The 50,133-nt window shown below is 62.6% G+C and carries 52 protein-coding genes and 2 tRNA genes; 33 read left to right on the forward strand and 21 right to left on the reverse strand.

The window, feature by feature from the left end; translation table 11 throughout:
• The first annotated feature begins 179 nt into the window (after positions 1 to 179).
• Both AC1A0G_RS09860 and AC1A0G_RS09865 read left to right on the forward strand, forming a co-directional pair.
• The gene (locus AC1A0G_RS09860; protein ID WP_476529355.1) at positions 180 to 1,007 is read left to right on the forward strand and encodes an HAD family hydrolase; all 828 of its coding nucleotides are present in this window, start codon (positions 180 to 182) and stop codon (positions 1,005 to 1,007) included.
• Between the two features lie 41 nt (positions 1,008 to 1,048).
• Positions 1,049 to 1,732 carry a ComF family protein gene (locus AC1A0G_RS09865; RefSeq protein ID WP_476529357.1) on the forward strand — a complete coding sequence of 228 codons (684 nt, stop codon included), beginning with the start codon at positions 1,049 to 1,051 and terminating at the stop codon, positions 1,730 to 1,732.
• Between the two features lie 4 nt (positions 1,733 to 1,736).
• Here AC1A0G_RS09865 and AC1A0G_RS09870 read toward each other — a convergent pair whose 3' ends face one another.
• The 3 genes from AC1A0G_RS09870 to glgB all read right to left on the reverse strand — a co-directional run bounded on the left by AC1A0G_RS09870 (position 1,737) and on the right by glgB (position 5,954).
• Complete coding sequence (locus AC1A0G_RS09870) at positions 1,737 to 2,780, reverse strand: sensor histidine kinase (protein WP_476529431.1); 1,044 nt, start codon at positions 2,778 to 2,780, stop codon at positions 1,737 to 1,739.
• 188 nt (positions 2,781 to 2,968) lie between these two features.
• Positions 2,969 to 3,688 (reverse strand): response regulator transcription factor, encoded by a 720-nt coding sequence (locus AC1A0G_RS09875; RefSeq protein WP_476529359.1) that lies wholly within the window; start codon positions 3,686 to 3,688, stop codon positions 2,969 to 2,971.
• A 13-nt stretch (positions 3,689 to 3,701) separates the two neighbouring features.
• The gene (gene glgB / locus AC1A0G_RS09880; protein WP_476529361.1) at positions 3,702 to 5,954 is read right to left on the reverse strand and encodes a 1,4-alpha-glucan branching protein GlgB; all 2,253 of its coding nucleotides are present in this window, start codon (positions 5,952 to 5,954) and stop codon (positions 3,702 to 3,704) included.
• A gap of 148 nt (positions 5,955 to 6,102) precedes the next feature.
• On the opposite strand from glgB, the gene AC1A0G_RS09885 reads away from it, so the two are divergent.
• Together AC1A0G_RS09885 and ispF are read left to right on the forward strand one after the other, a co-directional pair.
• On the forward strand, positions 6,103 to 6,699 hold the full coding sequence (locus AC1A0G_RS09885; RefSeq protein ID WP_476529363.1) for a CarD family transcriptional regulator: 597 nt from the start codon (positions 6,103 to 6,105) through the stop codon (positions 6,697 to 6,699).
• A 163-nt stretch (positions 6,700 to 6,862) separates the two neighbouring features.
• The gene (ispF, locus tag AC1A0G_RS09890; RefSeq protein WP_476529365.1) at positions 6,863 to 7,345 is read left to right on the forward strand and encodes a 2-C-methyl-D-erythritol 2,4-cyclodiphosphate synthase; all 483 of its coding nucleotides are present in this window, start codon (positions 6,863 to 6,865) and stop codon (positions 7,343 to 7,345) included.
• Here the strand turns inward: ispF and AC1A0G_RS09895 are convergent.
• The 3 genes from AC1A0G_RS09895 to AC1A0G_RS09905 form a co-directional block, all read right to left on the reverse strand.
• Positions 7,323 to 8,153 (reverse strand): metal ABC transporter permease, encoded by an 831-nt coding sequence (locus AC1A0G_RS09895; protein ID WP_476529367.1) that lies wholly within the window; start codon positions 8,151 to 8,153, stop codon positions 7,323 to 7,325. The genes ispF and AC1A0G_RS09895 overlap by 23 nt on opposite strands.
• A 5-nt stretch (positions 8,154 to 8,158) precedes the next feature.
• Positions 8,159 to 9,085, reverse strand: coding sequence for an ABC transporter ATP-binding protein (locus AC1A0G_RS09900; protein ID WP_476529369.1), 927 nt, complete (start codon positions 9,083 to 9,085; stop codon positions 8,159 to 8,161).
• Between the two features lie 145 nt (positions 9,086 to 9,230).
• Positions 9,231 to 10,409, reverse strand: coding sequence for a metal ABC transporter solute-binding protein, Zn/Mn family (locus AC1A0G_RS09905; protein ID WP_476529371.1), 1,179 nt, complete (start codon positions 10,407 to 10,409; stop codon positions 9,231 to 9,233).
• A 113-nt stretch (positions 10,410 to 10,522) separates the two neighbouring features.
• Here AC1A0G_RS09905 and AC1A0G_RS09910 point away from each other — a divergent pair, with 113 nt between their 5' ends.
• The 6 genes from AC1A0G_RS09910 to pyk all read left to right on the forward strand — a co-directional run bounded on the left by AC1A0G_RS09910 (position 10,523) and on the right by pyk (position 18,848).
• The gene (locus AC1A0G_RS09910; RefSeq protein WP_476529373.1) at positions 10,523 to 11,404 is read left to right on the forward strand and encodes a bifunctional methylenetetrahydrofolate dehydrogenase/methenyltetrahydrofolate cyclohydrolase; all 882 of its coding nucleotides are present in this window, start codon (positions 10,523 to 10,525) and stop codon (positions 11,402 to 11,404) included.
• Positions 11,405 to 11,786: 382 nt separating this feature from the next.
• Entirely contained in the window at positions 11,787 to 13,259 is a 1,473-nt protein-coding gene (gene rpsA, locus AC1A0G_RS09915; protein ID WP_152358590.1) for a 30S ribosomal protein S1, read from the forward strand.
• Between the two features lie 150 nt (positions 13,260 to 13,409).
• Positions 13,410 to 14,057 (forward strand): dephospho-CoA kinase, encoded by a 648-nt coding sequence (coaE, locus tag AC1A0G_RS09920; protein WP_476529374.1) that lies wholly within the window; start codon positions 13,410 to 13,412, stop codon positions 14,055 to 14,057.
• Entirely contained in the window at positions 14,057 to 16,168 is a 2,112-nt protein-coding gene (uvrB, locus tag AC1A0G_RS09925; RefSeq protein WP_476529376.1) for an excinuclease ABC subunit UvrB, read from the forward strand. Before coaE ends, uvrB begins: the two co-directional genes overlap by 1 nt.
• Before the next feature lie 32 nt (positions 16,169 to 16,200).
• The gene (locus tag AC1A0G_RS09930; RefSeq protein ID WP_476529377.1) at positions 16,201 to 17,193 is read left to right on the forward strand and encodes a TerC family protein; all 993 of its coding nucleotides are present in this window, start codon (positions 16,201 to 16,203) and stop codon (positions 17,191 to 17,193) included.
• 212 nt (positions 17,194 to 17,405) lie between these two features.
• A complete protein-coding gene (pyk, locus tag AC1A0G_RS09935; RefSeq protein WP_476529378.1) occupies positions 17,406 to 18,848 on the forward strand; it encodes a pyruvate kinase in 1,443 nt (480 codons plus the stop codon).
• A gap of 138 nt (positions 18,849 to 18,986) precedes the next feature.
• On the opposite strand, the gene AC1A0G_RS09940 is transcribed toward pyk, so the two are convergent.
• The gene (locus AC1A0G_RS09940) at positions 18,987 to 19,589 is read right to left on the reverse strand and encodes an NUDIX domain-containing protein (RefSeq protein WP_476529380.1); all 603 of its coding nucleotides are present in this window, start codon (positions 19,587 to 19,589) and stop codon (positions 18,987 to 18,989) included.
• 182 nt (positions 19,590 to 19,771) lie between these two features.
• On the opposite strand from AC1A0G_RS09940, the gene AC1A0G_RS09945 reads away from it, so the two are divergent.
• The 6 genes from AC1A0G_RS09945 to glgX all read left to right on the forward strand — a co-directional run bounded on the left by AC1A0G_RS09945 (position 19,772) and on the right by glgX (position 27,427).
• Positions 19,772 to 19,845, forward strand: a tRNA-Leu gene (locus tag AC1A0G_RS09945).
• Between the two features lie 120 nt (positions 19,846 to 19,965).
• Entirely contained in the window at positions 19,966 to 20,763 is a 798-nt protein-coding gene (locus AC1A0G_RS09950) for an ANTAR domain-containing response regulator (protein WP_214373357.1), read from the forward strand.
• On the forward strand, positions 20,756 to 23,557 hold the full coding sequence (gene polA, locus AC1A0G_RS09955; RefSeq protein WP_476529382.1) for a DNA polymerase I: 2,802 nt from the start codon (positions 20,756 to 20,758) through the stop codon (positions 23,555 to 23,557). The genes AC1A0G_RS09950 and polA overlap by 8 nt, the downstream gene beginning before the upstream one ends.
• 86 nt (positions 23,558 to 23,643) lie before the next feature.
• Positions 23,644 to 24,537: a Nif3-like dinuclear metal center hexameric protein gene (locus tag AC1A0G_RS09960; protein WP_476529383.1), complete on the forward strand. Its 894-nt coding sequence runs from the start codon at positions 23,644 to 23,646 to the stop codon at positions 24,535 to 24,537.
• Between the two features lie 60 nt (positions 24,538 to 24,597).
• The gene (locus tag AC1A0G_RS09965) at positions 24,598 to 25,194 is read left to right on the forward strand and encodes an NUDIX hydrolase (protein ID WP_476529385.1); all 597 of its coding nucleotides are present in this window, start codon (positions 24,598 to 24,600) and stop codon (positions 25,192 to 25,194) included.
• Positions 25,195 to 25,279: 85 nt separating this feature from the next.
• On the forward strand, positions 25,280 to 27,427 hold the full coding sequence (gene glgX / locus AC1A0G_RS09970; RefSeq protein WP_476529387.1) for a glycogen debranching protein GlgX: 2,148 nt from the start codon (positions 25,280 to 25,282) through the stop codon (positions 27,425 to 27,427).
• A 158-nt stretch (positions 27,428 to 27,585) separates the two neighbouring features.
• Here glgX and AC1A0G_RS09975 read toward each other — a convergent pair whose 3' ends face one another.
• Entirely contained in the window at positions 27,586 to 28,806 is a 1,221-nt protein-coding gene (locus tag AC1A0G_RS09975; RefSeq protein WP_476529389.1) for an ABC transporter permease, read from the reverse strand.
• Between the two features lie 458 nt (positions 28,807 to 29,264).
• Between AC1A0G_RS09975 and AC1A0G_RS09980 the strand changes: the two genes are divergently transcribed.
• Both AC1A0G_RS09980 and AC1A0G_RS09985 read left to right on the forward strand, forming a co-directional pair.
• Positions 29,265 to 29,338: transfer RNA gene (locus AC1A0G_RS09980), tRNA-Pro, on the forward strand.
• A 172-nt stretch (positions 29,339 to 29,510) separates the two neighbouring features.
• Complete coding sequence (locus AC1A0G_RS09985; protein ID WP_476529391.1) at positions 29,511 to 30,158, forward strand: hypothetical protein; 648 nt, start codon at positions 29,511 to 29,513, stop codon at positions 30,156 to 30,158.
• Between the two features lie 46 nt (positions 30,159 to 30,204).
• On the opposite strand, the gene AC1A0G_RS09990 is transcribed toward AC1A0G_RS09985, so the two are convergent.
• From AC1A0G_RS09990 to AC1A0G_RS10045, 12 genes are all read right to left on the reverse strand, one after another.
• Positions 30,205 to 30,954, reverse strand: coding sequence for a hypothetical protein (locus tag AC1A0G_RS09990; protein ID WP_476529392.1), 750 nt, complete (start codon positions 30,952 to 30,954; stop codon positions 30,205 to 30,207).
• 134 nt (positions 30,955 to 31,088) lie between these two features.
• The gene (locus AC1A0G_RS09995; RefSeq protein ID WP_241513410.1) at positions 31,089 to 31,499 is read right to left on the reverse strand and encodes a hypothetical protein; all 411 of its coding nucleotides are present in this window, start codon (positions 31,497 to 31,499) and stop codon (positions 31,089 to 31,091) included.
• Positions 31,496 to 31,927: a hypothetical protein gene (locus tag AC1A0G_RS10000; RefSeq protein ID WP_241513411.1), complete on the reverse strand. Its 432-nt coding sequence runs from the start codon at positions 31,925 to 31,927 to the stop codon at positions 31,496 to 31,498. Before AC1A0G_RS10000 ends, AC1A0G_RS09995 begins: the two co-directional genes overlap by 4 nt.
• 1 nt (position 31,928) lies before the next feature.
• Positions 31,929 to 34,118 carry a bifunctional DNA primase/polymerase gene (locus AC1A0G_RS10005; protein WP_476529395.1) on the reverse strand — a complete coding sequence of 730 codons (2,190 nt, stop codon included), beginning with the start codon at positions 34,116 to 34,118 and terminating at the stop codon, positions 31,929 to 31,931.
• Between the two features lie 256 nt (positions 34,119 to 34,374).
• Complete coding sequence (locus AC1A0G_RS10010) at positions 34,375 to 35,082, reverse strand: hypothetical protein (RefSeq protein ID WP_476529397.1); 708 nt, start codon at positions 35,080 to 35,082, stop codon at positions 34,375 to 34,377.
• A gap of 65 nt (positions 35,083 to 35,147) precedes the next feature.
• Positions 35,148 to 36,095 (reverse strand): hypothetical protein, encoded by a 948-nt coding sequence (locus tag AC1A0G_RS10015; protein ID WP_476529399.1) that lies wholly within the window; start codon positions 36,093 to 36,095, stop codon positions 35,148 to 35,150.
• Positions 36,092 to 36,478 carry a hypothetical protein gene (locus AC1A0G_RS10020; protein WP_476529401.1) on the reverse strand — a complete coding sequence of 129 codons (387 nt, stop codon included), beginning with the start codon at positions 36,476 to 36,478 and terminating at the stop codon, positions 36,092 to 36,094. The genes AC1A0G_RS10015 and AC1A0G_RS10020 overlap by 4 nt, the downstream gene beginning before the upstream one ends.
• 151 nt (positions 36,479 to 36,629) lie before the next feature.
• Entirely contained in the window at positions 36,630 to 37,025 is a 396-nt protein-coding gene (locus AC1A0G_RS10025) for a hypothetical protein (RefSeq protein WP_476529403.1), read from the reverse strand.
• Positions 37,018 to 37,311: a hypothetical protein gene (locus AC1A0G_RS10030; RefSeq protein WP_476529405.1), complete on the reverse strand. Its 294-nt coding sequence runs from the start codon at positions 37,309 to 37,311 to the stop codon at positions 37,018 to 37,020. Before AC1A0G_RS10030 ends, AC1A0G_RS10025 begins: the two co-directional genes overlap by 8 nt.
• Positions 37,305 to 37,553, reverse strand: a complete 249-nt coding sequence (locus AC1A0G_RS10035; protein ID WP_476529407.1) for a hypothetical protein — start codon at positions 37,551 to 37,553, stop codon at positions 37,305 to 37,307. The genes AC1A0G_RS10030 and AC1A0G_RS10035 overlap by 7 nt, the downstream gene beginning before the upstream one ends.
• A gap of 9 nt (positions 37,554 to 37,562) precedes the next feature.
• Positions 37,563 to 37,922, reverse strand: a complete 360-nt coding sequence (locus AC1A0G_RS10040; protein ID WP_476529408.1) for a hypothetical protein — start codon at positions 37,920 to 37,922, stop codon at positions 37,563 to 37,565.
• Positions 37,923 to 37,947: 25 nt separating this feature from the next.
• A complete protein-coding gene (locus tag AC1A0G_RS10045) occupies positions 37,948 to 38,208 on the reverse strand; it encodes a helix-turn-helix domain-containing protein (protein ID WP_241513420.1) in 261 nt (86 codons plus the stop codon).
• A gap of 95 nt (positions 38,209 to 38,303) precedes the next feature.
• On the opposite strand from AC1A0G_RS10045, the gene AC1A0G_RS10050 reads away from it, so the two are divergent.
• The 3 genes from AC1A0G_RS10050 to AC1A0G_RS10060 are packed head-to-tail and all read left to right on the forward strand — an operon-like array spanning position 38,304 to position 40,557.
• Positions 38,304 to 38,708, forward strand: a complete 405-nt coding sequence (locus AC1A0G_RS10050; RefSeq protein ID WP_241513421.1) for a helix-turn-helix domain-containing protein — start codon at positions 38,304 to 38,306, stop codon at positions 38,706 to 38,708.
• Between the two features lie 20 nt (positions 38,709 to 38,728).
• Positions 38,729 to 39,151, forward strand: coding sequence for a hypothetical protein (locus AC1A0G_RS10055; protein ID WP_241513422.1), 423 nt, complete (start codon positions 38,729 to 38,731; stop codon positions 39,149 to 39,151).
• 14 nt (positions 39,152 to 39,165) lie between these two features.
• Positions 39,166 to 40,557: a tyrosine-type recombinase/integrase gene (locus tag AC1A0G_RS10060; RefSeq protein ID WP_241513423.1), complete on the forward strand. Its 1,392-nt coding sequence runs from the start codon at positions 39,166 to 39,168 to the stop codon at positions 40,555 to 40,557.
• A gap of 59 nt (positions 40,558 to 40,616) precedes the next feature.
• On the opposite strand, the gene AC1A0G_RS10065 is transcribed toward AC1A0G_RS10060, so the two are convergent.
• Positions 40,617 to 41,171, reverse strand: coding sequence for a hypothetical protein (locus AC1A0G_RS10065; RefSeq protein ID WP_241513424.1), 555 nt, complete (start codon positions 41,169 to 41,171; stop codon positions 40,617 to 40,619).
• A 794-nt stretch (positions 41,172 to 41,965) separates the two neighbouring features.
• Here AC1A0G_RS10065 and AC1A0G_RS10070 point away from each other — a divergent pair.
• The 12 genes from AC1A0G_RS10070 (at position 41,966) to AC1A0G_RS10125 (ending at position 49,766) form a co-directional block, all read left to right on the forward strand.
• Positions 41,966 to 42,304 (forward strand): HNH endonuclease signature motif containing protein, encoded by a 339-nt coding sequence (locus AC1A0G_RS10070; protein WP_476529413.1) that lies wholly within the window; start codon positions 41,966 to 41,968, stop codon positions 42,302 to 42,304.
• Positions 42,305 to 42,414: 110 nt separating this feature from the next.
• Entirely contained in the window at positions 42,415 to 42,672 is a 258-nt protein-coding gene (locus tag AC1A0G_RS10075; protein ID WP_476529415.1) for a hypothetical protein, read from the forward strand.
• Complete coding sequence (locus AC1A0G_RS10080) at positions 42,644 to 44,122, forward strand: terminase (protein WP_476529417.1); 1,479 nt, start codon at positions 42,644 to 42,646, stop codon at positions 44,120 to 44,122. The genes AC1A0G_RS10075 and AC1A0G_RS10080 overlap by 29 nt, the downstream gene beginning before the upstream one ends.
• Positions 44,123 to 44,135: 13 nt before the next feature.
• Positions 44,136 to 45,665 (forward strand): phage portal protein, encoded by a 1,530-nt coding sequence (locus AC1A0G_RS10085; protein ID WP_476529419.1) that lies wholly within the window; start codon positions 44,136 to 44,138, stop codon positions 45,663 to 45,665.
• Complete coding sequence (locus AC1A0G_RS10090) at positions 45,592 to 46,410, forward strand: VG15 protein (protein WP_476529433.1); 819 nt, start codon at positions 45,592 to 45,594, stop codon at positions 46,408 to 46,410. Before AC1A0G_RS10085 ends, AC1A0G_RS10090 begins: the two co-directional genes overlap by 74 nt.
• Before the next feature lie 63 nt (positions 46,411 to 46,473).
• Entirely contained in the window at positions 46,474 to 47,013 is a 540-nt protein-coding gene (locus tag AC1A0G_RS10095) for a helicase (RefSeq protein ID WP_476529420.1), read from the forward strand.
• Positions 47,014 to 47,036: 23 nt separating this feature from the next.
• Complete coding sequence (locus AC1A0G_RS10100; RefSeq protein ID WP_241513431.1) at positions 47,037 to 47,957, forward strand: phage major capsid family protein; 921 nt, start codon at positions 47,037 to 47,039, stop codon at positions 47,955 to 47,957.
• On the forward strand, positions 47,957 to 48,358 hold the full coding sequence (locus AC1A0G_RS10105; RefSeq protein ID WP_476529422.1) for a hypothetical protein: 402 nt from the start codon (positions 47,957 to 47,959) through the stop codon (positions 48,356 to 48,358). The genes AC1A0G_RS10100 and AC1A0G_RS10105 overlap by 1 nt, the downstream gene beginning before the upstream one ends.
• Positions 48,359 to 48,368: 10 nt before the next feature.
• A complete protein-coding gene (locus AC1A0G_RS10110; protein WP_476529424.1) occupies positions 48,369 to 48,797 on the forward strand; it encodes a Gp19/Gp15/Gp42 family protein in 429 nt (142 codons plus the stop codon).
• Positions 48,794 to 49,129, forward strand: a complete 336-nt coding sequence (locus tag AC1A0G_RS10115) for a hypothetical protein (protein ID WP_476529425.1) — start codon at positions 48,794 to 48,796, stop codon at positions 49,127 to 49,129. Before AC1A0G_RS10110 ends, AC1A0G_RS10115 begins: the two co-directional genes overlap by 4 nt.
• Positions 49,130 to 49,131: 2 nt before the next feature.
• The gene (locus AC1A0G_RS10120) at positions 49,132 to 49,401 is read left to right on the forward strand and encodes a hypothetical protein (protein WP_476529427.1); all 270 of its coding nucleotides are present in this window, start codon (positions 49,132 to 49,134) and stop codon (positions 49,399 to 49,401) included.
• Positions 49,401 to 49,766 carry a hypothetical protein gene (locus AC1A0G_RS10125; RefSeq protein WP_476529429.1) on the forward strand — a complete coding sequence of 122 codons (366 nt, stop codon included), beginning with the start codon at positions 49,401 to 49,403 and terminating at the stop codon, positions 49,764 to 49,766. Before AC1A0G_RS10120 ends, AC1A0G_RS10125 begins: the two co-directional genes overlap by 1 nt.
• The last annotated feature ends 367 nt before the right edge of the window (positions 49,767 to 50,133 follow it).

The following is a 50,133-nucleotide window of genomic DNA, read 5'->3' on the forward strand; positions in this document are numbered from 1 at the left end:
CATGCTGATCCTGTCTTCCATAAGACAAGCCAAACAGGACCGATACCGTTCGCGCTCATTCCCGATGAGGCACCACCACACCCTACGCGCTCAAAAAACGTGAGGCACGTCGGCATTGCGTTCGGCGGGAAGCCGTGCGTTAGGATACTGTCAACGGGTTTCGTCAACGGGAAAGGCGGATGGTCATGGCGGTCGTACATGCGTGGAACGACGTTGATTACGGCGAACTGGCCGGCGACATGCAGGCGATCGCCTTCGATCTTGACAATACGCTCGCCTCGTCGAAGCAGCCGATGATCCCCGATATGGCGGACCGGTTCTCCGCGCTCACCGAGCGCATCACGGTCGCGGTCATCACCGGCGGCCGCTACGAACTGGTCGTCAGCCAGATTCTCGACGTGCTGCGGCCGGATGCCGACCGTTCCCGGCTGTATCTGATGCCGACCGGCGGGTCACGCTGCTACCGGTGGAAGGACGGCGATTGCAGCGTGGGAATCGACGGATCGTGGGAGTGCGTGTACACGCATGATCTGAGCGACGTCGATCTGCGTGCCGCCCAGGAGTCGCTGGAACGCCGCTCGCGTGAACTGGGACTGTGGGAATCGCAGGTCTGGGGCGAACGCATCGAGAACCGCGGCAGCCAGATCACCTTCTCCGCGCTCGGCCAGGAGGCACCCGAATCAGCCAAACAGGCATGGGACCCCGACGAGGGCAAGAAACGCCGTCTGGTCGCGGCGGTCGCCGCCGACCTGCCGCATCTCAAGGTGCGTTCCGGCGGCTACACGAGCATCGACGTATCGCTGCCCGGCATGGACAAGTCATTCGCGGTGCATGAGCTGGCCCGGATGATCGGCGTGGATGTGGGCCGCATCGCGTTCGTCGGGGACCGCATGAGCGAGGGCGGCAACGACTATCCCGCGGCGCAGGCGGGCGCGTATGCCATCAGCGTCGCCAATCCGGCGGATACGCTGCGATTGCTGGACCGGCTGCTGCCGTTGCTGCCGTAACAGACTGGCGGGTGACGGAACGGCATGATGCGGGTACTGGTATGACGGGCGTGCGGGCGATATTGGCTGCGATGCGGGAGCTGATGCTTCTGATCCTGCCACGCGGCTGCGCAGGATGCGACGCTCCCGACGAGGTGCTGTGCCCGTCCTGCCGTACGTTGTTCTCGCAGACGGTGCGACGTTCGGTACCGGGAACGGCTGATGGGAGGGGATACGCCTGCGCCCGGTACCGTGGCGTGGTCCGGCATGCGATTCTGTCATGGAAGGACCACGGTGACGCGGAATGTGACGAAGCGTTCGCCGTCGCATTGGCCGATCTGCTGGTGCGCATCGGTGCAGTGAGCGCGGGCGAGCCGGTGACGCTGGTGCCGGCTCCGTCGTCGCGATCGTCGATGATCCGTCGCGGACGATGGCATATGCGCGATCTGGCCGTGCGCACGGCACGCGTGCTGGCACGACGGGAATTCGCCGCATCGGTGATGCCTGTGCTGCGTACCGCACGCGTATCGTCGAAATCCGTGGAAGCGGCCAATGCCGCGCAGCGCAGCGCCAGAATATCCGGCAACATCGTGGTGTCGGATATTCCGCGGTGCCGTGGCAGACGGGTCGTCATCGTGGACGACATCATGACGACCGGCGCCACGATGCGCCAATGCGTGCTGGCACTGACCGATGCCGGTGCGAGGGTGGACACCGTGGTCGCGCTGGCATCGGTGGATAAGTGAGCGGTTACGCCTTCTTGGCGGTCCCCGCTGTTCCTGATGATCCCGATGTCGAAAGATGATGCTTCGGCAGACGGACCTCGAAATCGACTCCGCGTTCGTCATCCACCACGCGGACCGTGCCGCCGTGCAGCTGCGCGGCCCATCGGGCGATCGACAGTCCCAGTCCGGTGCCGCCGGACTCCGTGCCCGGCCCCGGCTTGCCCTTGACGAACCTGCGGAAGATGTCCGCGCGTTCCGCGGGCGGGATCTGCGAACCGAAATTGACCACGTTAGTCACGATCATGTCGTGGTCGGCGTCCTCATGCGCTTCGACCAGCACCGTCGTGCCGTCGGGGGAGTGCTTGAGCGCATTGGCGATGATGTTCGTGAACAGCTGGCGCAGACGGTCCTGATCGCCTTCCATGTACACGTGATCATCCACGTTCATCACGATGTCGTGCGCGTGGCCGGCGTCGGCGATCTCCAGCGGCTCGATCGTCTCGTCAAGGAAATCGTGCAGGTTGAACTCGTCGATGTTCAGGCTCGCCGCGCCCGCCTCCATGCGTGACAGGTCGAGCAGGAACGCGATGAGATCGCTCAGACGGTGCGTCTGGTTGAGGATGCTTTCCAGATTGGCCGGAGACGGTTCGGTCACGCCGTCCGCCATGTTCTCGACCATCGCCTGCAACGCCGAGACCGGCGTGCGCAGTTCGTGACTGACGTTGGCGATCATGTCGAGGCGCATCTGGTCGGCGTGCTGCAGCTCTTCAGCCATTTCGTTGAATGCGCGAGCCAGACGGCCGATCTCGTCGCTGCTGTCGGTGGCCAGATGCACGCGCACCGTGTAGTCGCCTTCGGCCATCGCGTTCGCGGCGTCGCGCATCTGCCGTAGCGGGGCGATCAGGCCGCGCGAAAAGAAGTAGGTGATGCCCAGCGCCACGACCAAGGTCAGCGGCATGGCGATCCAGCCGTTCCATCCGAATTTGAGCAACAGCCACGACATGCCGAACGCGATCGCCGTGGCGCTGGTGATGATGACGCTTAGCTCCACCTTCAGCGAGGACAACATGCCGATCGGGCGCACGATGCTGCCCCGCGCATGGGATTTGGGAAGACCGGCCTTGCCGCCGGCGCCGTCGAGACGCGTTGGAGCGGACTTTGGCTTGCCGGGCATGGCCAAAGCGGCCTTCGGGGACGATGCCGTTCCCGAAGGCCGCTTCCTGATACGCTGATGTACCAATCGATGCTCCTACGATGTCACTCGGTCGGCGGCTCGAACGCGTAGCCCACGCCGTGCACGGTGCGGATCGTCTCCGAACCGAGCTTGTGGCGCAGCGCCTTGACGTGCGAGTCGACGGTACGGGTGCCGGACGCGTCGACCCAATCCCACACCTCCTCGAGGAGCTTCTCGCGGGTGAGCACCGAGCGCGGCTTGCGGGCGAGCGTGGCCAGCAGGTCGAACTCGGTGGGGGTCAGATGCACCTGCTCGCCGTTCATCGTCACGATGCGCTGCGCCGGATCGATCACCAAGGACCCGAAATCGAGGATCTTCTCGTTCTCGGAGTTCTTGGCGATGACCTTCGCACGCTCCACGCGGCGCAGCAGCGCCTTGCATCGGGCGATGAGCTCGCGCATGGAGAACGGCTTGGTCATGTAGTCGTCCGCTCCGGCGCCCAATCCGATGACCTTGTCGCTTTCGTCGTCGCGGGCGGTCAGGATCAGCACGGGAACCGGTCGGTCGGCCACGATGCGTTTGGTGGCCTCCAAGCCGTCCATCACCGGCAACATGATGTCCATGATGACCAGATCGGGCTTGAGCTGCTTGGCGGCCTGAACGGCGCTCGCGCCGTCCGAGGCCACCCGAGCAGTCCATCCTTCAGCCGTGATCCGTTGCGCGACGGCGGTGGCGAGGGTGGGTTCATCCTCGACCACCAGCACCGTGCGCGGCATCGTGGTCCGTGTCGGGGTATTGAGCATGGGGAACCGCCTTTCAGTCTGTCGGTTCCAAGAATACCGCTCCCAACGCCGGAATCGTGAGTCGGGCCGACCAATCGCGGGAGTGGTACTCCTCGGGCTCGGCCTCGAACGTGCCGTTATGGATGTCGGAGCCGCCGTACTTGGCGTCGTCGGTGGTGAGCACCTCACGCCACTTGCCGCCCTGCGGCAGCGCGACCTGATAGTTCTCCCACGCCTCGCCGGAGAAGTTGACGACCACGACCATCTGCTCGCCGTTCTTGCCGATGCGCACGAAGCTCAGCGTGTTGTGGTCGGCGTCGTCGCTGGTGAGCCACTGGAAGCCGGCCGGGTCGAAGTCCTGGCTCCACAGGGCTGGGGACGCCTTGTACAGCTTGTTGAGATCGGCCACGAGCTTCTGCACGCCGCGGTGGTCGGCCCAGTCGAGCGCCGCCCAGTCGACGGAGCTGTCGTGGTCCCACTCGCCCCACTGCGCGATCTCGTTGCCCATGAACGTGAGGTTCTTGCCCGGATGCGCCCACTGGTACGCGAAGAGCGAACGCACGCCGGCGTACTTCTGCCAGTCGTCGCCCGGCATCTTGCCGTACAGCGATCCCTTGCCGTACACGACCTCGTCGTGGCTGATCGGCAGCACGTAGTGCTCGGAGTACGCGTAGACCATCGAGAACGTGATCTCGCCGTGGTGCCACTTGCGGTTGATCGGCGTCTCGTGCAGGTACTGGAGCGTGTCGTGCATCCAGCCCATGTTCCACTTGAGGCCGAAGCCGAGGCCGCCTTCGTCGGTCGGGGCGGTGATGCCCGGGTATGCGGTGGACTCCTCGGCGATCATCATCACGCCGGGGTTGTTCTTGTACGCGGTGGCGTTGGCCTCCTTGAGGAAGTCGATCGCCTCGAGGTTCTCGCGGCCGCCGTAGATGTTCGGGCGCCACTGGCCGGGCTGGCGGCTGTAGTCGAGGTAGAGCATCGAGGAGACGGCGTCCACGCGCAGCGCGTCGATGTGGTACTCGTCAAGCCAGAAGCTCGCGTTGGCCACGAGGAAGTTGCGCACCTCGCGGCGGCCGAAGTTGAACACGTAGGTGCCCCAGTCCGGGTGCTCGCCGCGCAGCGGGTCCGGGTCCTCGTACAGCGGCGTGCCGTCGAAGCGGCCGAGCGCGAACGCGTCCTTCGGGAAGTGGGCCGGAACCCAGTCCATGATCACGCCGATGCCGGCCTGATGCAGCTTGTCGACCAGGTACTTGAAGTCGTCGGGGCCGCCGAGACGGGAGTCGACCGCATAGTAGCCGGTGACCTGATAGCCCCACGAGCCGGAGAACGGGTGCTCGGCCAGCGGCATGAACTCCACGTGAGTGAAGCCCTCCTGCTCGACGTACGGCACCAGCTTGTCGGCCAGCTCGCGGTAGTTGGCGACGTCCTTGCGCCAGCTGCCGGCGTGCACCTCGTAGATGCTGACCGGGCCGTCGTGCGGGTTCGTCTTGCGGCGCTTGTCCATCCACGCCTTGTCGTCCCACTCGTGGTCCGAATCTACGACGATCGAACCGGTCGCCGGCGGGATCTCGTGGGAACGCTCCATCGGGTCGGCCTTCATGACCCAGTCGTAGTTGGCGTTGAGGATCTCGTACTTGTAGACCTCTCCGGCCTCGACGCCCGGGATGAACAGCTCCCACACGCCCGAGGAGCCAAGCTCGCGCATCGCGTGGCGGCGGCCGTCCCAGCCGTTGAAGTTGCCGACGACGCGCACGGCGTGGGCGTTCGGTGCCCACACGGCGAACGCGGTGCCGACCAGCTGGCCCGGCTTGCCGTCCGAGGCGCCCATCGGATCGTCGAAGCGGCGCACATGCGCGCCCAGCGCCTCCCACAGACGCTCGTGGCGGCCCTCGCCGAACAGATACGTGTCCATGTCGCCGACGGTCGGCAGGTAACGGTACGGATCGTCCTCCACGACGCTTTCGCCCAAGCCGTACACGGTGCGCACGCGGTAGTCCGGCACCGCGTAGCCGTCATCCGTCTTCTCGGCGGGGACGATCGCGACGAACACGCCGTTGTGCTCGTGCAGGGCCTCATAGGAGCCGTGTTCGGTGAGGATGGTCACGGCCTTGGCGAGCGGTCGCAGTACGCGCACGGTCACCGTGTCCGCATGGTCGCCCTTGCCCGGATGCCCGCCGAGCACCTGGTGGGGGTTGTAGAAGGTGGCGTTGCTGACCGCGTCCAGGTCTCCCTGGCTCACGGGCACAGCAACGATATCGTCGTTGATGTTCGTGTGTGTAGCCATACTTCAGAAGTGTAAGACGACACCGCCGAAAAGTGGGCATTGTGGTGTGTCGTACCGGTTCGACGGCGAGTCGTGTTGCCGTTTGCGGCGCGGTCCACGGCATATGACATACTTATTCGGGTTTGTTATAGGCTTTCACGGAGGATTCATGGCTTACAAGGTCGGCGATATGGTTGTCTATCCGCGGCACGGCGCGGCGAAGGTGGAGGCCATTACCGAGCGGACAGTGAAGGGTGTGACGAGGGAATATCTTCAGCTGTCCGTGCTGTCTTCCGATGGTCTGGTCATCAACGTGCCGGTGGACAACGCCAAGAAGGTCGGCGTGCGCGACATCGTCGATGCCAACGAGGTGGCGAAGGTGTTCGAGATCCTGCGCACCCCGATCGTCGAGAAGGAAATGAACTGGTCGCGTCGCTACAAGCTGAACGTGGAGAAGATCGCGACCGGCGACGTCAACAAGATCGCCGAGGTCGTGCGCGACCTCGCCCAGCGCGACGTGGACGATCACGGCCTGTCCGCCGGCGAGAAGCGCATGCTCACCAAGGCCCGCAGCATTCTGACGTCCGAGATCGCGCTGAGCGAGAACCTGGACGACGAGGACGCGCAGCGTTTGCTCGACGTCAATCTGGGCTATGCCGAGCCGCAGCCCGGCGACGAGAAGCACCATACGGTCGCGCCCGAGGAGCCGGCGTCTCAGACGCTGGCCCGCATCGAGGCCGAAGGCAAGAAGTCCAAGCGCAAGTAAACGAGGTCGTGTGACGCTTCGTTTTACGTAAATGGATGCAGGGCGGTTCGGATATCATGTGATTGGTATCCGAACCGCCCTTCTTGTTTTCTGACGACCGGATATTCACCGGTCGCCGGGCGGGGTGCGATCGGACCGTTGGATGAGGTGAAAGGACCCGACCATGCTGATAGGACAGGGATTCGACGCGCACCGATTCACCGCCCCCGGCTCCGACCGGCCGTTGTGGCTTGCCGGTCTGCTGTGGGACGGCGTCGGCATCGAAGGCGATTCGGACGGCGACGTGGCCGCGCACGCCCTGATCGATGCGCTGCTGTCCGCGGCCCATCTGGGCGATATCGGCACGCTGTTCGGCGTCGGCGCGCAATCCTCCGGGGCCGGACGGCACGGCGCCGACATGCTGCGCGAAACCGTCGCCTATCTGCGCTCGCACGGATTCCAACCCGACAGCGCCAGCGTCGCATTGGTCGGCAACCGTCCGAAAATCGGCCCGCGCCGAGCCGAAGCCGAACAGGCGCTGTCCGCAGCGGTCGGCTGTCAGGTCTCCCTGACCGCCACCACCACCGACGGCATGGGCTTCACCGGCCACGGCGAAGGCGTCGCCGCCATCGCCGTGGCGCTGGTCAGTGCCTGCGGCGAGCGCTGACCAGTTTGGCGAGCGCCCAGAAGAGGGTGGACAGGGTCACGATGATGAAGCTCGGGGGAGCGGGGAACATCGCGGCCAACACCAGACCTCCCCAGATCGACACGAGGCACAGCGCGCTCGCCAGCACCATCGCGCGCAGCGGGGAGCCGGCGAGGATGTTCGCGGTCGCAGCCGGCGTGATCACCAGCGCGAAGATCAGCAGCGTGCCCACGGCCGGCACGGCTATCGTGATCACTCCGGCCATGATCGCCATGAACGCGACGTTCATCGCGCCGATCGGCACGCCCTTGGCCTGGGCGACCTGCTCATCCACCGAGCTGAACAGCAGCGGCCGATAGATCACGGCCAATACCGCCAGCAGCAGTACGTCGAAGATCGCGAAGCCGACGATTTGACCGTCGGTGATCGTCAGGATCGAGCCGAACAGAATGGACTGCATCTGCTGGGACGCCGAACTGGACAGACGCGCGAAAAACAGGCCCAGGCCGGTGGCGAACGCGAGCACCGTACCGGTCGCGATCTCACGCTGCGAGGCGCGTTTGCCGAGCGCGCCGATCACCAGCGCGCCGCCGAGCGCGAAGACGCCGAGGCCGAGCGAGACGGGAAGTCCCAGCAACACCGCGCCGGTCGCGCCCGGCAGGCCGATGTGGGCGAGCGCGTGCGCGGCGAACGTGGACTGTCGCGCGATCGTGAAGTAGCCCATCACGCCGGCCGCGACCGCGATGCACAGTCCGGCGAGGAACGCGTTCGTCATGAACGGCGCGGTGAGCGTATACATCCAATCCGGGTCGAATGAGAAATCGATCATCGTACCTAGCCTCTTTTCGTCTTTGCTGCAGTCGGCGAATCGGTTGTGCACGCCGCAGAACCGGGATGCGCATGATGATGGAATTCGGCCACCTCGGCCGGGTTATGCGTGTCCGGAACCGTGTCGGGCCTCTCGTCGGCGCTGGGCGTAACGAACATGTCGCCCTGCGGCGTGGTGATGACCTGCACCTGCGTGCCGTACAGGTGCGTGAGCAGCGACGAATCGAGCACCTGGTTCATCGCGGCGTAATGCGGGTGGCCGTCGAGCAGGTAGATCGCTCCGGTGAGGATCGGCAGCAGCATGTTGAGGTCGTGCGCGACGACCTGGATCGTCATGCCGAGTTCCTGATTGAGCCGGGCGAGCACGTGCACGACGGAGCGCTGGCTGGCCAGATCGAGGTTGGCGAGCGGTTCGTCGAGCATGAGCAGCTTCGGATCGGAGACGAGCGCCTGCGCGATGGCGACGCGCTGGCGCAGGCCGCCGGACAGTTCGGACAGCCGCAGATGTGCCTTGTCGGCGATACCGGTGAACGTCATGGCCTCGCGCACCTTGGCCTTCTGCGCCTTGGTGACGAAATGGATGCCGAATCGTGTGCCGGTCAGTCCCAGCAGCACCGACTGTTCGGCGGTCAGATTCGAGTCGATGTCGGACGTGTAGCTTTGCGGCACATAGCCGATCTGCCTGTTCGCCGATCCGGCCGGACGTCCGAGAATCTCGATCGAGCCGGCGGCCAGCGGCAGCAGTCCCAGCTCGGCCTTCATCATCGTGGTTTTGCCGGTGCCGTTCGTGCCGACGATCGCGGTGACCGATCCGGTGGGGATGGAGAAGGTGCCGTGCTGCCAGATCGTGCGTCCTCCGCGCACGACCGCCGCGTCCTGGAACACGATGGCGTCCCCGTGCGCATCGTGTCCGTTGATGATGTCGTTCGTCATGATTCCGTCGTTTCCGTATGTCTTGCCGTATGCGGCTTACCGGAACGGATTATGACAAATGACGTTGACAATCATTCTCAATAACAACGAATGCGGCGGCGTGACCGCGATGATGTTGCGAAAACCGTGTCGTCGGAACCGTGATTTACTTGCCCGGGTCAGGCTGGGTGTCGTCCGATGACGTGTCGGCGTTGCCGGAATCGGACTTGGCATCGTCGGACGAATCGGACGACGATGATGACGGAGCCTTGCAGGATGCCGTGCCGGATGTGGACGACGAATCATCGTCCGTCTGATCGCTTGCATCGCTCTTGCCGTCGGACGATTCGTCCTTGTTCTTGTCGGCATCGCCGGTGCCGTCCGTATCCGCATCGCCGGTGCCGTCATCCGTCGTGCAGACCGTCAGCAGACCGGTGATGCCGTCGACCAGCGAGTCGATCCAATCGGTCAGGTCCTTCTTGTCTTCGGGCATCTGTTCGCTGACGTCGAAGACCGGGATATCGGAGCGGCCGGCGGTGCCGGTGATCATGTTGGTCGCGTCGGATGCCTCCTGCGTGTTGTTGACCAGCAGATCGACGTCCTTGTCCTCAAGCAGCTTCTGGAACTCCTGCAGGTCGGCCGGAGCGGCCTCGCCCTCCGCGGCGGCCGATGCGGCGTAGCCCTGCGGCGTCTTGTCGGTGAAGCCCATGTCGCTCATCAGATAGTAGGCCACGGATTCGGTCGCCGCATACGTGGCGTCCTTATGGGCGGCGGCGAACTCGTCCATCTTCTGTTCGACGGACTGCTCCTCCTCCTGCCATGCCTTGTACCGCTTAGTAAAATCGGCCTTCTTGCTCGGCAGCGCCTTCGAGAACGCGTTCACCAGCTCCTTGGCCATGCCGCTGCGGGCGTCCTTCGAGAACCACAGATGCGGGTTGTCGCCCTCCATCGCGCCCACGATCTGCGCGGCCGACACGGTCACCGTCTTCCGTCCGACGCTCTTCGACGCCCACGAGTCGTAGCCGGCGCCGTTGACCACCACGATCTGCGCCTTCGAGATCTTGGCCACGTCGGCGGTCTTCGGCTCGAAATCATGCGCGTCGACGCTCGTGGAACTCAGGATCGACGTGACGTTCACGTCGTCGCCGCCGATCTGCTTGGCGAGCGAACCCCACTGGTTGATCGACGAGATCACCTCGATCGGGCCGCTGGGCTCCTCCTGAGCAGGCGTCTGCGGTTCGGCTTGCGGATCGGACGTCGTGCCGCAGCCGCCGGTCACGGACATCAGCGCGACGGCGAGCAGCCCCGCGACCGCCTTCACTACACGGGATCCACGAATGTCCATATTGATCAGCCTCTCCGTCAAGTTGTCCGAATACCGCAGCGAACGCCGTCGATGACTTCAATCCACGATAGCCTAACGCTAAGGCAATGCAACCCGACACAGGAGGCAGACTCATGGCCATCAGACTCGACGGCAAGCAGACGGCGGCGGACATCAAGCACAATCTGGCCGAGCGTGTGTCGCGGCTGAAGGAACGCGGCATCGAACCCGGACTCGGCACGCTGCTGGTCGGACAGGACGCCGGCTCGGTCAAATATGTCGCCGGCAAGCACGCCGACTGCGCCGAGATTGGCGTGCGCTCCATCAAGCACGAGCTGCCGGCTGACGCGAGCTTCGACGACATCGCTGCGGTCGTGCGCGAGATGAACGACGATCCGACGTGCACGGGCTACATCGTTCAGCTGCCGCTGCCCAAAGGCATCGACGAGAACGCGATCATCGATCTGATCGACCCGGCCAAGGACGCGGACGGCATGCACCCGTACAACCTCGGCGAACTCGTGCTGCACGTGCGCGGCGAGATCACGACCCCGCTGCCGTGCACCCCGCGCGGCGTGATCGACCTGCTTGGCGCCTACGACATCGACCTCAACGGCAAGGAGGTGTGCGTGCTCGGCCGCGGCATCACCATCGGCCGCACGATCGGCCTCATGCTCACGCGCCGCGCCGTCAACGCGACGGTCACGCTGTGCCACACCGGCACGCGCGACGTGGCCGACCACATGCGCCGCGCCGATGTGATCGTCGCCGCGATGGGCTCGGCCGGATTCGTCAAGCCGGACATGATCAAGGACGGCGCGATCCTGCTCGACGTCGGAGTCTCGCGCGTCTTCGACGAGGAGGCCGGACGCTGGCGCGTCAAGGGCGACGTGGACAAGGCCTGCTACGACAAGGCGTACGCCTACTCGCCGAACCCGGGCGGCGTCGGCCCCATGACCCGCGCCATGCTCCTCGCCAACGTCGTCGAAATGGCCGAACGCCAGCTTTCGCTGTAGTTTTGCCGCAGTAATTGTGTTCCAGCGGTAGCCGCGCGGGACTGGGATGTTCTATTCTCGACACGCTCCGGGGCGCTCGCCCAAGTCTGACGGTCGCGAACAGAACATCCCAGTCCCGCGCTCGGTAACGTGGGCATGTTGCGTAACGCAAACGCGAGGTAAGTTCCGCGAAACGTAACGGTTGTGTACAAGAGAGCGTGGGGCGGCAACGCTGGAACTGCGGCAACGTTGGGACCAGGGGCATGCGGAGAAAGCGGGCGCGACACGCCCGAAATATATGGGCAGGGCTACAGGTATTGTTGAGACTTGCGTGTGCGCCAGTATGCGCGAAATAACTGAAGAACGATATTATCCATCTACTAGTTATTAAGAAACCACATTAATGGCAGAGAACAATAACGAAGTCGCCAAGGTCGCCATCAACGACATCGGCACCGAAGAGGACTTCATCAAGGCAGTCGATTCCACCATCAAGAACTTCGATGATGGTGATCTGGTCGAGGGTACCGTCGTCAAGGTCGATCGTGACGAGGTCCTGGTCGACATCGGCTACAAGACCGAGGGTGTGATCCCCTCCCGCGAACTTTCCATCAAGAAGGATGTCGATCCGGACGAGGTCGTCGAGGTCGGCGATCCGATCGAGGCTCTTGTCGTCACCAAGGAAGACAAGGAAGGCCGTCTGATCCTGTCCAAGAAGCGTGCCCAGTACGAGCGCGCCTGGGGCGACATCGAGAAGATCAAGGAAGCTGACGGCGTTGTTGAGGGCACCGTCATCGAAGCCGTCAAGGGCGGCCTCATCGTGGACATCGGCCTGCGCGGCTTCCTGCCGGCGTCGCTGGTCGAAATGCGCCGCGTCCGTGATCTCTCCCCGTACATCGGCCAGAAGATCAAGGCCAAGATCCTGGAGCTCGACAAGAACCGCAACAACGTGGTCCTGTCCCGTCGCCAGTACCTCGAGGAGACCCAGTCCGAAGTGCGCGAGACCTTCCTCTCGCAGCTCAAGAAGGGCCAGATCCGTGAGGGTGTCGTCTCCTCCATCGTCAACTTCGGCGCGTTCGTCGATCTCGGTGGCGTTGACGGCCTGATCCACGTCTCCGAGCTGTCCTGGAAGCACATCGACCACCCGTCCGAGGTCGTCAAGGTCGGCGACAAGGTCACCGTCGAGGTCCTCGACGTCGATCTGGACCGCGAGCGCATCTCCCTGTCGCTCAAGGCCACCCAGGAGGACCCGTGGCAGCGCTTCGCTCGCACCCACGTCCCCGGCCAGATCGTCAAGGGCAAGGTCACCAAGATCGTCCAGTTCGGCGTGTTCATCTCCGTCGAGGACGGCATCGAGGGCCTGGTGCACATCTCCGAGCTCGCGAACCGTCACGTCGAGAACCCGGAGACCGTCGTCAAGCCGGGCGAAGAGGTGTTCGTCAAGGTGATCGACGTCGATCTCGATCGTCGCCGCATCTCCCTGTCCCTCAAGCAGGCCAACGACTCCGTCGACCCGAACTCCGAGGACTTCGATCCGGCGCTGTACGGCATGCCGGCCGAGTACGACGAGGAAGGCAACTACAAGTATCCGGAAGGCTTCGACCCAAACACCAACGAGTGGATCGCCGGCTACGAGAAGCAGCGCGAGGAGTGGGAGGCCCAGTACGCGGCCGCCCACGACCTGTGGGAGCAGCACAAGGCGTTCGTCGCCAAGGAGCTGGAGAACGCCGCCGCTTCGGCCGCCGAAGATGGTCAGGCTCCGAAGGAGGAGAAGGTCGAGGAGACCTCCAACTACTCTTCCGAGTCCACCTCCACCGGTACCCTCGCCGATTCCGATCAGCTCGCCGCCCTGCGCGACCAGCTGCTCGGCAAGTGAGCGTCGCCTGAACGAGAAGAAGTGATTCAGTACTGATCCATCGGTCTGAATGAGGAAGCCCGATCCCCGTGTGGGGTCGGGCTTCTCGCGTATGCAGCCATGGTTCACGGCTGCGGTGTCGGCTTGTCCCGCGTTACCATGTGAGACGTGATGGTGAGGATCGGACTGACCGGCGGAATCGCTGCCGGCAAGAGCACGGTGGCGCGGCGGTTGCGCGAGCTTGGCGCGGCGGTGATCGACTATGACGCGTTGGCTCGGCTGGTCGTGGCTCCCGGAGGTGAGGGACTGCGCAGGATCGTCGACGAATTCGGTTCCGACGCGTTGACTGCCGGCGGCGAACTGAATCGTGCGTGGATGGCCGAGCATGTGTTCGGCGTGAACGCGTCGGCCGGTGCCCGGGAACGTTTGGACGCGATCGAGCATCCGATGATCTACGACGAAGCGACGAGATTGGAGCATGACGCGATCGTGACGCTCAATCATGGCGATGGCAATGGCGACGGGACGTTGGTTGTCGTGCATGATGTGCCGCTGCTGGCCGAGGTGATCGATTCGATCCCGTTCCGGTTCGACCATATCGTGACGGTCGAGGCTCCGGTCGAGGTGCGCATCGCGCGCATGATGGGGGAGCGGGGCATGAGCCGCGAGCAGGCCGAAGGCCGCATCCGGCATCAGAGCGATGAGGCGACACGCCGTGGGATCGCCGATATCGTCGTCGATTCGACCCAACCTATAGAACAAATGTTCGATGTTGTTGATAGGCTGTATGCAGATTGGAACAGCCGGAAGGAGCAGTGATGGGCTTCAACATCGAACGATCGAACAAGCCGTTCGTCGTCAAGTCGCCGTACAAGCCGTCCGGAGACCAGCCGCAGGCCATCGAGGAACTGGCCACGCGCATCGAGAACGGCGAGAACGACGTTGTGCTCATGGGTGCGACCGGCACCGGCAAGACCGCGACGACCGCATGGCTGATCGAACGGTTGCAGCGGCCGACGCTCATCATCGAACCGAACAAGACGCTGGCCGCGCAGCTGTGCGCCGAGTTCCGCGAACTTATGCCGGACAACGCGGTGAGCTACTTCGTGAGCTACTACGACTACTACCAGCCCGAAGCGTATATCCCGCAGACCGACACCTACATCGAGAAGGACTCGAACATCAACGACGACGTGGAACGTCTGCGCCACGCCGCCACCGCGAACCTCTTGACCCGGCGCGACTGCGTGGTCGTCGCCACCGTGTCCTGCATCTACGGACTCGGCACGCCGGAGGAATACGCCGGGCGCATGTTGTTCCTTAAGGAAGGTCAGGAGATCAACCGCGACGACCTGCTGCGCCAGTTCGTCGCCATGCAGTACAAGCGCAACGACATCGCGTTCACGCGCGGCACGTTCCGCGTGCGCGGCGACACCGTCGAGATCATCCCCGTCTATGAGGAGCTGGCCATCCGCATCGAGTTCTTCGGCGACGAGATCGACCGCATCTCCACGCTGCATCCGCTGACCGGCGACGTGATCGACCATGAGAGCGAAGTGCACATCTTCCCGGCCTCGCACTACGTGGCCGGTCCGGAACGCATGGAACGCGCGCTCAAGACCATCCAGCAGGAACTGGACGAGCGCACCGCCCAATTGCGCAAACAGGGCAAGGAGCTGGAGGCGCAGCGGCTCACCATGCGCACCACCTACGATCTCGAGATGCTTGCGCAGGTGGGCGTGTGCTCTGGCGTGGAGAACTATTCGCGGCATTTCGACGGCCGCGCGCCCGGCACGCCGCCGCACACGCTGCTCGACTTCTTCCCCGACGACTTCCTGCTCGTCATCGACGAATCGCATGTGACCGTCCCGCAGATCGGCGCGATGTACGAGGGCGATGCCTCGCGCAAGCGCACGCTCGTGGACTTCGGGTTCCGTCTGCCGTCGGCGATGGACAACCGACCGCTCAAATGGCCGGAGTTTCTCGAACGCGTCGGCCAGACCGTCTACCTGTCCGCCACGCCAGGCGACTATGAGCTGGGGCTTTCCGATGGCGTGGTCGAACAGATCATCCGACCGACGGGACTTTTGGACCCGAAGGTCGAGGTGCGACCTACCAAGGGGCAGATCGACGACCTGCTCGCCGAGATCAAGGACCGTGTGGCCAAGAACGAGCGCGCGCTCGTGACGACCCTGACCAAGAAGATGGCCGAGGATCTGACCGACTATCTGCTCGAACGGGGCATCAAGGTCGAATACCTGCATTCCGACGTGGACACGCTGCGCCGCGTCGAACTGCTGCGCGAACTGCGCGAAGGCAAGATCGACGTGATCGTCGGTATCAACCTGCTGCGCGAGGGCCTTGATCTGCCGGAGGTGTCGCTGGTCGCGATCCTCGACGCCGACAAGGAAGGCTTCCTGCGCTCGTACCGTTCGCTCATCCAGACGATCGGCCGCGCCGCGCGAAACGTGTCCGGAACGGTCATCATGTACGCCGACGAGACGACCGATGCGATGCACAAGGCCATCGACGAGACCGAACGCCGCCGCGCCAAGCAGATCGCGTACAACAAGGAACATCACATCGACCCGAAGCCGCTGATCAAGAAGATCAGCGACGTCAACGACATGCTCGCCAAGGAGGACGTCGACACCCAGACCCTGCTGGCCGGTGGATATCGCAACGCCGGCAAGGCCGGCAACACGCATCTTGGCGTGCCGACGCTCGACAAGGACGAGGCCGACAAGCGGCATGAGGAGATCCTCAAGGCCGGGCTGCCGGCGCAGGACCTCGCCGACCTGATCCGCCAGCTGAGCGAACAGATGCACACCGCCGCCGAACAGCTCCAGTTCGAGCTTGCCGCCCGCCTACGCGACGAAATCCGCGATCTCAAAAAGGAATTACGTGGAATGACCGAGGCAAGTAAGTAGTAGCGTCAGCGCCTGTTCATATGCTGGGAGTCATGTCTGAAACCCCTGTAGTGTTTATGGTCGCCACGTTCGTGGTGCTTGCGGCGTTCTTCGTCGTGGATCTGTTCGTCATCGGACGCAAACCGCACGTGCCGTCCACCAAGGAGTGCCTGCAGCACATCGCGTTCTTCGTGGTCGCCGCCCTGATCTTCGGCGGCATCATGTGGGCCGTAGCCGGCTCCAAACCGGCCATCGAATTCTATTCCGGCTGGCTTACCGAATATTCGCTGAGCATCGACAACCTGTTCGTGTTCGTCATCATCATGTCGAACTTCGCCGTGCCGAAGGTGCTGCAGAAGTACGTGCTGTCGGTCGGCATCACCGTCGCGCTGATCCTGCGCGGCATCTTCATCCTCATCGGCGCCGCGCTGATCGAACGGTTCACCTGGATTTTCTTCCTGTTCGGCGCGTTCCTCATCGTCACCGCGCTCAAGCTGGTCACCGGCAATGACGACGACGAGGAATACCACGAGAACGGCATCATCAAGGCCCTGCGCAAGGTCATGAAGATCTCCGACGAATACGACGGCGAAAAGCTGCGCACCGAAAAGAACGGCGTCAAGTACTTCACCCCGATGCTCGTCGTGTTCCTCGCCATCGGCACCACCGACGTCATGTTCGCGTTCGACTCGATCCCCGCGATCTTCGGCCTGACCAAGGACCCGTTCATCGTGTTCACGTCCAACGTGTTCGCCCTGCTCGGCCTGCAGCAGCTCTACTTCCTGCTCGGCGCCCTGCTCGACAAGCTCGTCTACCTGCCGCTCGGCCTGTCCATCGTGCTCGGCTTCATCGGCATCAAGCTCATCATGGAGGCGCTGCACGGCAATTCGTTGCCGTTCCTCAACGGAGGACAGCCCATCGCCTGGGTGCCCGAAGTGCCCACATGGCTGTCGCTCGCGGTCATCATCCTGGCGATCGGCGGCGCCGCGCTCGCCAGCGTGCTCAAGATGAAGTCGCTGGAAACCGCGGACGCCAAGAACGCGTGATGAACCGTCGTTGAACAGTGCGAAACCCGTTGCATGAACCGTTGTCATGCAACGGGTTTTGCATTATCGGGCAGCCTTGCGCTACAATGATGTGAGCGCTCACAACACACCGCGGAAAACAGTGGCCGTGTTCGTCGTGTGCTAGTAGACTGAACCTCGGCAGTCGGGCCATCCCGGGTCCGGCAAAACAAGATAGGAATAGGCAGGCATTCATGCGTAAAGCCAAGATCGTTGACACCATCGGTCCCGCGACCGAATCCCTTGAGGGCATTACCAAGCTCGTCGAGGCGGGTATGGACGTCGCTCGTCTGAACCGCTCCCACGGCACCCCGGAGGATCACCTGCGCGTCTACAACAACGTGCGCGAGGCTTCCAAGGCCACTGGTCGCAACGTTGCCGCGCTGGTCGACCTTCAGGGTCCGAAGATCCGCTGCGGTTGGTTCAAGAAGAACGCCGAGGGCGAGGACAAGGTCCAGCTCCAGCTTGGCCAGGAGTTCATCATCACCACCGATGACGTCGAGGGCGACGAGCACATCACCTCCACCACCTTCAAGGGTCTGCCGGGCGACTGCCACCCGGGCGACCCGATCCTGATCGACGACGGCAAGGTCCGTCTCGAGGTCACCAAGGTCGAGGGCAACAACGTGTACACCAAGGTCGTCGTGGCCGGTCCGGTGTCCTCCCACAAGGGCATCAACCTGCCGGGCGTCGCCGTCTCCCTGCCGGCGCTGACCGAGAAGGACGAGGCCGATCTGCGTTGGGCCATCCGCACCGGCGCTGACATCATCGCCATGTCCTTCGTGCGCTTCGCGACCGATATCGATCGCGCCCACGAGATCATGGACGAGGAAGGCCGTCGCATCCCGATCGTCGCCAAGATCGAGAAGCCGCAGGCCCTCGAGAACCTCGAGGAGATCGTCAAGACCTTCGACGGTGTCATGGCCGCCCGTGGCGACATGGCCGTCGAGTGCCCGCTCGAAGAGGTCCCGCTGGCCACCAAGCGCATCATCGAGCTGGCCCGCCAGTACGCCAAGCCGGTCATCGTGGCCACCGAGGTCCTCGGCTCCATGGTCCACTCCCCGGTGCCGTCCCGCGCCGAGGCGTCCGATTGCGCCAACGCCGTCCTCGACGGCGCCGACGCGACCATGACCTCCAACGAGACCGCCGTCGGCGAGTACCCGACCGAGACCGTCGCCACCATGTCCCGCATCTCCGGCTTCGCCACCGAGCACGGCTTCGACCGCATCCCGGAGCTGAAGAACCTCGACATGTCCTCCACCGGCGCCGTCTCCTCCGCCGCCGTCGACCTGGCCGACAAGCTCAACGCCAAGGCCATCGTCGCCTACACCCAGACCGGCAACACCGTGCACCGCGTCTCCCGCGAGCGTCCGGCCGCCCCGATCTACGGCATCACCAACAACGAGCACACCTACCACTGGCTCGCGCTGTCCTGGGGCACCGAGGCGTTCTACGTCCCGGAGGACTACCACGACAAGTCCCGCAAGGACCTCATGGCCTACACCGACTCCATCCTCAAGAAGGCCGGCAAGGTTTCCGACGGCGACAAGATCGTCGTGCTGAGCTCCGCCCAGGGCGAGCACGCCGCCGGCTCCACCGACACCATCTACGTGCACACCGTCGGCAACGCCGAGTGAGCGTAACGGTATCGCGATAGCGACTCTCGCATAGAGCACAAAAGGAACCCCATCCCAATCGGATGGGGTTCCTTTTGTATGTTCGTCGGCGGCGGAACGCCTACGCGCGACGTATCGGGCCGCCGACCGCGCTTCGGGTCACTGGCCGAGGTTATGGCCCGGCACGGCGTACAGGCGCAGGATCGCGATGATCGTCTTCGCGTCCACGATCGTGCCGTTCACCACCATCTGGTACGCCTCGTCCAACGTGTACAGGCGTACGTCGGGGCGAGGGGTCTCCGGGCCGAAGCTGGAGCGGTCGACCGGCGTCAGATGAGAGGCGAAGAACAGCGCTGTGTGATAGGTGGCGAAGCTCGCCATGTTGAGGAACCGCGAGAACTGCACATAGCTGGTCGCCGTGTAACCGGCCTCCTCGTGCAGCTTTCGCTTGGCGACGTCGAGCGCGGTCTCCTTCGGGTCCGCGGCGTGGCCGCCGGGAAGCTCCAGCGTCCAGCGATGGGTGGGGATGCGGTACTGTTCGACCAGCGGGATGCGGCCGTCGTCCGTCATGGCCAGCACCGCGACGCCGTCGCCGTTGTTGCCCTGCAGCACGAACCGGTCGAACTGTCCGGCCTTCGGCGTGGACAGCGACACCTGATCGACGTTGAAGTAATGCGTGGCGACGATCTGCTTGCGCGACTCCTCCTTGACCGGCGACGTGCGCCACGGATCGAACTGACGATAGGTCTGCGAATCGTTCATGACTACCTCCTTGTATGGCATTTGAACTACCTCTAAGGCATATTGTATGGCATTAATCGCGGTTTGCATGATTGCGCCGGCAACGAATCGCCGCACGCGGCATGTGATTCGCGCCACGCTGAACCACATTGCGACTCGCCGCAGTCGTAAACCTGTGCTATTCTTCCGTAGGTGCGCATAACGCCCTCGTATCCCAATTGGTAGAGGAAGCAGCCTCAAAATCTGCGCAGTGTGGGTTCGAGTCCCACCGAGGGCACGCGATTTGAGCGATAACGGAAGACAGTGTCGGCCGCATCGCAAAGACGCAGGATAATTGTTGTAAGGCCGGGCGTCGATTCATGAGGAGTAGCCTGGCACTTCGATGAAAGAGGTTGGCATGGTTGCACGGAACAAGACCTCGGAAACGCCGGAATCGTTGGGTGCGGTGTTGACGGATGACGAACTGAAGGCGGCCGCGCAGGCTGAGGATACCACTACGACTCAGGACGACGCCGAGCAGACGGCGGACGAGAACCGCCAGCGCACGGTCGTCGTCGCCGAAGACGAATCCGTCAACCGTATGGATCTGGTCGCCATGCTCGAGGACAACGGCTACAAAGTCGTCGGCGAGGCCGCCAACGGCGAGGAAGCGGTCGAACTGACCCGCAAGTTCCGTCCGGACGTCGTGTGCATGGACGTCAAGATGCCGCGCATGGACGGCATCGCCGCCGCCGGTGTGATCTGCGACGAGAACATCGCCCCGGTCGTCATGCTCACCGCATTCTCCCAGCCCGATCTGGTCCGTCAGGCCACCGGTGCCGGCGCCATGGCGTATGTGACCAAGCCGTATGAGGAGTCCAAGCTGCTGCCGGCCCTCGAGGTCGCGATGGGCCGTTTCGCTGAGATCAACGACCTGCTCGACACCGTCGAGCGCGGCGAGAACAAGCTCAAGAGCGCCCAGGAAGAGCTCAAGAAGATGGAGGCCCAGCTCAAGAAGGCCGAGGACACGCTCGAGGAGCGCAAGCTCGTCGACCGCGCCAAGGGTCTGCTCATGGACAAGGCCGACTTCTCCGAGCAGGGCGCCTTCCGCTGGATCCAGAAGACGTCGATGGACCAGCGCATCCCAAAGAAGCGTCTGGCCATGGCCATCATCGCCAAGTACGGCGATCCCAAGCCGGAAAGCAACAATGACTGAGGCGACGCAAGCCTCTGTCGAAACGCGCGGAACACTGCTGGTCGTTGACGGCCATTCGCTAGCGTTCCGCGCGTTTTTCGCTCTACCCGTCGAGAATTTCAGCACACAGGCCGGTCAGGCCACCAATGCCGTGTGGGGATTCGCGACCATGCTCTCCCAAGTCCTCGACGCGGAGAAGCCCGATCATCTCGCCGTCGCGTTCGACGTCAAGGGCGGCACGTTCCGCAACCAGATGCTCCCGCAATACAAGGGCACACGCGACGCCGCCCCTGAGGAACTGCTCACTCAGCTGCCGCTCATCCAGAAGATGCTCACCGCACTCGGCGTCACCTACATCGAAAAGCCCGGCTATGAGGGCGACGACGTGATCGGCACGCTCGCCACGATGGGTGCCGACGCGGGATATCATACGCTGGTGCTGTCCGGAGACCGTGACGCCTTCCAGCTCATCAGCGACCGCATCACCGTACTGTATCCGGGCCATCATTTCAAGGATCTCAAGCACATGACCCCCGAGGCCGTCGAGGAGAAATACCATGTGCGTCCCGACCAATACCCCGATCTGGCGGCGTTGCGCGGCGAGACGGCCGACAACATCCCCGGCGTGCCGGGTGTGGGAGACGGGTTCGCCGCCAAATGGATCAACCAGTACGGCGGCCTCGACGGCATCATCGAACACGCCGACGAGATCAAGGGCAAGAAGGGCGAGGCCCTGCGCGAGAGCATCGACCAGGTGCGGCTCAACCGCAAGGTCAACGCTCTTGTGCGCGACCTCGACCTCGGCGTGGGACTCGACGATCTCACGTTCGGCAACGTGAATGCCAAAGCGCTTGACGATCTGTTCAAGGATCTCGAATTCGGCGTACGCACGCGCAGCCGCATGGTCAAATCGTTCAGCGGGCACGCACTGCCATCGGCTGCAACGGACGGCAGTGATGCACCGGCCGAAGAACCGGCTTCGCTGCAATTGCCCGAAGCGACCATCATCGCGGATGCGCCGATGCTGCAACAGTGGGCGCATGATCACGAATCCGACATCGCACAGCCCTCCCTACACCACGCCGGCGGGTCATGGGCGCTGCTCGCGCAGGGAGACTCCAAGCCCGGGAGCGCCTCGCTCGGTCATGTCGTTATCGCCGCAGGCCATCAGGCAGCCGTTCTGGCAGCGCCGTTCGACCGGTCCACCGCCGATGCCTTACGCCGACTGATCGCCGACCATCACGATACGATGATCGTCCACGGGTACAAGGAGCATCTGCACCTGCTCGGCTCGGCCGGCATCGATCTGCCGTTGCCGGCATTCGACACGAAGCTCGCCGGCTATCTCGTGCACCCCGACTTCCATGCGGACACGCTCGAACAGGCCGCGGCGCACTTCCTCGACCTGCACATCGAGGAACAGCAGCCACCGGCCGAACAGGGGCTGCTTGATCTGGGCGAGGAGGCGGACTCCGGAGCCGACGACCAGACGCAATCAGCGCTCACCCACGTCGCCATCGTGCAGGCGCTCGCCGGCGCGCTGGCCCCCATGCTGGCCGAGCGCGAACAGTCCAAGCTGCTGACGACCATCGAACTGCCGGTGTCGCGCGTGCTGCACGGCATGGAGGATGCCGGCGCGAGCGTCGACATGAACCGGCTCGTCACCATGCGCGACCAGTTCGCCGCCGACGCGCGTCAGGCGCAGGAAACCGCATGGGATTGCGCAGGCAGCCGCGTGAACCTGCAAAGCCCCAAGCAGCTGCAGAAGGTGCTGTTCGAGGACATGGGACTCAAAGGCACCAAACGCACCAAATCCGGCACGTACACGACCAGCGCGTCCGTATTGCAGGACCTGTACGTCAAATATGTGGACGACGAACGTGCCAGCGGCTTCCTCGGCGCGTTGCTGCGGCACCGCGAGACGAACAAGCTCAAGCAGATCGTGCAGACGCTCATCGACGCGACGAACCCGAACGACGGGCGCATCCACACCACGTTCGAACAGACCGTGGCCGCGACCGGACGATTGAGTTCGGTCGACCCAAACCTGCAGAACATTCCGAACCGCAACGACGCCGGCCGTGAGATCCGCTCCGCGTTCGTGCCCGGCGACGGCTATGTGTCGCTGCTCAGCTGCGACTATTCGCAGGTCGAGCTGCGCATCATGGCCGACCGTTCCGGCGACGAGGCGCTGATCGAGGCGTTCCGTTCCGGCGCCGACTTCCACCGCTACGTCGCGTCGCTCGTCTACGGCGTGCCGGTCGACCAAATCACCTCCGACCAGCGCAGCCACGTCAAGGCGATGAGCTACGGCCTCGCCTACGGCCTGAGCACGTACGGTCTCGCCCAGCAGCTCAAGATCCGGCCCGGTCATGCCGAAGAACTCAAGCAGAAATACTTCGCCACGTTCGGCAAGGTGCACGAGTATCTCGAGTCGCTCGTCGCCGACGCGCGCTCGAACGGCTACACGGAGACGATGTTCGGCCGGCGCCGGTATTTCCCCGGGCTGCTGTCCACGAACCGCACCGTGCGCGAGGCTGCCGAACGCGCCGCGCTCAACGCGCCGATCCAGGGCTCGGCCGCCGACATCATGAAGATCGCGATGATCCGCGCCGATCAGGCGTTGCGCGACGCCGGCGTGAAGAGCCGCATCATCCTGCAGATCCACGACGAACTCGTCGTCGAAATCGCGCCCGGCGAGGCCGAACAGGTGACCGCGCTCGTCGCCGATGCGATGGAGCATGCCGTCGACCTGTCCGTGCCGCTGGACGTGTCCACCGGCATCGGCGACGACTGGCAGCTCGCCGCGCACTGATTCGTATGGTCCGCCGCCGACTTCACGCCGAAGACGACGGCGGACACTCGTATCGCACCCGTAAAAAGCAGCAGCAAGGAGGACGCATGCCCACGCTCAAACAGGTCGTCGATGTTCTGGAAACGTTGTATCCGTTACGGTATGCGGAAAGCTGGGACGAGCCGGGGCTGATCGTCGGCGACCCCACTGCGCCGGTCATGCGTATCGCGTTTGCCGCCGACCCGACCGCGGCCGTGATCGATACCGCGATCGAACACGGCGCCGACCTGCTGGTGACCCACCATCCGCTGCTGTTCCGCTCCGTGCATCAGGTGTCCGGACTCGGCGCGCGCGGCGACATCGTGCGCAAGCTGTACCAGTCGAACTGCGCGCTGTGGGTCGGCCATACCAACGCCGATGCGGCGTACCGTGGTGTGGGCCAGGCGGCCGCAGACCTGTTCGGACTGACCGATCAGCATCCGCTCGTGCCGATCCGGGACGACGAGGCCGCGGCGGCCGGTCACGAGGTCGGCTTGGGACGTGTCGGTCGACTCGCTCGGCCGACGACCTTCGAAACGTTCGCCCGTCACGTCGCCGACGTGCTGCCGCATACCGAACTCGGCGTCACGGCAAGCGGGCCGCTCGACCAGATGGTCGAAACCGTGGCCGTATTGCCCGGCTCCGGCGACTCGCTGTTCGACGAGGTGCGCGCCAGTGGCGCCGAAGTGTACGTGACCAGCGACCTGCGCCATCATCCCGCCACCGACGCGATCGAACAGGCCCGGTACGAGGCCGAGCTGCGCGCGCAAGGCATTCGCGTCGGCCATGGCGACGAACGCATCCGCCCGCTGCTCATCAACACGCCGCACTCCGCCATCGAATCATTGTGGTTCCGCTATGCGATCGAGGACGTACCGGACGCGGTCGAACAGGCGACGGGCCGGCGGCCGGACGTCGAATGGCTGCGCATGAACACCGATCCGTGGACGCTGCGACTGTAGCGCACGGGTCCGCAGCCGCGCCGGCCGCACAGGCATCACATAAGAAAGGCAATCAGCCATATGCACGACATCATCGATATGAACACGCCGGTCGAAGTGCGCTCGCGCGAAACCGTCTACCGTGGCGCGATCTTCACCGTCGAGGACATGACCATCGCCCTACGCCGGCGCGACGGCGGCACCGTCGACATCCGACGGCAGGTATTGCGCCACGCGCCCTGCGTCGTCATGCTTGTCCACGACACGGCCACCGACCGCTATCTGGTCGAACGCGAATACCGCATCGGCTCCGACCGGTTCGCCTACGGCATCCCCGCCGGACTCATGGACGCGGGGGAGGACCCGACGACCGCCGCACTGCGCGAACTCGCCGAGGAGACCGGCGTCGTGCCGGACGGCGAAGACGGCGTCGTCATCGACCACGTCGGCGACTACTACTCGTCCGAAGGCATGACCGACGAACTCGCGCACATCATGGTCATGCACCTCAACCGTTACACGACGACGGCACGCCATCTCGACGCCGACGAGCACGTCGACACCGCATGGGTCGGCTGGGACGAGCTGCTCGCGCTGCCGGTCACCGCATCCAACTCGATCATCGCGATCCAGCACGAACGCATCCGCCGCATGGAGCGGAGCATGAACGAATCATGAACAGGTCGTGATCGTTCCCCCTCAAATACCGCAAGTCCACACGCAAGTGTCGGCAAACTTCATGATGAGGTGAGATACTGTACCTATGCAGATCAGACCAGGTTTGATGTATCCGCTCGGCGCCAGCTATGACGGCGCCGGCGTGAATTTCGCCCTTTTCTCCCAAGTCGCCAGCAAAGTCGAGTTGTGTCTGTTCGATGACGACGACAACGAGACGCGTATCGAGATGACCGAGCAGAACTCGTACGTGTGGCACAACTACATTCCAGGACTCCAGCCCGGCCAACGCTACGGCTACCGCGTCTACGGACCGTACGACCCGAACCAGGGCCTTCGATGCAACCCGAGCAAGCTGCTGCTCGACCCGTACGCCAAGGCCATCGAAGGCAACATCGACGGCGACGAAAGCCTGTTCTCCTACTGGTTCGACTCGCCCGGCGACGTCACCAAACGCAACGACCTCGACTCGGCCGGCCACACGATGAAATCAGTCGTCGTCAACCCGTACTTCGACTGGAGCAACGACCAGCATCCGCACATCCCGTACCACGACTCGGTCATCTACGAGACGCACGTGCGGGGATTGACGAACCTCAACAAGGACGTGCCGCCGGACATCCGCGGCACCTACGCCGGCCTCGCGTACCCGACCGTCATCGAATACCTCAAGAAGCTCGGCGTGACCGCCATCGAACTCATGCCGATCCACCAGTTCGTCAACGACTCGTTCCTGCAGGAAAAGGGCCTGTCGAACTACTGGGGATACAACACGATCGGCTTCTTCGCCCCGCACAACGCGTACTCGTCCTCCGGCGAACGCGGCCAGCAGGTCAACGAATTCAAGTCGATGGTCAAGGCCTACCACCGCGCCGGCATGGAGGTCATCCTCGACGTGGTCTACAACCACACCGCCGAAGGCAACCACATGGGTCCGACCCTGAGCTTCAAGGGCATCGACAACCAGGCGTACTACCGTCTCGTCGACAACGATCAGCGGCACTACTTCGACACCACCGGCACCGGCAACTCGCTGCTCATGCGCTCGCCGCACGCGCTGCGCCTGATCACTGACTCGCTACGCTACTGGGTGTCCGAAATGCACGTCGACGGCTTCCGATTCGATCTGGCCGCCACGCTCGCCCGCCAGTTCCAGGAGGTCGACAAGCTGTCCGCGTTCTTCGACATCGTCGAACAGGACCCGATCATCAGCCGCGTCAAGCTCATCGCCGAACCGTGGGATCTCGGCTCCGGCGGCTACCAGGTCGGCGGCTTCCCGTCCAGCTGGTCCGAATGGAACGGCCGCTACCGCGACTGCGTGCGCGACTTCTGGCGCTCGCAGCCGTCCACACTGCCCGAATTCGCGTCGCGCCTCATGGGCAGCTCCGACCTGTACCAGATGAACGGACGCCGACCGGTCGCGTCCGTGAACTTCATCACCGCGCACGACGGCTTCACCATGAACGACCTCGTCAGCTACAACGAGAAGCACAACGAGGCCAACGGCGAAGGCAACCGCGACGGCGAATCCAACAACCGTTCGTGGAACTGCGGCGTGGAAGGCCCGACCACGATCCCGGACGTGCTCGACCTGCGCGAACGGCAGATGCGCAACATGTTCGCCACACTGCTCGTCAGCCAGGGCATCCCGATGATCTGCGGCGGCGACGAGGTGGCGCGCACCCAGCAGGGCAACAACAACGCGTACTGCCAGGACAACGAGATCTCGTGGATGAACTGGGATCTGAACGATTCGCAGAAGGATCTGTTCGAGTTCGTCTCGAAGCTCATCCACCTGCGTCTTGAGCATCCGGTGCTGCACCGTCGTCGCTTCTTCTCCGGCCGCGAGCAGGGGGACTCTCCCGACAAGCTGCCGCAGGTCGAATGGTTCGACCACACCGGTTCGATCATGGACATGGAGGACTGGCAGAACACGCACGCGTTCTCGGTGATGATCTACCTCAATGGCTCGAACATCCCCGAAATGGACTACTACGGCAACCAGCTCGTCGACAACGACTTCATCCTCATCTTCAACGCGCACTATGAGCCGATCATGTTCACGCTGCCCGACGAGAAGTACGGGCGCAAGTGGCAGCTCATCGTGGACACGCACAACCCGAAGGGGCCGGAGCTGAGCTATGAGGCCGGGTTCGTGATCACCGCGCAGTCGCGCAGCTTCCTGCTTCTGAAGAGCGCGAAGGACCCGCGCAAGCAGCAGAACCACCTCTTCTGAGGCGTGGTGCCTCTCCTGTCATTTCGAGCGAGCGAAGCGAGTCGAGAAATCTTACGGAGTACGGTTCTCGTAAGATTTCTCGACTCGCTTCGCTCGCTCGAAATGACGATTTGACGTCGCCGGTTTTTGTCGGACTTGGTATATTCGATATATTTATGTCAGCGATCCGCAGCCAGTCGAGATTCGATCTTCTCGGCTGGCTGTTTCGTATTGGTCGCATGGGCGACCGCCTGCGCGTCCGCCACGCCGTTGGCCGCCGCCGACGCCGCGATGTCGAGCCGGTCGGCCTGCACGCGCACCAGCTGCATCTGCACGCGGTCGGCCTCGATCGCCGCGATCTGACGCGAGAACACGATGAACCAGCCGAGGAAGAACGCGCACGCCAGCGCCTCGAGATTCGTGAGCGTATCGTAGCCGCGCAGCATGTAGATGCCGAATCCGGCGCAGATCGCGATTGCCAGATCGGAGATCGCATACATCGCCTTCGGCATGCGCGGCGCCAGCCACGGCAGCGCAAGCAGCAGCACGCCCATGATGAGCGGCAGGCCTTTCGCGCACACGTTGTGCATGATGTAGTGCGGCGTGTACCGGAACACGCCGATGCCGACGAACGCGAGTCCGGAAACGGTCAGCAGCAGCGAGAGGATCGCGATGCGCACCTTGAAATGCTTGATCTCGGGATGGTCGACCTCGTCGCCGTACTGTTCGTGCCACAGCCGTTCGAGCCGCTGCGTGGTGATCAGCTCGGACACGGCGAAGTAGCTGACGATGATGATGCATGTGCCGGCGAGGATGAGCGTCGCGTTGAACATGGTCGCGGCGAACGTGGTGCGGTCGCCGAGCTGCGAGAAGTTGTTGTGATACCAATACGGGTCGTCGGTGGTCAACCCGGCGGTGCTGACTCCCGAGATCACGAAGAACGGCAGCAGCGAGGCGAGTGTCTTCGCGTTCATGAGTTCGGCCTGCACGAACGTCATATAGCCGGCCACGCCCGCGAATCCGGCGCAGGCGGCCGGCATGTAACCGGCGAGCAGATGCATGCCCATCACCGTGTTCACGATGCTGAACAGGGCGAACGAGGACAGGAAGATCGTGGCCGCGTACACGACCGACAGTGCGAGGATCTCGAAGACGCGGCGGATCGGCACCCACCAGCCGTGCTTGAGCGTGAACGAACGCGAGTTGCTCGCATAGCCGACCACGAACGAGATCACGCCGCACGCCGCGATGATGGCCGCCGCCACGCTGAACCGGCGCTGTGTGACCTGCCAGATGGCGGGAGCGAGGTCAAGGTAGAGTTTCATGCCGAAGAACGCGACGATCGCGCAGATGAGGAACGACACCAGTCCCAACGTCTCCGCCCGCTGATGCCGTCCCATCGGTTATGTCCTTTCCCGTGCTGCTGCTCCGCCCTCATTGTAATAGGAACATCGGTCGGCCGCCGTGCCGGTGCACGATATGCGCCAGATGATGCATGATCGGGAATGTGCGACCATTCGGTCCATGCGTCCGGTACAATGGATGATTGTCGTTTTCGCGTGTGCTTGACGTGCGCGTGACAGTGACATCGGGCTGTAGCGCAGCTTGGTAGCGCGTCTGCTTTGGGAGCAGGATGATACCAAACCGACTGTGTTATGACCGCCGCTGAGACCTACTCCCGCTTAGGGTTTCGGGTTTCGGCAAAAACTGAAGAATGGAGTCCAGTAACACTCAGTAACAATGACCGCAGACCTCCGACTTCTCGGCTGTTTTCTGAGCCAAGGATTCCGGCAGTCGGAAGCACATCGCGTCCCCCGCGGTGCGTATAATTGAAAAGTTATGCCCTATGGCATGAAAACGGGCTGTGGCGCAGTTTGGTAGCGCGCTTGCTTTGGGAGCAAGACGTCGCAGGTTCAAATCCTGTCAGCCCGACTCGAAAGCCCTACTCCCGCTTGGGATGTAGGGCCTCTTCTTTTTTCGGGCTACGGCTCCAGTAACAAAATTCCAGTGTTACCGGGATGACCGAATCCAGTAACATTTTTTGTTACTGGCATGAAGCGCCCGAGATTCCAATGATTCCAAGGGGTTTCGGTATGATTGGGGCATGTCCACCACGATTGACGTGTATCCGACGACGGATTACCTGCCCTTGGTCGAAGAGACGAGAAGCCGCACCCAAGAGCTCTATCAGCAGCTGCTCGACCAGTATGGCATCGACAGCACCGTGGAGGTCAAGGCGTTCTACCCATGCGGCCCCGATGAGGAATTAAGGTACGTGGATCCGGCCACGCGCTGGAAGGTGGAGATGGATCTCGGTTTTGCTTATCTGATCAACGGCCAGTGGCGGGCGAGTTCCTGGCCGTCGCTGTGGGAGCGTACCCGGATCGATCAACCGTGGGTCGATGACTACGTGAAGTCCGACGGGAAGGAAGGCTATCCTCCGTCGATGCTGGGCGAATGCTTCCCCATCGAGGCTGATGAGTTCGATCTGCCGCTGTCCGATGAGGACATGCGATTGCTGAACGCGCAACCCCATTTCTGGCATGACATACGGAACTTCGCCGGCCCGGCCGTCGCTTCGACCGGATACGGGTTCGTCGCCGCCGCGCTGGCCGAGGAAACCTGCGGACGTGTGGCATCCACCGATGGGGCATTCGACAGCAGAGGTCACAACGGCGAAACTGCCGAACAGTTCCTCACATGGTGGGGCGATGAGCAGATGGGCTTCTACAAAAAGAAATCTTTCCAGTAACGGTAAGGGGGTTGTCCGTTGATATTCCTTCAACGGACAACCCCGGTCAGGCTTCTTTTCCATAGTCGGCGCGTTTCCGCAGTAACGGCACCAGCTCACTCAAGGAGAGTTTCCCGTCGGATCCGTAACGTAAACCGCCGCGGTTGACCCAGCTTCGTATCGTGCTTGCCGGTAGGCGGATACCCGCCTTCGCGCACTCGGCGCTCAGCTCGGTGGCGGTTCCCCTGACTTCGCTGACGATGAGGCGGGCCAGCAGCCGGTCGGCCACGGCTCGACGGTTCACCCGCTCGCCACAGCTCGCGCACTCGCCATCCGATTCGTCTGGATCCCCCCACACCACGCCGCCGCAGTCCGGGCATGAGCCGAACGCGATGCGAGGTTTCGCGGGATTCACCGCCTTGTGGACTCGTCCAGACATATCGGTGATGTCCTCATACCAGCCGAGCACGTCCCCGCTCTTCAGCAACGGTCCCGGTCGGGCGAGCACCATACGAGCCAAACCGACCACCGTAATGTGCGGATCCAGCGTCTTCGGGTAGTCGAACCGTGCGCACAACCGGCGCATGAGTTGTTCCGCCTCGCAATACAGCTCCCACAAGTCATCCCTCAACGGTGACGGGGCCTCGGCCGGCGAGGCGTGTCCGCTGCCCTGCATGTTCACGCCGGCTTGTCTGGTGGCGATCAATAGCAGTGGCATGGCATCCTCACCAAGTTGGGCGAGGCTGTCCCAGAGCCGATGCTCGCAGCTCCGGCACAGCAACCGTCCCGCGGCGGTTTCGGCTCCGTCATTGTTCACGCATGGTCCCGTCATGCTTGTCCTTCCGGTTCAGATGGTTCTTCAACTCTTGTAGGTCATCGGTGTCGTATCCGCAGGAACACCACCAACGCAGCCCATGTCCGGCGGATTCCGTGACTACCAAATGCACTGGCTCATTCGTGGTCATCGGCGTTCCCCTCATTCATGGCACGGATGTGTTCCTGCATGACGGTGAGCGACGTGAAGTCGCGTCCGCATGAGCAGATAAAGATTCTCCCGCCCTTCGCGGTATCCAGCAGCCTGTGCTTCAGCGTGGGCGTGGGGTCATCCAGGAATGCGAGTGGATTGTTCATGATGGTTTCTCCGATCTTGTCTTCCAGATGCTGTGCGAACCGATTGGGATCCCGTGTTGAGAATCCGCACGCGCACTCGCGTACGTACCCTGTCGGGGTCCCGAAACCGACGGTGGTGGCTCGTGTCCGCAGCATGGCGAGCACGGCCGGCACCAGACGGATCAGTCGGTGGGTTTTCCTCGGCGTTGTTTTCTTCGGTGTCTTGAACACCGGCTTATGTGTGGCGGTCATGGCTTGCTCCTCCAAGCTGTCTCGAATTGTCTGATCTCCTCGTCGGTCATCCTCGGCCCGACCCATTTGCTGCCCTCCACCTGTTTGGGTGGTTTGAACGGTTTCATGCTGAGGGGTGTTCTGAAGCACTCGTGCACGGCCAGATACAGGCCGTCACGACTGACGCCGTATGACCCGCATGGGGTGCGAAGCGCAATGAGGCCCGTGCCTGCTATCGGCTGGATCCGCGTGAATCGGCGACCGAGAATAACGGCCGTCACCAGATCGTTCGCATCCAGCACGCCCGGATCGTAAACCTCTTCGACCGGCCCGCCAGTATCCACCGCCACCCATTCGCCGCATGTCCCACATTTGCGGGCGACTAGATGGGCGGGATTCACGCCGCTGGGGCACAGCAGCCTCAGCCATGAGGGTTTGCGTCTCACCATGTCAGCCGCCTCCCAACTGACGACGGATCGAGTTCCAGATCGTCGTCAGCTCCGTATCCTTCAAGCCGCTCGCCCGACCACGGTCGAGCAGGTCTCGCTGGATGGCCTCGGCGTTCTCCGGGTGGTTCAGCAGTCGGCCGTAGGCCCACGCATGAAGATCGTTGTTGCGGCTGCCTGCGGGAATCGGCGTCATGTCGGGGCGACCGTTCGATGCGGAGACCACGGCAATGGGCTGGCGCATAATCTCACTCAACGGGGGAATCCGCGTGGCGTTCGCAGACACAGGCAAAGTCGCCTGACCTTCCACGTCGATCACGTAATTGTGGGCAATCAGCCACTGCTCCATCTTCTGCGGCATCACCGGCGGCTGGCCGTCCGGCAAATCCAGTAGCAGATAATCACCGTCCGGGATCCGGCTACCAGCGCCGACCACGTACCCCTTGCCTTCGCAACGAATATCGACCGGAATGCCCTTCTCGTGGACGGCGTTCTTCAACCGGCCTCGCAGTTCCGGCGGAATCATGTAGTAGGCGTGCGCTGACGGCAAGCCGTTCCTGCGGCCGGTCGGCGTGCCGACGAGGTACGTCTTCGGGAAATCCGGGGAACCGTATTCGCCGATCTCGCGGTTGAACACGTCCCAACCGGTTGGCGCATCCTTCAGGACCTCACCGGTGGCCGGATCCTTGGCGACATCCAGATCGATGATCGCCATGCCCGCAGCCGGAACGACCGCATACGCTGCCACGTTGGCTGGCGGTTGCTTGCCTTCGGGAAGGGTGCGGTTCTTCGCCCAGTCATAGGAGCGCTTTTCGTCGGTAACGGAGCCGAATGTGACCGGATAACCGCAATCATCTGGCGTTGCCACAGCAGCACCTTCAATCGGGGGCGGCAGCGGCGGTACGGGCTTGGCTTCGGCTTCCACTGCTTCGGCAAGATCCCTCGCCGCACTGTTGCGGTACACGCTGAAGACGTGTTCGTTTCTGACCACCAGCACACGGACCACCTCGCCGTTGATGCGCTTGGGCTTCGACTTCAGACCGAGTTTCATGGCGGTGTTCCGGTGCCCGGCTTCGGTTTCGCGAAACGGATTATCCCGGCTGACGGCGTACCCGTTCGCCACGATGCAATCCACGATCCACTGTTGCGCCTCGGTCAGATCATCGGCGGATCCGATAACCACATCGGTCCACGGTTTGTCGCCACGGGCTTCCCAGAGACGACATGAGGCCATGAGGAACGGGGCGATACCATGCTCGTCACGGAACCGCAACAGATCCGCGAACTCGCCTTCGGCGCGCCCGTCCTTCATGCGCACGAACACACGGCGCCGTTCCAGCGCCTCCGTCATGCTCATGATGACGGGGTTGTTCGATGCGATGATGAACGTCGCCTTGTTCTTGAAACTGACCGCGTTCTCCTGCACGCGCCGCGCCACCATCGTGTCGCCGGTGCCGATCTTCTTCAGCAGGGTGGCCTGCTCCAAGGTGATGGTGTCTGCGTCCTCGTCGTAGGCCCACAGTGCGCCGATCAGCTTCAGCATCTCCTGATCAGTGGCGAATCCCCCGTTACCGTTCCGTCCACCCAGCAGGGTTTTCGACGTGACTGCGGCGGACAACGCGGGAAGGCTTCGGTGAAGTGTGTCCAGCAGGATCCCCTTGCCATTGCCGCCCCCGCCATACAGCACATAGAACAGGTGCTTGTACGGCTCAAGCAACGGAGTGGCGAACATGCGTCCCAAGTTCTCGGCGCTATGCGCGTCCGCAGTGACAAAGCGCAGGAACTCGCCGGCCTTGGCGACCAGTTCGTCGGTATAGTCCACGTCCATGAACACCTCGAAGGGGTTGTCGAACAGAGGATCGCCGGGACTGATGCGTTGCACGCGGCCGTCGATGCGGTAGAACGCCATGTTGCGGAACTTCACACCGTGGCGGACGCGCTTCGCCAGTTTCGCGCACTCGACGCGAAGCTGCACGTTCCACGGCAGATACACCTGCGTCCGTCCGGTCACGTGGTACTCGTCCTCAAGGGATCCGATGGCGTGCCACGAATCCAGCAGACGGTTGGCGCCGGTCAGATCCACGTCGCGCACGTACAGGGTCTGGCCATCCTCGCCGAGCAGCATGGAATCGTTGCGGAAATCCCATAGTGCTTTCGCATACCCGTCATCGAAGTACGGCTTGCTCTTGTTCATTTCGTTGCGCGGAACCTCGATGCTCCGTCCGACGCGGTCATAGAACGTGTGCTTCCACGGATCCGGCGAAACCCGCATCCCCATAAGAACGGTCTGCACGTTGCTCGGCCCATCCGGGATGATCGAACACTGGTGCCTGAACGGAGCATCCATTCTTATCGCCTCATTCTCTTACTCGTAGTGGAATCGTCTTCTTTGTGCCCGCCACGGCTGTCGCATCCGCGGAGACCGCTTGGCTACGGTTCGGGTACCCCCTCTAGAACTCGGGTTCGTCGCCGATGATGTCGTTGACCGTCCGCTCGTCAATGCCAAGGAATCCGGCGATCTCCGCGGCGGTTCGTCCGATGGCGGCGAGCTGTTTGACCTGTTCGGCGTTCACTTGCGGCTGCTGGAACGCGGGCTGCTGCGTGGTCGGCGGCTGATGCTGCTGCGTCTGCGGCGTCTGGACCCGAACCGGTTGTTGGGGTTCTGTGGCGCTCATGGCCTGGGCGACCTGCGTCTGATTGGGCACGATCTCGTAGCTGTATAGCTTCGGCGGATTCCAGCCGCGCTTCTTGGCCTCGCCGTTGGCGGTATAAGTGGCGGTGAACCCGTCGCCAACATGCGGGAAGTCGCGCCCGACCATGCGGGAGGCCTGACGCAACGTGCTCAGGTTCTTTCCTTTCACGTACACGGCGCGAACGCCGTCGTCTCCCGGAATGGTGGTGTCCCGAAGCGTGGTGGCGACATGGATGACGACCTGCATCATGGGCTGGCCGTTGTCGAAGAACTTCGGCTCCTGCGTGTCCATGTCCCGCTGCTGTTGGGCTTCGATGCTCTCGACCGTGCCGGTGACGGAAGTGCCGATGGGGTCCTCGCGCTGGAAGAACGACGGCGTGCCTCCCGCCATCACCTGAGCGAGCGACGGCAAGGCCTGTGCGGGCTGGCCGTAATTGCCGTGCGACTGGTTTGCTTGTGCGAACATTGCTGACTCCTAATCGTTTGACTGGTTGACTGTTGACTTGGTTGGGATTGGCTTCGGAGGAAACGTCACATGTCCGGCACCTCCCGCATCGTCGGATCCAATAGCGGAATCAGTTGCCGCCACCGTTCCGGCACTTCGGGCGTGGGTGACGCGGAGAGTTCAGGGATCCCGTTCGCCGCATCGTCCGGCCATGAACCGCAGTCGAAGCAGTGGGTGGCAGAAACGGGAAGCAGGTGAATCCACGCATCACGCACCTCGACACCTTCTTGTCGTTCGATCAGATCCATGAAGGTGACGAGCATCTGCGCCCTTGCCAACGCCCATAGTCCGGGTTTGTCGCTGAAGCGCAGCTCCACAGGCAAGGCGTCGTTCAGGCTGATCCCGTTTCGGGGAAGGAAGAAGATGCAGTTACGTTCCACCTGCTCGCCTTCGTTCCTCAAGCCGATGCCGTACAGCGACGCCTGAACCATGTAGGTCTGCGAGGGGCCGTGCGCCTTCACGTCCTTCAACGTGGTCGATCCGACGATCTTCCAATCCACGGTGCTCGCCGAACGCCGGTCGTACAGGTCGATGGATCCGCGCACCGGGTAACCGCCTTCAAGCCCGTGAAGCTCTCCGACCGTGACCCTCATCTCTGTCTCGTACGGCCGGTGCTTCACGTCCGGGTCGAAGCCCTGCGGGTTCAGCCCGTCGAACATGCGCTCGAAATGCTCATGGACGCACGTGCCGATGAACGGGAGCCATGCCACGCCGCGACGACGCTGCCACCCCGCGAGTTTCGCCGCCAAGCAATGCAGGCAGTCCGTGCCCAGCTCGCTCGGTCCGATGGCCTTCTGCCGTTCGCGTGGCGCGTTGCCGATATTGTCCTCAATCAGCCCTCGGATCTGCGGCCACAGCGATGCCTCGACACGTAGCAGCTCATAGGGCGTCGCCTTCTCGACGGTGTCGACCTGCGCCGTGGCCTCGGCGGATCCCGCACCGTTCAGAACGGCAAGCACGTCGGCGGCGCTCATTTGACCACCACCGAACTCTTGTCGCGCTTCATCAGCGGTTCCAACGCCAACGCACCCAAGGCTCGGCGGGCCGCCGAGACATCCGGCGACACCCTGTAGAAGGACGGATGCTGAGCCGCCGGGTACTTCTGCGTGAAACGCTTCGTATCCAGCCGTTGATTGCCGGCCTTAACCTGTACATGTAGATCGCCCGCCTCATACGAGCCGACCGGCCACGCATCGAGGATCTGCGCCTTCAGGGAGTCAATCTCGTCCTGGGCGCGTTTGATGTCCACCTGCAATGCGGCGATACGTGCCGCCTGACGCTCCAGCAGATCGCGCCTCTGATCTTCCAAAGACGGCATCGAGCCGTCGATCTCGGGTTGCACCAATGTTCCCGTCATTGTTCCTTACCTCCACTCACCCTGATGGGGATGACTCCGACCGGATGGCCGGGCTTGGTTTTCCTGTGTTCCCTCGCCTTCTCGTAGGCGGAATCCGCATCGGTGGGAGCCGCCAAGGATCCGCACGCGCGGCATCTCGGCAGATACCGTCTCAATCCGCATCGCCTCCCAACGGGACTCCGTCATTCAGCAGCAGCGCGAATGACTCCAGCGTCATCATCACGAGTTGTCGGGCCTGGCCGTCACGCGACTCGATGCCGATGCCCGGCCGCTTCTGCACGACCACGCCGATCAGGGCGTCATTGTTGCCGCGCTCGATCTCCGCCTCCCGCAGATGCCGGGAAACATCCATTTTCGCCGTGTTCTTGCACTCGATGACGATCCGATGGCCCCGGTAGCGGATGCCGGCGATGTCGCCACAGTCGTTCGCGCCCATCAGATGACGGCGTTCGATCCGGTCGTCGTCCAGCGCCCAACGCAGATAATCGACGGTCCGGGCCTCCATTGCCGCGCCGGCACGCCGTGCCGTCTTCAGGCTTCTACCCATTAGATGCCTCCTCCGCCTTACGCCGCCGCTGGTATTCCTTCATTTGTCGAAGCCGCTTCTCGCGGTTCCGGTAGTAGTGGTCACGCGCATACGCGCGATCCTTCTCCCGCTCCCACGGATCTTCACGCCGCCGACGTTGCCAATCGCGCTTGCTCGCACGACGTTCCTCGTCGCTCATCGGACGGCTTCGGCGCGTGCGCGTTCGCCGCCGGGGCTTCGTCGGCGCACGGCCGGCGCGACATGATTCGATGAATCGCAGGTCATCCAGATCGAAGTCCATCACCATTCACCCCTCACTTCGCCGGTGGATTGGTAGACGTGTGTGCGGAAATAGTCCAGAACCGTTTCCTTCGGGTACAGCACCGTGCGCCCGACCTTCACGAACTTCGGACCGATGCCCATAGACCGCCAGTAGCCCAACGTGCCTTCGGAGATCCCGGTGGCGGAAACGTCCTTCGGCGTGTTCATCGGCTTCAGTGAGGCCTCCAGCGAGTCGAACAACCCCGCGTCTTCCATTGGTCCGTCCATAGCGTCACCTCAGAGATCCGTCGGCGTGGCCGCGTCGCGCTCGCAGACCATGTAGTTATCCGCGCCGTCGGATGATTCAGCCAACTGGATTCCCGTGCGCGTCAGCACGTCTCCATACAGGCTGAGCACCATGCCGACGAAGCAGATCTCAAGTTCGTTCGCATGGATTTCCCCCACAACGGCTCCAGCGCCGGGTGCGAGCGTGACCGTACCGAACGGGACGGGTTCATCGCCCATGCGATGCGCGGTGACTTCCACCACGAGCGGGCGATCATCGCCACACACCGCGTTCAGTATCGGCATGAACATGTTGATCGCCGCCCGCTTCCTTCTCACTGACTCGTCGTTAAGAATTGGATTGTCCTTCATCGCCGTTCCTTTCTTCATGGGTTCCTTATTTGCCGCGATGCTTGGCAAGCAACCGCAACCGTGACTTGGGTGGTACGAACTCGGAGGGATCGTGCCCGGTGACAAGACAGATCGCATAAATCTCGGGGAACGAGAACGGCGACCGGCCATGCCGCTTCGCACTGAACGTGCTGTACGGCATCCGTATGAGCCGAGCCACGTCGGAGTACTTGTGTCCGTCGGACTTCAGCACCTGGGACACCTTCGCACCCAGCCACCTGTCCACCTCGGAACGTCTATTAGTCATATCGCTAACACTATTCGTCCTTCGACGAAATATCAACACGAAAATGACTTGATATGACTAATTGCATTAGCGAGAAATCATGTTATGATGGCGGTATGGCTAATGAAATCGACACTAGGGCGCAACTGTTCGGCAAGTACCTCGGGGCCGAGCTCAAAGGCGCAATCCGTTCCCGGGGGTATTCGCAGGCGGAAATCGCCGACCGGCTCGGACATGCCAGATCGTCCTTCGCGAACTGGCTGAACGCGAAACCATCCATACCGGTGGAGGTGGCGGAGAAAATCTGCCTGTGCATCGGCGTGGAGCTGAAAGAAATCGTCGGACGCGCCCACCAGCGCGTCAACGAAGAAATGGGGGCATACGGGACCGAACGCATGAGCGAGCAGCAATCCGTACTGGAGCAGCTGACCCGTGTAATCGGCAACGGCAGACTGAACTACACCACCGCCGCATACCGCGACGAAAACAAGAAGAGAGAAATGGAAACACCAACGGACTGACCGGAAGCGAAAGGCACAGCTTGAAGAACAGTTATGGCGACCTGCTGCGTGAGGCCCAATCAATGGGACTTCAGGTGGTGGAAGGAACAATCACCGGCGACCACCTAGGGCACTACGACCACGAGCGGCGTCTCATCACCATCGACGGGAGAATCAACGACAACCAGAAACGAGTGGCACTACAGCATGAGATCATCCACGCGGAACATTTCCGTTTGGGCATGAACCGGTGGATGGATCCGGTGGCCGAAGAGGCCAAGACCCGACGCGAAACCGCGCTCAGGCTCGTGGACCTCCGCGAATACGCGCAAGCCGAGCAGACCTACGAGGCATGTCCCTTCAAGATCGCCAACGAGCTCCACGTCACCGTCGGCGTCATCAAGGACATACAGGACATCCTCGAAAACGAACCGTTCCGGCGGAACCCCGCCTACGCATACTGAAAGAAGCTGAACCTATGGCACGAGTGACCATCGATGACCTGTGGCTCAAAGACGACGATGATGGCAACCCGCCATCGGCCACAGCCCGGCGAAGCCTCGCCAACGCACGCGACCCGCAGAAAGCCCGTGTGCCCGAAAAGTGGCGTTCAAATCGCTATGGCAGCGGTATGCGCTGGCGCTGCCGTTGGTTCGTCGTCAAACCGGACGGCACCAAGCAGTCGAAGACGAAGGCGTTCGACAAGCTCTGCGACGCCGAAGAGTTTCAAGCCGCCCTTGAAGACGACATCCGGCGCGGACGTTATATCGACCCCAATGCCGACCAGCGGCTTTTCCGCGACGTGGCGGACCAGTGGATCGAGACCAAGCTTGACATCAAACCCTCCACGCTCGGCCGCTACCAGCGGGAGCTTCGCGTATACATCAACCCCACGTGGGGCGACAAGACGTTGCGCGAAATCACGCTCAAGGATCTCCAGTCATGGGTGACCGGCCTCCAGAAAGGCGACTACAAGGCGGAACTGCCGGTAAACAAGAAAGGCGTCATGCGCAAGCCGAAGCCATTAAGCGCGCGAAGCATCCGCAACATCGTCAAAGTCGTCATGGCGGCGGTGTTCGAGTACGCCATCACCAACAAGTGGATCCGGGAAAACCTCGCCAAGCAGGTTGTCACGCCCAAAATCGAGACCAAGGACGAGGACATGGTGTTCCTCACCGTGCCGGAAGTGGAGCTGCTTGCCGACACAGCCGCAGACAACGGGCGAGACGTGGACGGCCTGCTCATCCGGTTCCTCGCCTATACGGGAGTGCGCATCAACGAAGCCCTCGCCCTGCAAATCCAAGACCTCGATTTCAAGGGGCGCAAAGCCCGCATACGCCGAACATGGTCGGATGACGGCAACGGCAAAATGCAGCTCGGCACCCCTAAAAACGGAGAGGCCCGCACCATCGCGCTGCCCGGATCCCTCATCGCGCAACTTGAGAAACTGGCCGAAGACCAGAGCAAAAGCGAGTTCCTGTTCCGCGCGAAGCGGGGCGGGTATATCCATGACCACAACTGGCGCACCCGTGTCTGGTACCCGACCGTGAAGGCGGTGGGGATGGAGGACGAAGGCGTGAATATCCACAGTCTTCGCCACACCTACGCGAGCATCGCCATCGCCAACGGCGCGGATGTGAAGACGCTACAGAAACAGCTCGGACACGCCACGGCGAGCATCACACTCGACATCTACGCGGCGCTATGGCCCGAACGTCTCAACGAAGTCGCCGACGCCGTGGACCAAGCGCGACTCGACGGCATCGCCAAGGCGAAGGAAGAAGCCGAGAAAGCCAAGGCCAAGGCCGCGGCCAAGTTCAAGAAGGCCGAAAGCGGGATCGGACACGACGAACTCGACAAGGCGGCATGAGCGGAACCACCGGCACGATTAAGGGCGCATCGGACAACCGGTGCGCCCTTCTTCCAATCTCAGGGAAGCTGCTGAATCCAAGCGGCTATCGCCGCGTAATCGATGATGGACAGTGCCGTGCACAACACGGCAAACCCCAGCAACATATAGCCACGCTTGACCCAACGGATCCGCTTATCCTCAGCCGCACGCGCCTTCGCCTCATTGGCCGTCAGATTGTCGATTTGGTACAGCAATACGGATTTTCTGCTTTTTGAGCAAGCGTCATTACGCAGCCTGTCCAACGGCAATTCTTCCTCACCGCGCTTCGGGTCGCATATATCAATCAGTCCAACCGCTACGGCAAGAGCCAACAAAAACAAAGCGACGTATTTCAGCCACTGCACATGAACACTTGATAAGGCGGCGAACGGCGAAGTCAGTGAAGCAAAGCCGATCAGCTGACGACTGAGCTGCACCGAAGTATCGACCTGCTTACGCCGATAATCCCTCTGTCGGTTGACTTCGGCCAGTACCGATTCCAGAGATGCGATGACTTCCGCCTCATTCTCCGGCTGATCCGGCTTCGCCTCAGCCGGCTCATCGTCTGCGTCGTTCGCTTTCGTGTCCGCCATTCCGGGCCACCTTAGCGTGTATGGATGTGACTTGGGTCCAGAGAATGTTGCGAAATGTGCACCTGATTCTCAGGATCTGCATAGCTCGGAGGAATGGTCGGCTTCCACGATGAATCCTGTTGCTGATCTGGCATATCTTCATCCTTTCCTCGGAGATTCCGATAATACTCATTCCAGTATCCCTCAATCCGAACCGCCCGTTACACCCGTTACCCGCGTTACACCAGTCGTGAGAATGAACCATACGACAATCCAGAGCGATAACGGGTAACAGGCATCCCGTTACGGTGCAAGTACCGGAAAATCAAGGATTCACTACCATCGTAACAGGGGTAACAGGCGTAACCATGACTACCCTCCCGCATTCTCATACCACCGCCATGACCATCGGTTACACCGTTACACCCGTTACAGGGAAGGTAGGAAGAATGACGGAACCATCTGAAAACAAGGGTTGACAGCAAGTAACACGGGAAGCCCCCACAGACGTTACAGCCGGTTACGCCCGGTCTGGGAACACGGCGACAAAACCGTCGAATATCTAGTAGATCTGACGGCCTCCGTCGCTTGCGGCCAAACCGCAACGCGGCGAAAATGATAGTGTTGCCGTTCAATGCAAGGAACACCAAGGCAATCCCAAAGACTTCACCTCGCCCCGCCGGGCTTTCCTCCTTTCACCGGCGGGGCACATTCATACTCCGGGTGCCGTGAAGCCCACCAAGCCTCACACCTGCATAACCGAAAACCGCTTGCGACACAGGCATCACGGCACCCGCCAACACAATGGCCCACATATGCCCCACGATAGGAACTACAAGGATCCACGGCGCCTCAACCGACAAGCCCGCAACCTCGCACGGCAGCGAGTGCTCGCGCAACAAACACCATGCGGCATCTGCGGCAAGCCCATCGACGACAGCATCAAATGGCCAGACCCAATGAGCGCCGAAGTGGACGAGATCATTCCGGTCAGTCGTGGCGGCAGCGCAACGGACCTGAGAAATCTACAGAAAACGCATCGTTGCTGCAACCAACTCAAAAGCGATAAGAGCCTTGCGTGGGCAAAACACGCCTCACAAGGCAAGCCCGCGCTCAAGCCCACCGCCATCCCGTTCAAAACGTCGGACTGGTGACTTCGACGGATGGGAGAGGTACCCCAACCCCGCAGAGGCCCGGCTACCCCGGAGTATTGGCCAAAACTCTCCCTATTTATTTTTCCCCAAAGCAAGAAATCAGGTGACTCATGGCCGTAAGGACGACCCGCAAGGCGGTGAAGCCGGTGGATCCGCTCGACTATGAGGGGATGCTTCGCAAGACGCTGGTCCGCTTGCAGACCGCCGTGTTCGATCCTGACACACCGCCCCGAGACCTTGCGGCACTGAGCCGCAGAATGTTGGAGGTTTGCCGCGAACTGGAACGGCTCGAATCCGAGAACGGCGGGGCTAACGCACCGACCGCGACGGAGGTAGAGGATGAACCGTTCGACCCGGACGAAATCTGAAACGCACTCCGACCGCCGCAAACTCTCCGAAGTAGCCCGACACGTGGTGCTGCCCGATGACATCAGGACAACGGGATGGCCGAAGGTCGAAGCGCAGGCGCGGCAATGCGGCATCGAATACGACGGATGGCAACGCCAGCTAGGACGCTGCATTCTCGGCAAGACCACGGATGGCGTGTATGCCGCCGGCATCGGCGGCGTGGTCATCAGCATCTGCCGTCAGGTCGGCAAGACATTCCTGATCGGCACGATGATCGTCATGCTGTGCATCCTGAACGACTATCCACTGAAAGTGCTGTGGACCGCGCACAGAACGCGCACCAGCGATGAAACCTTCAAATTCATGTGCGCCCTCGCCCGCAGAAAGGCTATCAGCCGGTTCGTTGACGGGGAGCCGCGCAGGGCGAACGGACAACAGGAGATCGTGTTCATCAACGGATCCAGAATCATGTTCGGCGCCCGCGAAAACGGCTTCGGCAGAGGTTTCGACAGCGTGGACGTGGAAGTGTTCGATGAGGCGCAGATCCTCACGGAACGCGCGCTGGACGACATGATCCCGGCGACGAACGCGGCCCGCAACCCTCTGATCATCTACATGGGCACGCCACCGAAACCGTCAGATCCGTCCGAAGTGTTCTCCACCCGTCGTGACGAGGCTCTGAAGGGCGACAGCACGGACATGCTGTATGTGGAGTTCAGCGCCGACAAGGACGCCGATAGTGACGACCGGAAACAGTGGGCGGTAGCCAACCCGTCGTATCCGCATCGCACAGGCGAAGCGGCCATACTGCGCATGAAGAAGAATCTGGGCGATGACTCGTTCCGCAGAGAAGGCCTCGGCATCTGGGATGAAACCACAGTCAGCAGCGCGATAAGCCCGAGACTATGGGCCGGTGGCGAGGTGTCCGCGCGCACGGATGGCGGCGTGACCTCGTTCGGTATCGACATGTCGCCCGACCGCAGCGCCCTGGCTATCGGAGCGTGCATGAAGTACCCGGACGGCACGGCGCATATCGAACTCGTTGAATACCGGGATACGAAGAGGCATGGCACCGCTTGGGCCGCCGACTGGATCGCCGAGCGCTGGCCGAAGACCGCCTCCGTCGTCATCGACGCGCAAAGCCCGGCTATGGTGCTGCTGCCTGAGCTGAAGGCACGGGGCGTGAAGGTCATGGTGAACTCCACGAACGGCATGGGTCAGGCCTGTGGGCGCGTGCTCGACATGCTGAACGCCGGCACCCTGCGGCATCTGCCGGATGCGGACCAGCCGCAATTGGGCAAGGCAGTGGCGAACGTGACCACGCGGCCGATCGGCAAAAGCGGCGCGTTCGGATGGAACAAGAGCGGATCCGACATCGACATCTCCCCGCTTGTCGCCTGCACGATGGCTTTGCAGGGCGCGTGGACCACGCGCCGCAACCCGAACAGGCGACAGCACGTCATGCACTAGAAGGAACAGGCAATTGGCAGACGAAGGTATTTGGAGCGCGGCGGTCAAACGTCCGTTGGACGTGAACAGTCTCGGCGCGACGAACATCCCCGGCGTGGATCCAGAGGACATGCCGGTCATCCGCGCACTATGCAAGGTGTGGCGCGACCGATACCCGTACAATCTGATCCGCAGCGGCTACTATTTCGCCCACTACGGGTTCAAGGACTTCGGTATCTCGATTCCAGACCGCATCCGCGCGAACGTGAGCGCGTGCATCGGCTGGCCGTCCAAGGCGGTCAGGGCGCTCGCCGATCTGAGCGTGTTCGACGGTTGGACCATTGACGGTTTCGACCCGTATGATGTCGCCGACCTGACCGACAGCACCGCATTGGAGCTGGCGATTCCGCAGACCATCGTCTCCGCGTACATGCACGGCTGCGCGTTCCTGACCATCACGAAGGATGACGAGGGAATCATCATCACGCCACGCAGCGCCGAATACAGCGCCGCCATCTGGGACGGGAGGCATAACCGGCTTGCGGCGGTACTGACCATCAACGACGCGACCAGCAAGGGACGCATCACCGCGTTCAACGTGTTCCTGCCGAACAAGGTGTATGCGGTGGCCCGCAGCAGCCGAGGCGGCTGGGAGGCCGAACGCATCATCACGAACTGGCCCGAGCCGACCGCCATCCCGTTCATCAGCGATCCGCAACTATCCCGCCCGCTTGGGCGCGCCCGGATCACACGACCGTTGATGTCCCTGACCGATATGGGCTTCAGGACGCTGGTGCGCATGGAGGCGAGCGCCGAGTTCTACAGCGTGCCGAAACTGTGGTTTCTCGGGGCGCCGGAGGATGCGTTCAATCAGGACACGTGGTCTTCGCTGGTGTCCGCCATCAACGCGATCGATGGCGACATCGACGGACGTAACCCGGAACTGCATCAGATCAGTCAGGCATCCATGCAACCCCACTCCGACATGCTGAAGACCATCGCGCTTGTCGTCGCGTCGGAGACGAACCTTCCGGCCGACAATCTGGGCATCACGTTGGATAATCCGACCTCCGCCGAGGCTATGGCCGCTGCCGAGCGCAAGCTCACCCGTGAAGCCGACCGGCAGAACCGCCTGTTCGGCTCGCAGTTGCAGAAGCTGCTTCGCATGACCATCTGTCTCCGTGACGGACTGACCACGCCGCCAGATGATCTCAAGGACATCAAGCCGGTGTGGATGCCGACCCGCGAGATCTCCGACGCGGCTCGTGCCGACGCCTACGTGAAGATCTCCGGCGTGAACGAAACCTATGCGAACAGCACTGTTGGCTTGCGACGTCTCGGCCTGACCAATGACGAAATTGTCTCGCTGAAAAACGAGGCCACGCAATCCCAAGCCCGTAGTGTGCTCGACATGCTGGTGAATGGAGGGGCCGGTGGCGACGGTGACACGAACGGACGTGGCCCGTCTGGGCAAGGCCCAGAGCCAGACGGTGAAGCTGGCGCAACGGGAACTGGGACGACTGTGGATGGAACTGGAAGGACTGCCGCCCGCACGGCAGCGTGACGTTCTGCTGGACATGCTGCCCGCCCTGTGTCGCAAGTACGGCGACATTGGATCCGTGGCGGCGGCGGAATGGTATGACACGCTCTGGCGCAGATGGTTCGACGGCGATTTCGAGGCGCAGCCGGTCAACGAGTTCGACGACAAGACGGCGCGTGAGATCATCCGCGCGAAAGCCGGGCTGCTGTTCGACAAGCCCGACGGCACGATGGCGGATCCGGCCGAGTTCCTGAGATGGGCGAACAAATTCCTCGACCGCAACGTGAAGAATCCCGGCCGGCTGACCGTCCAGCGCAACGCGCAACGGGACCCGCGTCATCCCGGCTATGCGCGCGTTCCATCCGGTGTCAAGACGTGCCCGTTCTGCCTCATGCTCGCCGGCCGCGGCTACATCTACCGCAGCGCCGAAACCGCCGGCGCGGACCACGACTTCCACGACGACTGCGACTGCGAGATCGTGCCCGAATGGGACAAGGGCGGGAACGCCATCGAAGGCTACGACCCCGACCGATACGAGCAGATGTACCGCGACGCCCGCGACGCGCTGGAGAACCTTCACGCGGATTCACGACTGCTGGAAGCGGCCAACAACGTTGGCCCGTACACCGTGACCATCACCCAGAAGAACGGGAAACGCCGCACGCACACATATGCGCCCGGAGACCCGAACAATCTGAACAGTCTCGCCGCAGTGATGCGACGGCAGCACCCCGACTTCTTCAAGGGAGCCGACGGCGACGTTCACTAAGACCGCAGCCCCTGTAACAGGGGCTTTACCGATGCCCGGAACGGGCTGATTGGAGATGGAACCATGTTCAAACCGTGGCAGGCACGGTACCCCAAGCGCATCCGCATGATCGACGCGCCTACGGCCGGAGGGGGCGAGCCGCCGGCGGATCCCGGAACGGGCGATGCAGGCGAACACGTCGATTGGGAAGCCAAATACCATGACGCGATGAAGCACTCTCGCGAGTGGGAGAACCGGGCCAAAGCCAACAGCGACGCGGCCGACAGGCTCAAGGCAATGGAAGACGCGAAGCTCTCCGAAACGGAGAAGCTGACCAAGCGCGCGGAAGCCGCCGAAAAGGCGCTCGCCGACATGAAGACGGCTCAGGAAAGGCTTGATTGGAAGACCACAGCGGCCAAGGTGACCGGTGTCCCCGTCGATCTGATCCGAGGCAACACCGAGGAGGAGATCAACGCACATGCCGAAGCATTGAAGACCTACCTGTCCACGGTGAGCAAGCCCACGGCTCCGAACGTCCCCAACCCATCCGGCACTCCGAAAACGAAGACCGGCAAAGACAACCCGAACTCGCCGCTGCTCAGGCAGCTGTTCGGCACCAACTGACCTCATAGGAAGGCATATTCAATATGGCAGCATTGCAGACCAATCAGGTGGTCCTGCCCACCGACGTGTCCCTCGCCGTCGTGGACAAGGCGCACGACACCAGCACCATCGCGACCCTCAGCCCCGCCGACAGGCTCGGCTTCCTCGATGACAAATACAACGTGTTCAACGGTAAGGCCCGTGCCGAAGTCGTGGCCGAAGGCGCGAAGAAGGGCGGCTACGAGCAGCCCATCACCCCGAAGGAAGGCAAGAGGTTCACCGTCCAGTGCACCACGCGCGTGAGCAAGCAGCTCCAGTGGGCGGACGAGGATGACCAGCTTCAGATCCTCGACGCCATTCAGGCCGATCAGGCGGCGGCTCTGGGCGAAGCCCTTGATTACGTCGTCTATCATGCCGTGAACCCGGCCTCCGGCGAAGAGATGACCGGCTACGAGGCATTGGCGAAGGTCGCCACGCAGGTCAAGGGCGGCAAGGATCATCTCGCCAATCTCGACCTTCTGACCGACCAGCTGTTGCGCGTGAACATCACCGGCGTGGCGCTGTCCCGTACTCTGGCGAACGAACTGCGCAAGCTGCGCGTCTCCGCCACCGGTGGCCGACTGTTCCCGGAGATCCCGCTCAGCCTGAACACCGGCATCCTCGACGGCATCCGCGCGAGCACTAGCACCACCGTGGAAGGACAGTACGTCAACGGATCCACCGGAGTGCTCGCGTTCATGGGAGACTTCAGCACGATCCGCTGGCGACTCGTGCGACCGATCACGGCCGAGGTCATCCCGTACGGCGACCCGGACAACACCGGAGTGGATCTGGCCGGCAGCAATCAGATCGCCTACCGCAGCGAGGCCGTGTTCTCCTACGCGATCATCGACCCGACCGCCATCGCCGTGCTTAAGGCTGAAAGCCCGGTTGCCGGCACGAAGAGTGTGAAGGCGGTCAAGTGATGCCTGTGACCCCAGTCAAGACGCTCGTAGTGCAGACCAGCGAGAACGGGGTGCCCGTGCTCGCCGAGCCTGTGCGTCTGGTGAATCCCGACGGCACTCCGTTCACCGGATCCGTCGAATCGATCGCATGGTCGAACGTGACCGGCAAGCCGGCGTCCTTCCCGACCACATGGGATGACGTGTCCGGCAAACCCACCAAGTTCCCCTCCTATGGATACGACTGGACGAATCTCTCAGGCAAGCCGACATCCTTCCCCTCCAAGTGGGCCGACGTATCCGGCAAACCCGCGACGGCCGCCGCCATCGCGGACCTCGCCGCCGACGCCGACGCGGCGGCCATCGTCACCGCGGTAAACAAGGCGTTCGCCGCGATGCGTACGTGGGGTCTCATCGCCAAGTGAGGTGACGGGTATGACTGACGATTTCAAAGCGTTCGCCACCTACGAGGACATCGAGAAACGCTGGCATACCCTCACCACACCGGAACGGGAGAACGCGGCCACGCTACTGGAAGACGCCACGCAGATCATCATGGACACCTGCCCCCGATGGTCGATGGCGTCCGAGCGCACCCGCAAAACCATCGCCTGCGCGATGGTCATCCGCAAGATGCTCGTGGACGACGACCATCTGGGCGTGACCAACGCGCAGCAGACCGCCGGCAGCTTCAGCGAAGCGTTCACCTACTCGAACCCGATGGGCGACCTCTACCTGACAAGGGCCGAGAAAGCCCGTCTGGGAGTCGGCGTGCAACGCGCCTATCACTTGGACATGTCGGGCGCGGACGCCCCGCGAATGACCGTTTCCATGCCGAACCACGGCGATGGAGGCGGCGTATGAGAGGCGAAACCATCATCGTGGAACGACGGGTGAAAACCGGCGTGGACGAAGGCAACAACCCCATCTATGAGACCGAACTGGAGCAGGTGTCCAACGTGCTCGTCGGACCTCCGAACGGAAAGAACGCCACCGACTCCAACCGGCCGGACGGCGTCCAGATCGACGCCGACCTGTACTTCCCCCGCCGCTACGCAGGTGCCCCTCTGCAGGGACAGTCCATCATCGTGAGGGAACGCAGGTACCGGGTGGTCGGCGACCCGCTCCCCATTGACGGAGGCATGACCCCGACCGACTGGAACATGACCGTTCCCGTGACCCGAAGCGACGGATAGACATGGCGAGAATCAGGATACAGACACATCGCGTGGGGGTGACCGAGGTGCTGACCTCCCTCGGCGTGCTGGGCGAGATCGACAAGCAGGCCAGGCACGTGGCCTCGGTCGCCAACGGGATGCACAACGCCAAGGGCTATGTCGGCGACGCAATCATAGGCGACGGCGCGAAGCCGCGCGCGCACGGCATGGTCAAGACGACGGATCTGCACACCAAACGATCGAACGCCAAACACAACACGCTGCTGAAGGCGCTGCAAGGCGGTGGCTGATGCAGAACATCGAAACGCAACTCGTCCAATGGCTATCCCGACAGCCCGAACTCGAAGGATGCCCGGTGTCGTTGGACGCACCGGAGAGGCGTCCCGAACGGTTCATCACCATCGAACGGGTGGGTGGCGCGGAGACGCGCCTCATCGATACGCCGATGATCGCCATCCAATGCTGGGCCGGATCCCGCGTCAAGGCGGCACGGCTCGCCGACCTGACCAAGGGCGTGCTCGGACGCGTCTGGACGATGCCGAACATCGCCCGCATCGACGTGCAGAGTACGATCAACTTCCCCTTGGACGAGTCGACGCCGCGATACCAGATCACCGTCGTGCTGACGGTGCACAAATACGATGCCGCCGGATAGCGGCAAGGAAGGAACACAATGGGCACTCCCGATTCCCAGAACGTCTCCGTCGGCAAGCCGCACGGCGAAGGTGGACGATATGCGGGCGGCATGTGGTGGGCGGTGGCCGGCCAGGCGGCCGTCCCGACCGACGCGACCACCGCGCTCGACGCGAAGCTACGCGACGGCGGGTACCTCTCGGAGGACGGCGTCACCAACACCATCGATAGCGACACGAGAGCTTGTCAAATTGTTTGTGTATGGGTGTTTTTTGTTGTTGTTTTTAGAGGTAGGGTTCCATGCGTTCCGGGTATGCGGCGACGAGTTGGGCGAGGGCCTGTTTCCAGTTGGTGGTGATCCTGCCCTCGATGAGCCGGCATTCGTTTTT

This window comes from Bifidobacterium sp. LH_230, assembly GCF_056357555.1.

Excerpts from the sequence above, each read along its gene's own strand:
- AC1A0G_RS10045 (WP_241513420.1), bottom strand. The coding sequence starts at position 38,208 with ATGACTAATAGACGTTCCGAGGTGGACAGGTGGCTGGGTGCGAAGGTG.
- AC1A0G_RS10110 (WP_476529424.1), top strand. The coding sequence starts at position 48,369 with ATGACTGACGATTTCAAAGCGTTCGCCACCTACGAGGACATCGAGAAA.
- AC1A0G_RS10040 (WP_476529408.1), bottom strand. The coding sequence starts at position 37,922 with ATGAAGGACAATCCAATTCTTAACGACGAGTCAGTGAGAAGGAAGCGG.
- polA (WP_476529382.1), top strand. The coding sequence starts at position 20,756 with ATGACTGAGGCGACGCAAGCCTCTGTCGAAACGCGCGGAACACTGCTG.
- AC1A0G_RS09895 (WP_476529367.1), bottom strand. The coding sequence starts at position 8,153 with ATGATCGATTTCTCATTCGACCCGGATTGGATGTATACGCTCACCGCG.
- AC1A0G_RS10080 (WP_476529417.1), top strand. The coding sequence starts at position 42,644 with ATGAACCGTTCGACCCGGACGAAATCTGAAACGCACTCCGACCGCCGC.
- AC1A0G_RS09940 (WP_476529380.1), bottom strand. The coding sequence starts at position 19,589 with ATGAACGATTCGCAGACCTATCGTCAGTTCGATCCGTGGCGCACGTCG.
- AC1A0G_RS09975 (WP_476529389.1), bottom strand. The coding sequence starts at position 28,806 with ATGGGACGGCATCAGCGGGCGGAGACGTTGGGACTGGTGTCGTTCCTC.
- AC1A0G_RS10030 (WP_476529405.1), bottom strand. The coding sequence starts at position 37,311 with ATGGTGATGGACTTCGATCTGGATGACCTGCGATTCATCGAATCATGT.
- AC1A0G_RS10120 (WP_476529427.1), top strand. The coding sequence starts at position 49,132 with ATGGCGAGAATCAGGATACAGACACATCGCGTGGGGGTGACCGAGGTG.
- AC1A0G_RS09985 (WP_476529391.1), top strand. The coding sequence starts at position 29,511 with ATGTCCACCACGATTGACGTGTATCCGACGACGGATTACCTGCCCTTG.
- AC1A0G_RS10060 (WP_241513423.1), top strand. The coding sequence starts at position 39,166 with ATGGCACGAGTGACCATCGATGACCTGTGGCTCAAAGACGACGATGAT.
- AC1A0G_RS09900 (WP_476529369.1), bottom strand. The coding sequence starts at position 9,085 with ATGACGAACGACATCATCAACGGACACGATGCGCACGGGGACGCCATC.
- glgB (WP_476529361.1), bottom strand. The coding sequence starts at position 5,954 with ATGGCTACACACACGAACATCAACGACGATATCGTTGCTGTGCCCGTG.
- glgX (WP_476529387.1), top strand. The coding sequence starts at position 25,280 with ATGCAGATCAGACCAGGTTTGATGTATCCGCTCGGCGCCAGCTATGAC.
- AC1A0G_RS09870 (WP_476529431.1), bottom strand. The coding sequence starts at position 2,780 with ATGTTGTCCTCGCTGAAGGTGGAGCTAAGCGTCATCATCACCAGCGCC.
- coaE (WP_476529374.1), top strand. The coding sequence starts at position 13,410 with ATGGTGAGGATCGGACTGACCGGCGGAATCGCTGCCGGCAAGAGCACG.
- AC1A0G_RS10065 (WP_241513424.1), bottom strand. The coding sequence starts at position 41,171 with ATGGCGGACACGAAAGCGAACGACGCAGACGATGAGCCGGCTGAGGCG.
- AC1A0G_RS10020 (WP_476529401.1), bottom strand. The coding sequence starts at position 36,478 with ATGACGGGAACATTGGTGCAACCCGAGATCGACGGCTCGATGCCGTCT.
- AC1A0G_RS10050 (WP_241513421.1), top strand. The coding sequence starts at position 38,304 with ATGGCTAATGAAATCGACACTAGGGCGCAACTGTTCGGCAAGTACCTC.
- AC1A0G_RS10000 (WP_241513411.1), bottom strand. The coding sequence starts at position 31,927 with ATGGTGAGACGCAAACCCTCATGGCTGAGGCTGCTGTGCCCCAGCGGC.
- AC1A0G_RS09995 (WP_241513410.1), bottom strand. The coding sequence starts at position 31,499 with ATGACCGCCACACATAAGCCGGTGTTCAAGACACCGAAGAAAACAACG.
- AC1A0G_RS09965 (WP_476529385.1), top strand. The coding sequence starts at position 24,598 with ATGCACGACATCATCGATATGAACACGCCGGTCGAAGTGCGCTCGCGC.
- AC1A0G_RS09910 (WP_476529373.1), top strand. The coding sequence starts at position 10,523 with ATGGCCATCAGACTCGACGGCAAGCAGACGGCGGCGGACATCAAGCAC.
- AC1A0G_RS09865 (WP_476529357.1), top strand. The coding sequence starts at position 1,049 with ATGACGGGCGTGCGGGCGATATTGGCTGCGATGCGGGAGCTGATGCTT.
- AC1A0G_RS10095 (WP_476529420.1), top strand. The coding sequence starts at position 46,474 with ATGTTCAAACCGTGGCAGGCACGGTACCCCAAGCGCATCCGCATGATC.
- AC1A0G_RS09960 (WP_476529383.1), top strand. The coding sequence starts at position 23,644 with ATGCCCACGCTCAAACAGGTCGTCGATGTTCTGGAAACGTTGTATCCG.
- uvrB (WP_476529376.1), top strand. The coding sequence starts at position 14,057 with ATGGGCTTCAACATCGAACGATCGAACAAGCCGTTCGTCGTCAAGTCG.
- AC1A0G_RS10075 (WP_476529415.1), top strand. The coding sequence starts at position 42,415 with ATGGCCGTAAGGACGACCCGCAAGGCGGTGAAGCCGGTGGATCCGCTC.
- AC1A0G_RS09875 (WP_476529359.1), bottom strand. The coding sequence starts at position 3,688 with ATGCTCAATACCCCGACACGGACCACGATGCCGCGCACGGTGCTGGTG.
- AC1A0G_RS10125 (WP_476529429.1), top strand. The coding sequence starts at position 49,401 with ATGCAGAACATCGAAACGCAACTCGTCCAATGGCTATCCCGACAGCCC.
- AC1A0G_RS10010 (WP_476529397.1), bottom strand. The coding sequence starts at position 35,082 with ATGTTCGCACAAGCAAACCAGTCGCACGGCAATTACGGCCAGCCCGCA.
- AC1A0G_RS10105 (WP_476529422.1), top strand. The coding sequence starts at position 47,957 with ATGCCTGTGACCCCAGTCAAGACGCTCGTAGTGCAGACCAGCGAGAAC.
- AC1A0G_RS10100 (WP_241513431.1), top strand. The coding sequence starts at position 47,037 with ATGGCAGCATTGCAGACCAATCAGGTGGTCCTGCCCACCGACGTGTCC.
- AC1A0G_RS09930 (WP_476529377.1), top strand. The coding sequence starts at position 16,201 with ATGTCTGAAACCCCTGTAGTGTTTATGGTCGCCACGTTCGTGGTGCTT.
- AC1A0G_RS10025 (WP_476529403.1), bottom strand. The coding sequence starts at position 37,025 with ATGGGTAGAAGCCTGAAGACGGCACGGCGTGCCGGCGCGGCAATGGAG.
- rpsA (WP_152358590.1), top strand. The coding sequence starts at position 11,787 with ATGGCAGAGAACAATAACGAAGTCGCCAAGGTCGCCATCAACGACATC.
- ispF (WP_476529365.1), top strand. The coding sequence starts at position 6,863 with ATGCTGATAGGACAGGGATTCGACGCGCACCGATTCACCGCCCCCGGC.
- AC1A0G_RS10005 (WP_476529395.1), bottom strand. The coding sequence starts at position 34,118 with ATGAACAAGAGCAAGCCGTACTTCGATGACGGGTATGCGAAAGCACTA.
- pyk (WP_476529378.1), top strand. The coding sequence starts at position 17,406 with ATGCGTAAAGCCAAGATCGTTGACACCATCGGTCCCGCGACCGAATCC.
- AC1A0G_RS10115 (WP_476529425.1), top strand. The coding sequence starts at position 48,794 with ATGAGAGGCGAAACCATCATCGTGGAACGACGGGTGAAAACCGGCGTG.
- AC1A0G_RS09860 (WP_476529355.1), top strand. The coding sequence starts at position 180 with ATGGTCATGGCGGTCGTACATGCGTGGAACGACGTTGATTACGGCGAA.
- AC1A0G_RS09885 (WP_476529363.1), top strand. The coding sequence starts at position 6,103 with ATGGCTTACAAGGTCGGCGATATGGTTGTCTATCCGCGGCACGGCGCG.
- AC1A0G_RS09905 (WP_476529371.1), bottom strand. The coding sequence starts at position 10,409 with ATGGACATTCGTGGATCCCGTGTAGTGAAGGCGGTCGCGGGGCTGCTC.
- AC1A0G_RS10015 (WP_476529399.1), bottom strand. The coding sequence starts at position 36,095 with ATGAGCGCCGCCGACGTGCTTGCCGTTCTGAACGGTGCGGGATCCGCC.
- AC1A0G_RS10070 (WP_476529413.1), top strand. The coding sequence starts at position 41,966 with ATGCCCCACGATAGGAACTACAAGGATCCACGGCGCCTCAACCGACAA.
- AC1A0G_RS10035 (WP_476529407.1), bottom strand. The coding sequence starts at position 37,553 with ATGGACGGACCAATGGAAGACGCGGGGTTGTTCGACTCGCTGGAGGCC.
- AC1A0G_RS09950 (WP_214373357.1), top strand. The coding sequence starts at position 19,966 with ATGGTTGCACGGAACAAGACCTCGGAAACGCCGGAATCGTTGGGTGCG.